This window comes from Bacillus mycoides (genome assembly GCF_001757995.1).
Classification (GTDB): domain Bacteria; phylum Bacillota; class Bacilli; order Bacillales; family Bacillaceae_G; genus Bacillus_A; species Bacillus_A mycoides_B.
In genome coordinates this window covers 57,672-115,342 of sequence record NZ_LXLV01000062.1, presented here as the reverse complement: position 1 = coordinate 115,342, position 57,671 = coordinate 57,672, and the positions used below count along the sequence as shown (strand labels likewise).

53 protein-coding genes and 3 pseudogenes (2 of these 56 cut by a window edge) are annotated in these 57,671 nt (G+C 34.1%); 43 read left to right on the top strand and 13 right to left on the bottom strand.

The annotated features are described in order from the left end of the window. From rny to mutL, 12 genes and pseudogenes are all read left to right on the top strand, one after another. Positions 1-523 carry the 3' portion of a ribonuclease Y gene (gene rny, locus BWGOE10_RS18935; RefSeq protein WP_070144556.1) on the top strand. It extends 1,040 nt beyond the left edge of the window, so the window shows 523 of its 1,563 coding nt (coding positions 1,041-1,563); its start codon lies off the left edge, out of view; its stop codon occupies positions 521-523. A 167-nt stretch (positions 524-690) separates the two neighbouring features. Continuing rightward, on the top strand, positions 691-1,485 hold the full coding sequence (locus BWGOE10_RS18930) for a TIGR00282 family metallophosphoesterase (protein ID WP_070144555.1): 795 nt from the start codon (positions 691-693) through the stop codon (positions 1,483-1,485). A gap of 149 nt (positions 1,486-1,634) precedes the next feature. Then, positions 1,635-1,895: a stage V sporulation protein SpoVS gene (gene spoVS, locus BWGOE10_RS18925; protein ID WP_000404341.1), complete on the top strand. Its 261-nt coding sequence runs from the start codon at positions 1,635-1,637 to the stop codon at positions 1,893-1,895. Positions 1,896-2,293: 398 nt separating this feature from the next. Beyond that, positions 2,294-2,779, top strand: a pseudogene (locus tag BWGOE10_RS18920) (RNA-guided endonuclease TnpB family protein); the annotation flags it as partial. 11 nt (positions 2,780-2,790) lie between these two features. After that, positions 2,791-3,714 carry a dipeptidase gene (locus BWGOE10_RS18915; RefSeq protein ID WP_070144554.1) on the top strand — a complete coding sequence of 308 codons (924 nt, stop codon included), beginning with the start codon at positions 2,791-2,793 and terminating at the stop codon, positions 3,712-3,714. A gap of 227 nt (positions 3,715-3,941) precedes the next feature. Then, a complete protein-coding gene (locus tag BWGOE10_RS18910; protein WP_070144553.1) occupies positions 3,942-5,699 on the top strand; it encodes a 2-oxoacid:acceptor oxidoreductase subunit alpha in 1,758 nt (585 codons plus the stop codon). Next, a complete protein-coding gene (locus tag BWGOE10_RS18905; protein ID WP_002088040.1) occupies positions 5,686-6,552 on the top strand; it encodes a 2-oxoacid:ferredoxin oxidoreductase subunit beta in 867 nt (288 codons plus the stop codon). The genes BWGOE10_RS18910 and BWGOE10_RS18905 overlap by 14 nt, the downstream gene beginning before the upstream one ends. 429 nt (positions 6,553-6,981) lie before the next feature. Continuing rightward, on the top strand, positions 6,982-8,511 hold the full coding sequence (gene miaB, locus BWGOE10_RS18900; RefSeq protein WP_070144552.1) for a tRNA (N6-isopentenyl adenosine(37)-C2)-methylthiotransferase MiaB: 1,530 nt from the start codon (positions 6,982-6,984) through the stop codon (positions 8,509-8,511). 3 nt (positions 8,512-8,514) lie between these two features. Beyond that, a complete protein-coding gene (locus BWGOE10_RS18895) occupies positions 8,515-8,946 on the top strand; it encodes a RicAFT regulatory complex protein RicA family protein (protein ID WP_002014608.1) in 432 nt (143 codons plus the stop codon). Between the two features lie 126 nt (positions 8,947-9,072). Further along, positions 9,073-9,615: an outer spore coat protein CotE gene (gene cotE, locus BWGOE10_RS18890; RefSeq protein ID WP_001288802.1), complete on the top strand. Its 543-nt coding sequence runs from the start codon at positions 9,073-9,075 to the stop codon at positions 9,613-9,615. 180 nt (positions 9,616-9,795) lie between these two features. Next, positions 9,796-12,468, top strand: a complete 2,673-nt coding sequence (gene mutS / locus BWGOE10_RS18885) for a DNA mismatch repair protein MutS (protein WP_070144551.1) — start codon at positions 9,796-9,798, stop codon at positions 12,466-12,468. An 8-nt stretch (positions 12,469-12,476) separates the two neighbouring features. Then, positions 12,477-14,423, top strand: a complete 1,947-nt coding sequence (gene mutL, locus BWGOE10_RS18880; protein ID WP_070144550.1) for a DNA mismatch repair endonuclease MutL — start codon at positions 12,477-12,479, stop codon at positions 14,421-14,423. A 334-nt stretch (positions 14,424-14,757) separates the two neighbouring features. Here mutL and BWGOE10_RS18875 read toward each other — a convergent pair whose 3' ends face one another. Further along, entirely contained in the window at positions 14,758-14,943 is a 186-nt protein-coding gene (locus tag BWGOE10_RS18875; RefSeq protein WP_070144549.1) for a hypothetical protein, read from the bottom strand. Positions 14,944-15,512: 569 nt separating this feature from the next. Between BWGOE10_RS18875 and BWGOE10_RS18870 the strand changes: the two genes are divergently transcribed. Then, a complete protein-coding gene (locus BWGOE10_RS18870; protein WP_070144548.1) occupies positions 15,513-18,299 on the top strand; it encodes a dynamin family protein in 2,787 nt (928 codons plus the stop codon). Positions 18,300-19,039: 740 nt separating this feature from the next. Here BWGOE10_RS18870 and BWGOE10_RS18865 read toward each other — a convergent pair. Then, entirely contained in the window at positions 19,040-20,377 is a 1,338-nt protein-coding gene (locus BWGOE10_RS18865; RefSeq protein ID WP_070144547.1) for an NAD(P)-binding protein, read from the bottom strand. 304 nt (positions 20,378-20,681) lie between these two features. Next, complete coding sequence (locus tag BWGOE10_RS18860) at positions 20,682-21,479, bottom strand: cell wall hydrolase (protein WP_070144546.1); 798 nt, start codon at positions 21,477-21,479, stop codon at positions 20,682-20,684. 347 nt (positions 21,480-21,826) lie between these two features. On the opposite strand from BWGOE10_RS18860, the gene BWGOE10_RS18855 reads away from it, so the two are divergent. The 9 genes from BWGOE10_RS18855 (at position 21,827) to BWGOE10_RS18815 (ending at position 29,402) form a co-directional block, all read left to right on the top strand. Next, complete coding sequence (locus BWGOE10_RS18855) at positions 21,827-22,816, top strand: phosphatidylinositol-specific phospholipase C (protein ID WP_070144545.1); 990 nt, start codon at positions 21,827-21,829, stop codon at positions 22,814-22,816. A 203-nt stretch (positions 22,817-23,019) separates the two neighbouring features. Further along, positions 23,020-24,429, top strand: coding sequence for a glycoside hydrolase family 1 protein (locus tag BWGOE10_RS18850; protein WP_070144544.1), 1,410 nt, complete (start codon positions 23,020-23,022; stop codon positions 24,427-24,429). 30 nt (positions 24,430-24,459) lie between these two features. After that, positions 24,460-25,167, top strand: coding sequence for a GntR family transcriptional regulator (locus BWGOE10_RS18845; RefSeq protein ID WP_070144543.1), 708 nt, complete (start codon positions 24,460-24,462; stop codon positions 25,165-25,167). A 225-nt stretch (positions 25,168-25,392) separates the two neighbouring features. After that, positions 25,393-25,587 (top strand): hypothetical protein, encoded by a 195-nt coding sequence (locus tag BWGOE10_RS18840; protein ID WP_002014626.1) that lies wholly within the window; start codon positions 25,393-25,395, stop codon positions 25,585-25,587. 32 nt (positions 25,588-25,619) lie between these two features. Beyond that, entirely contained in the window at positions 25,620-26,300 is a 681-nt protein-coding gene (bshB2, locus tag BWGOE10_RS18835) for a bacillithiol biosynthesis deacetylase BshB2 (protein WP_070144542.1), read from the top strand. Between the two features lie 89 nt (positions 26,301-26,389). Continuing rightward, positions 26,390-27,823, top strand: a complete 1,434-nt coding sequence (locus BWGOE10_RS18830) for a PLP-dependent aminotransferase family protein (RefSeq protein ID WP_070144541.1) — start codon at positions 26,390-26,392, stop codon at positions 27,821-27,823. A 39-nt stretch (positions 27,824-27,862) separates the two neighbouring features. Continuing rightward, complete coding sequence (locus BWGOE10_RS18825) at positions 27,863-28,219, top strand: CidA/LrgA family holin-like protein (protein ID WP_070144540.1); 357 nt, start codon at positions 27,863-27,865, stop codon at positions 28,217-28,219. Positions 28,220-28,242: 23 nt separating this feature from the next. Beyond that, complete coding sequence (locus tag BWGOE10_RS18820; RefSeq protein WP_070144539.1) at positions 28,243-28,914, top strand: LrgB family protein; 672 nt, start codon at positions 28,243-28,245, stop codon at positions 28,912-28,914. 65 nt (positions 28,915-28,979) lie between these two features. Then, positions 28,980-29,402, top strand: a complete 423-nt coding sequence (locus tag BWGOE10_RS18815; RefSeq protein ID WP_081338189.1) for a YfmQ family protein — start codon at positions 28,980-28,982, stop codon at positions 29,400-29,402. Positions 29,403-29,431: 29 nt separating this feature from the next. On the opposite strand, the gene BWGOE10_RS30375 is transcribed toward BWGOE10_RS18815, so the two are convergent. Continuing rightward, complete coding sequence (locus tag BWGOE10_RS30375; protein WP_081338183.1) at positions 29,432-29,833, bottom strand: CBO0543 family protein; 402 nt, start codon at positions 29,831-29,833, stop codon at positions 29,432-29,434. Beyond that, positions 29,808-30,998, bottom strand: coding sequence for a DUF2515 domain-containing protein (locus BWGOE10_RS18810; RefSeq protein WP_070144537.1), 1,191 nt, complete (start codon positions 30,996-30,998; stop codon positions 29,808-29,810). The genes BWGOE10_RS30375 and BWGOE10_RS18810 overlap by 26 nt, the downstream gene beginning before the upstream one ends. Before the next feature lie 313 nt (positions 30,999-31,311). Between BWGOE10_RS18810 and BWGOE10_RS18805 the strand changes: the two genes are divergently transcribed. Genes BWGOE10_RS18805 through BWGOE10_RS18790 form a run of 4 tightly spaced genes read left to right on the top strand, consistent with a single transcriptional unit; the run spans position 31,312 to position 34,666 of the window. After that, positions 31,312-32,298, top strand: a complete 987-nt coding sequence (locus BWGOE10_RS18805; protein ID WP_070144536.1) for a UDP-N-acetylglucosamine 4,6-dehydratase family protein — start codon at positions 31,312-31,314, stop codon at positions 32,296-32,298. After that, positions 32,295-33,206, top strand: a complete 912-nt coding sequence (locus tag BWGOE10_RS18800) for an NAD-dependent epimerase/dehydratase family protein (RefSeq protein ID WP_070144535.1) — start codon at positions 32,295-32,297, stop codon at positions 33,204-33,206. Before BWGOE10_RS18805 ends, BWGOE10_RS18800 begins: the two co-directional genes overlap by 4 nt. Beyond that, positions 33,203-33,553 carry a DUF6572 domain-containing protein gene (locus BWGOE10_RS18795; RefSeq protein WP_070144534.1) on the top strand — a complete coding sequence of 117 codons (351 nt, stop codon included), beginning with the start codon at positions 33,203-33,205 and terminating at the stop codon, positions 33,551-33,553. Before BWGOE10_RS18800 ends, BWGOE10_RS18795 begins: the two co-directional genes overlap by 4 nt. A 48-nt stretch (positions 33,554-33,601) precedes the next feature. After that, on the top strand, positions 33,602-34,666 hold the full coding sequence (locus BWGOE10_RS18790) for an undecaprenyldiphospho-muramoylpentapeptide beta-N-acetylglucosaminyltransferase (protein ID WP_070144533.1): 1,065 nt from the start codon (positions 33,602-33,604) through the stop codon (positions 34,664-34,666). A 99-nt stretch (positions 34,667-34,765) separates the two neighbouring features. Here BWGOE10_RS18790 and BWGOE10_RS18785 read toward each other — a convergent pair. Beyond that, a pseudogene (locus BWGOE10_RS18785) lies at positions 34,766-37,486 on the bottom strand (putative bifunctional diguanylate cyclase/phosphodiesterase). 431 nt (positions 37,487-37,917) lie between these two features. Between BWGOE10_RS18785 and BWGOE10_RS18780 the strand changes: the two are divergent. Together BWGOE10_RS18780 and BWGOE10_RS18775 are read left to right on the top strand one after the other, a co-directional pair. Beyond that, the gene (locus BWGOE10_RS18780) at positions 37,918-38,307 is read left to right on the top strand and encodes a VOC family protein (RefSeq protein ID WP_070144532.1); all 390 of its coding nucleotides are present in this window, start codon (positions 37,918-37,920) and stop codon (positions 38,305-38,307) included. A 73-nt stretch (positions 38,308-38,380) separates the two neighbouring features. After that, positions 38,381-38,683, top strand: coding sequence for a hypothetical protein (locus BWGOE10_RS18775; RefSeq protein ID WP_070144531.1), 303 nt, complete (start codon positions 38,381-38,383; stop codon positions 38,681-38,683). A gap of 136 nt (positions 38,684-38,819) precedes the next feature. On the opposite strand, the gene BWGOE10_RS18770 is transcribed toward BWGOE10_RS18775, so the two are convergent. Next, positions 38,820-39,464 carry a YczE/YyaS/YitT family protein gene (locus BWGOE10_RS18770; RefSeq protein WP_070144530.1) on the bottom strand — a complete coding sequence of 215 codons (645 nt, stop codon included), beginning with the start codon at positions 39,462-39,464 and terminating at the stop codon, positions 38,820-38,822. Positions 39,465-39,647: 183 nt separating this feature from the next. Between BWGOE10_RS18770 and pepT the strand changes: the two genes are divergently transcribed. The 3 genes from pepT (at position 39,648) to BWGOE10_RS18755 (ending at position 42,387) form a co-directional block, all read left to right on the top strand. Further along, positions 39,648-40,880, top strand: a complete 1,233-nt coding sequence (gene pepT, locus BWGOE10_RS18765; RefSeq protein WP_070144529.1) for a peptidase T — start codon at positions 39,648-39,650, stop codon at positions 40,878-40,880. Between the two features lie 123 nt (positions 40,881-41,003). Then, a complete protein-coding gene (locus tag BWGOE10_RS18760; RefSeq protein ID WP_070144528.1) occupies positions 41,004-42,071 on the top strand; it encodes a lactonase family protein in 1,068 nt (355 codons plus the stop codon). Positions 42,072-42,081: 10 nt separating this feature from the next. After that, positions 42,082-42,387 carry a hypothetical protein gene (locus tag BWGOE10_RS18755; RefSeq protein ID WP_070144527.1) on the top strand — a complete coding sequence of 102 codons (306 nt, stop codon included), beginning with the start codon at positions 42,082-42,084 and terminating at the stop codon, positions 42,385-42,387. A 12-nt stretch (positions 42,388-42,399) separates the two neighbouring features. On the opposite strand, the gene BWGOE10_RS18750 is transcribed toward BWGOE10_RS18755, so the two are convergent. Genes BWGOE10_RS18750 through BWGOE10_RS18740 form a run of 3 tightly spaced genes read right to left on the bottom strand, consistent with a single transcriptional unit; the run spans position 42,400 to position 44,415 of the window. Continuing rightward, positions 42,400-43,311, bottom strand: coding sequence for a DNA-3-methyladenine glycosylase 2 (locus BWGOE10_RS18750; protein WP_070144526.1), 912 nt, complete (start codon positions 43,309-43,311; stop codon positions 42,400-42,402). A gap of 2 nt (positions 43,312-43,313) precedes the next feature. Beyond that, positions 43,314-43,838: a methylated-DNA--[protein]-cysteine S-methyltransferase gene (locus tag BWGOE10_RS18745; protein ID WP_070144525.1), complete on the bottom strand. Its 525-nt coding sequence runs from the start codon at positions 43,836-43,838 to the stop codon at positions 43,314-43,316. Positions 43,839-43,842: 4 nt separating this feature from the next. Next, positions 43,843-44,415, bottom strand: a complete 573-nt coding sequence (locus BWGOE10_RS18740) for a bifunctional transcriptional activator/DNA repair enzyme AdaA (protein ID WP_070144524.1) — start codon at positions 44,413-44,415, stop codon at positions 43,843-43,845. Positions 44,416-44,569: 154 nt separating this feature from the next. Here BWGOE10_RS18740 and BWGOE10_RS18735 point away from each other — a divergent pair, with 154 nt between their 5' ends. From BWGOE10_RS18735 to BWGOE10_RS18710, 6 genes are all read left to right on the top strand, one after another. Beyond that, a complete protein-coding gene (locus BWGOE10_RS18735; protein ID WP_070144523.1) occupies positions 44,570-45,328 on the top strand; it encodes an exodeoxyribonuclease III in 759 nt (252 codons plus the stop codon). A gap of 309 nt (positions 45,329-45,637) precedes the next feature. Further along, positions 45,638-46,603: an iron-hydroxamate ABC transporter substrate-binding protein gene (locus BWGOE10_RS18730; protein ID WP_070144522.1), complete on the top strand. Its 966-nt coding sequence runs from the start codon at positions 45,638-45,640 to the stop codon at positions 46,601-46,603. A gap of 27 nt (positions 46,604-46,630) precedes the next feature. After that, positions 46,631-47,638, top strand: a complete 1,008-nt coding sequence (locus BWGOE10_RS18725) for a FecCD family ABC transporter permease (protein WP_001173054.1) — start codon at positions 46,631-46,633, stop codon at positions 47,636-47,638. Further along, a complete protein-coding gene (locus BWGOE10_RS18720) occupies positions 47,631-48,653 on the top strand; it encodes a FecCD family ABC transporter permease (protein WP_070144521.1) in 1,023 nt (340 codons plus the stop codon). Before BWGOE10_RS18725 ends, BWGOE10_RS18720 begins: the two co-directional genes overlap by 8 nt. Positions 48,654-48,667: 14 nt before the next feature. Continuing rightward, complete coding sequence (locus BWGOE10_RS18715; RefSeq protein WP_070144520.1) at positions 48,668-49,489, top strand: ABC transporter ATP-binding protein; 822 nt, start codon at positions 48,668-48,670, stop codon at positions 49,487-49,489. Between the two features lie 15 nt (positions 49,490-49,504). Next, positions 49,505-50,323 carry an alpha/beta hydrolase gene (locus BWGOE10_RS18710; protein WP_070144519.1) on the top strand — a complete coding sequence of 273 codons (819 nt, stop codon included), beginning with the start codon at positions 49,505-49,507 and terminating at the stop codon, positions 50,321-50,323. Between the two features lie 44 nt (positions 50,324-50,367). On the opposite strand, the pseudogene BWGOE10_RS18705 reads toward BWGOE10_RS18710, so the two are convergent. Then, positions 50,368-50,963: pseudogene (locus tag BWGOE10_RS18705) on the bottom strand (class I SAM-dependent methyltransferase). Positions 50,964-51,055: 92 nt separating this feature from the next. Between BWGOE10_RS18705 and BWGOE10_RS18700 the strand changes: the two are divergent. The 6 genes from BWGOE10_RS18700 (at position 51,056) to BWGOE10_RS18675 (ending at position 57,020) form a co-directional block, all read left to right on the top strand. Further along, the gene (locus BWGOE10_RS18700; RefSeq protein ID WP_070144518.1) at positions 51,056-52,132 is read left to right on the top strand and encodes a helix-turn-helix transcriptional regulator; all 1,077 of its coding nucleotides are present in this window, start codon (positions 51,056-51,058) and stop codon (positions 52,130-52,132) included. Between the two features lie 302 nt (positions 52,133-52,434). Next, a complete protein-coding gene (locus tag BWGOE10_RS18695; protein ID WP_070144517.1) occupies positions 52,435-52,662 on the top strand; it encodes a hypothetical protein in 228 nt (75 codons plus the stop codon). Positions 52,663-53,083: 421 nt separating this feature from the next. Next, positions 53,084-53,386: a metal-sensing transcriptional repressor gene (locus BWGOE10_RS18690; RefSeq protein ID WP_070144516.1), complete on the top strand. Its 303-nt coding sequence runs from the start codon at positions 53,084-53,086 to the stop codon at positions 53,384-53,386. Positions 53,387-53,597: 211 nt separating this feature from the next. After that, a complete protein-coding gene (gene copZ / locus BWGOE10_RS18685) occupies positions 53,598-53,804 on the top strand; it encodes a copper chaperone CopZ (RefSeq protein ID WP_070144515.1) in 207 nt (68 codons plus the stop codon). Positions 53,805-53,899: 95 nt separating this feature from the next. Continuing rightward, a complete protein-coding gene (locus BWGOE10_RS18680; RefSeq protein WP_070144514.1) occupies positions 53,900-56,320 on the top strand; it encodes a heavy metal translocating P-type ATPase in 2,421 nt (806 codons plus the stop codon). Positions 56,321-56,540: 220 nt separating this feature from the next. Continuing rightward, on the top strand, positions 56,541-57,020 hold the full coding sequence (locus BWGOE10_RS18675) for a GNAT family N-acetyltransferase (RefSeq protein WP_070144513.1): 480 nt from the start codon (positions 56,541-56,543) through the stop codon (positions 57,018-57,020). A 19-nt stretch (positions 57,021-57,039) separates the two neighbouring features. Here BWGOE10_RS18675 and BWGOE10_RS18670 read toward each other — a convergent pair whose 3' ends face one another. After that, positions 57,040-57,312, bottom strand: a complete 273-nt coding sequence (locus tag BWGOE10_RS18670; protein WP_002033657.1) for an HU family DNA-binding protein — start codon at positions 57,310-57,312, stop codon at positions 57,040-57,042. Positions 57,313-57,453: 141 nt separating this feature from the next. Then, positions 57,454-57,671, bottom strand: partial view of a formate/nitrite transporter family protein gene (locus BWGOE10_RS18665; RefSeq protein WP_070144512.1) — the final stretch only. The gene runs 598 nt beyond the window's last position; only the last 218 of its 816 coding nucleotides appear in the window; its start codon lies beyond the right edge, outside the window — the gene reads right to left on this strand; the stop codon is at positions 57,454-57,456.

Sequence of the window (57,671 nt, the reverse complement as noted above, 5' to 3'; positions counted from 1 at the left end):
TGGACTTATGGCAGCGGAGCTTGGTGAGGATGAAAAACTAGCAAGACGTGCTGGTCTATTACATGATATCGGAAAAGCAATCGATCATGAAGTAGAAGGTAGCCACGTTGAAATTGGTGTTGAACTCGCAACGAAATATAAAGAGCATCCGGTTGTAATAAACAGTATTGCATCTCACCATGGTGACACAGAACCAACTTCTATCATTGCAGTTCTAGTTGCTGCAGCAGATGCATTATCAGCTGCAAGACCGGGAGCTCGTAGTGAAACGCTTGAGAACTACATTCGTCGTCTTGAAAAGTTAGAAGAAATTTCAGAGTCTTATGAAGGCGTAGAAAAATCTTTCGCAATTCAAGCAGGACGTGAAGTTCGTATTCTGGTAAAACCAGATACAATTGATGATTTAGAAGCTCATCGTTTAGCTCGTGATATTCGAAAACGTATTGAAAATGAACTGGATTATCCAGGACATATTAAAGTAACTGTTATTCGTGAAACACGTGCAGTGGAATACGCAAAATAAAGTGGTGAAACACCACTTTATTTTTTTGTGTTGGAATTGGGTAAAATAAAGAAAATTATTTATGAGCAGTATAAACTTATAATAGACAAATTGTAACTGTTGTAAGGAAATAGCTTTAAGTTATAGTATGGTAATAAAAAATGTAGTACATAGAAAGGGTAAGACATATGAGAATATTATTTGTTGGGGATGTAGTAGGATCTCCTGGTAGAGACATGATTCAACAGTACGTACCGGCATTAAAGAAAAAATATACACCCACAGTAACAATTATTAATGGAGAAAATGCTGCGGGTGGACGTGGAATTACGGAAAAGATATATCGAAACTTTTTAGAGTGTGGGGCACAAGCAGTTACGCTTGGAAACCATGCTTGGGATAACCGTGAAGTATTTGAATTTATCGATGATGCAAAATATCTTGCAAGACCAGCTAACTTCCCAGAAGGAGCGCCGGGAAAAGGGCTTATCTTTGTAAATTGTAATGGAACAGAAGTTGCAGTTATTAACTTACAAGGACGTACTTTCCTTCCTCCGATTGATTGTCCATTCCGTAAAGTGGATGAGTTAATCAGCATTGCAAAAAAACGTACAAACATTATCTTTATTGATTTTCATGCTGAAACAACAAGTGAGAAGCAGGCGTTAGGTTGGTACGTAGACGGTCGTGCTACAGCGGTAGTAGGTACACATACACACGTTCCCACAGCTGATAATCGTATTTTACCAAGCGGAACAGCTTATATTACAGATGTTGGTATGACAGGCCCATATGATGGGATTTTAGGCATGGATCGCGAAGCGGTATTGAAGAAGTTTTTAACGAACTTACCAGTACGTTTTGAAGTGACGAATGGCAGAACGCAATTAAGTGCAGTGTTAATTGATGTGGATCCTAATACAGGGAAAGCGAAGAAAATTGAGCGTATTTTAATTAATGATGACCAACCGTTTTTTGATTGATTTTTAACGAAAAGTTAGAGAATTTATTATATTTTAATTTTTTAGAAAAATTACAGAAATTTAGCAGGAATACGTGCCATTCCTCGTGAATATAAGTTAAAGTGAAATAATTGCTATTACTTTTTATAGAAACGAGGAGGAAACGCGGAATGGAAATATTAAAAGTTAAAGCAACGTCGGTCCCTAATTCTGTAGCTGGTGCACTTGCAGGTGTTATTCGCGAACGCGGAACAGCAGAAATTCAAGCTATTGGTGCAGGTGCATTGAACCAAGCGGTAAAGGCAGTAGCAATTGCAAGAGGATTTGTAGCGCCTAGCGGTTTGGACTTGATTTGTATCCCAGCTTTTACAGATATTATGATTGATGGTGAAGAGCGTACAGCGATAAAATTAATTGTAGAACCTCGTTAAGTTGAAACAACCTGTTTGCATACATGCAAACAGGTTGTTTTTTATCATTTCCCGACAGAAAACTCCTACCTGAAAGAATGGATAGGACATGGTCTAAATAAAGAGGTGGGAGATGAATGGCGGTTAGGAAAAAGTCAAAAGGTCTTCTTTGTGAAGAATCGGTATTATGTTCCTATAGAAAGAAAGTGTTACGGCTCCGAAGCATTCTTATATCTACGAAATTGTTTCATTGTAAAAGTCCTTTCATTTGTATATCTTTTTGAAAGGGAGAGAGGACTTTCGACGAAAAAGAAGAAATGATACGTGATCAGTATTTTTTGCTATATCTCGATGTCGTTCTCATGTATATCATGAAAAAGATTGTAAACAAATACAAATAGAAAGTGAGATAAAAAGCGGTGCTTGTCCATAAAGCCTATCTGTTCCGGATCTATCCTAGTGTAGAACAAAAAAATCAAATTGCGAAAACAATTGGTTGTTCACGTTTTGTATTCAACTACTTTTTGGAAAAGTGGAATGATAGATATAAAGAAACTGGAAAAGCGTTATCCTATGGTACTTGTTCTTTGCAATTACCTATTCTCAAAAAAGAATTTGTATGGCTAAAAGAAGTGGACAGTATAGCTCTTCAATCTTCTCTTCACAACCTCGCTGACTCGTATGCAAGATTCTTCAAAAAACAAAACAAGGCTCCCCGGTTTAAATCGAAAAACAATAAAGTCCAATCCTATACAACGAAACACACAAATGGAAACACCGTGATTATAGATAATAAATTGAAGTTACCGAAACTGGGTCTTGTCAAATTTACCAAAAGTCGTGAGGTAGAAGGACGAGTTTTGAGTGCGACCGTCAGAAGGAATCCGAGTGGGGAGTTCAAAGTGGAGGAATGAAAATGAAAATTTTTGATGCTCATTGCGATGTACTCTTGCAGTTATGGAGTGCAAAAGGAAAAAAAGACTTTCAAAACGATTCACAATTACATATTACATTTGAACAATTAAAGAAAAGAAAAGGAAGTATACAATGCTTTGCTATATATGTACCAGAAACAGTAGCGTATGAAAAGCGTTTTGAAGTTGCGCTGCAAATGATAGATATTTTTCATAATGAAATTCTATCGCTACCAGGAATGAAGTTTATTCAGACAAAAAACGATATTAATATGCTAAAACAGGACGAGATTGGAGCATTATTAACATTAGAAGGATGCGAAGCAATTGGAAAAGAAGCGATGAAATTACGTTTGTTTTATCGCTTAGGTGTACGTTCTTTTGGATTGACATGGAACTATGCCAATCTGTTAGCTGATGGAGCGCTAGAGGCACGTGGAGCAGGTTTAACTACATTTGGTAGACAAGTTGTACAAGAACTTAATACGTTACATTTATGGACCGATGTGTCTCACTTAAATGAAAGAAGCTTTTGGGATGTTATTGAAATTGCTAAAAAACCAATTGCATCTCACTCAAACTGTTATCAACTTTGTGGGCATCCACGAAATTTAACCGATGAACAAATAAAAGCTCTTATAAAGAAAAATAGCATTATTGGTATTACTTTCGTACCACAGTTTTTAACGAATGAAAGACAAGCGAATATCGCAGATATATTAAGGCATGTGGAATATATTTGTTCATTAGGTGGAGAAAAAAATATAGGGTTTGGTTCTGATTTTGATGGGATTTTAGAAACGGTTGTAGGTGTAGAAGCATATAGGGATTATGAAAGTATAATTAATCAACTGTGTAAAAAGTATAGTGAATCAACTGTAGAGCGATTTTTGTATAAAAATTTTGTTGACTGTATAACGTTCTAAAGATTTTGTTTTAAAAATTCAGAAAAATTAAAATAAATTAACTTGAATTTATTGATTTTTTTAAGACCTAATACTAGAATGGTAAACGAAATAGCATTATACTAAAGGTTAAGTGAAATCAGAAGAGGCATAATTTGCGTCCATTGTAGTTTATTTGCATAAAAAATGCTAAACTATTACTGTAAAAAAATACACTACAATGAATGCAGCCAAAAGGGGTGTAGGAGATGATTAGTCAACTTTCATGGAAAGTTGGAGGCCAACAAGGTGAAGGAATTGAAAGTACAGGAGAAATCTTCTGTATTGCATTAAACCGATTAGGATATTACCTATACGGTTACCGCCACTTCTCATCACGTATTAAAGGCGGCCATACAAATAATAAAATTCGTGTAAGTACAACAGAAGTACGTGCGATCTCAGATGATTTAGATATTTTAATTGCTTTTGATCAAGAAACAATTGATTTTAACTTCCACGAACTACGTCCGGGCGGAATTGTAGTTGCGGATGCGAAATTTAATCCGACAATACCTGATAATACAGATGTAAATCTATATGTGATACCGTTTACAGATATCGCTTCAGAATTAGGCACATCTTTAATGAAAAACATGGTTGCTGTTGGGGCATCAAGTGCGGTGTTAGGATTAGACGAAACAGCTTATTTAGAGGTTGTTGAAGAAATCTTTGGTCGTAAAGGAGAGCAAGTCGTTCAAAAGAATATGGAAGCAATTAAACGCGGCTCTCAATACATGAAAGAATTGCTTGGTGAGAAAGTAAACATGATGCAGCTTGAAAAAGCTGATGGTAAGAAACGCATGTTTATGATTGGAAACGACGCAATCGCATTTGGTGCGGTAGCTGGTGGTGCTCGCTTTATGTCTGCATATCCAATCACACCTGCATCTGAAATTATGGAATACTTAATTAAAAAGTTACCGAAAGTTGGCGGAACAGTAATCCAAACTGAGGATGAAATCGCAGCTTGTACAATGGCGATCGGTGCAAACTACGCTGGTGTGCGTACATTAACAGCATCTGCTGGTCCTGGTCTTTCTTTAATGATGGAAGCAATTGGTTTAGCAGGTATTACTGAAACACCGCTAGTTATCATTGATACACAACGTGGTGGTCCAAGTACAGGCTTACCAACAAAACAAGAGCAGTCTGACTTAATGGCTATGATTTACGGAACGCATGGTGAAATTCCGAAAATCGTAATGGCGCCAAGTACAGTTGAAGAAGCTTTCTATGATATTGTAGAAGCATTTAACTTAGCAGAAGAATATCAAGTGCCTGTTATCTTCTTAACAGATCTACAGCTTTCTTTAGGAAAGCAAACAGTAGAACCACTTAAGTTAGATAAAGTGGAAATTCGTCGTGGTAAGCTTGATTTAGAAGTAGAATTACCAGAACGTGAAAATAAAGCATACTTCAAGCGTTATGAAGTAACAGAAGATGGAATTTCACCACGTGTTTTACCTGGTATGAAAAATGGTATTCACCATGTTACAGGTGTAGAACATGATGAAACGGGTAAACCATCTGAATCAGCGTTAAATCGTAAAGATCAAATGGACAAACGTTTCCGTAAAATGGCGAACTTGCAGTTTAATAACCCTATTTACAAAAATGCTAAGCATGATGACGCAGACGTATTGTTAGTTGGCTTTAACTCAACTCGTGGTGCGATCGAAGAGGCAATGCAGCGTTTGGAACAAGAAGGAATGAAAGTAAACCATGCCCATGTACGTTTAATTCATCCGTTCCCAACAGCTGAAATCGATCCACTTGTGAAAAAAGCGAAGCGTGTTGTAGTAGTAGAAAACAATGCAACTGGTCAGCTTGCTAACATTATGAAAATGAATCTTGGCAATGGTGAGAAAATTTCTAGTCTTTTAAAATACGATGGAAATCCATTCTTGCCGAAAGAGATTTACAACGAATGTAAAAAAGGGGTTGTATTAAATGGCAACATTTAAGGACTTTCGTAACAGTGTAAAACCAAACTGGTGCCCAGGTTGCGGAGACTTCTCGGTGCAGGCTGCGATTCAGCGTGCGGCAGCTAACGTTGGTTTAAATCCAGATGAGCTAGCTGTTATTTCTGGTATCGGCTGTTCCGGTCGTATTTCAGGGTATATTAATTCATATGGTTTGCATAGTATTCACGGACGTGCTCTTCCGATTGCACAAGGTGTGAAAATGGCAAATCGTGATTTAACAGTTATTGCATCCGGTGGTGACGGTGATGGTTTTGCGATTGGTATGGGACATACAATCCATTCTATTCGTCGTAACATTGATATTACGTACATCGTAATGGATAACCAAATTTACGGATTAACAAAAGGTCAAACTTCACCACGTAGTGAAGCTGGATTTAAAACGAAAAGTACACCACAAGGTTCAATTGAACCATCACTAAATGTTATGGAAATGGCTTTAACAGCTGGTGCGACATTTGTGGCGCAAAGCTTTTCAAGTGATTTAAAAGAATTAACGCAAATTATTGAAGCTGGTATTAACCATAAAGGCTTTTCATTAATTAATGTATTTAGTCCATGTGTTACTTACAATAAAGTAAATACTTATGATTGGTTTAAAGAGAATTTAACGAAACTAAGTACAGTAGAAGGATATGATCCATCTAACCGCATGATGGCTATGCAAACATTAATGGAAAAGAACGGGTTAGTAACAGGTTTAATTTATCAAAATACAAAGCAGCCTTCTTACCAAGAGCTTGTAAAAGACTATAGTGAAAAGCCTTTAGTGCAAGCTGATTTGAATATGGATCAAAAAATGTTTGATGAGCTTGTTGCTGAATTTATGTAATGATCGGAGAGAAGGTTGCCATTTGGCAACCTTCTTTTTGAGTGAATAAAAATAATTAATAGATTTGTTTACTTAGAAAATTCAGAATGATAAAATGATATATAAATCGTTGTATAAAAATAGCATGTTCATTAACTGTGAAATGTAATATAGGATTAGGCTTCTTCTTCTTTAAAATTGGCTAAACGTTCTATACTATGATAATGTGTATAGGGATAAAGCAATATGCTTTTCAATAGGACAAGATGAAATAATAAAAAGGGAATGTCTATTTGTGTGGGGAAGACTTCATTCTTACGGATGATTAGATCGATTACTCAAGTTTCAAAGGGCAAGTTATCTCTCAAGCTATCTAACATCATTGAGATGGGTCTAAGCGCATTAAAATGGACTACAGAGTGTATAGTTAAGGGTGAAAGGAGATTACCGATGAACGAGCAACAACGATTAGCAAGTCGACAAGCAAATTCCTCTACGAAAAAAGAAGAGAAAGATTATAGTAAATACTTTGAAAGTGTATACCAACCACCTTCCTTGAAATTGGCGAAAAAGCGTGGGAAAGAAGAAATTAAAATTGAACGAGATTTTGGCTTACCTGAAGAGTTCCGTAATTTTGGCGCAGGAAGAAAGTTTTACATTCGTACATATGGCTGTCAAATGAATGAGCATGATACAGAAGTAATGGCTGGGATTTTTACAACACTTGGATATGAGCCAACTTTTTCAACTGAAGAGGCAGATGTGATTTTATTAAATACTTGTGCAATTCGTGAAAACGCTGAAAATAAAGTGTTCGGTGAACTTGGTCATTTAAAATCATTAAAGCGAAGAAATCCGGATCTTTTAATTGGTGTATGTGGTTGTATGTCTCAAGAGGAATCTGTTGTAAATAAAATTATGCAAAAAAATCAGCATGTAGATATGGTGTTTGGTACACATAATATTCATAGATTACCGTATATCTTAAAGGACGCAATGTTCTCAAAAGAGACGGTAGTTGAAGTTTGGTCAAAAGAAGGGGATGTAATTGAAAACCTTCCGAAAGTACGTCGTGGTGATATTAAAGCGTGGGTAAATATTATGTATGGCTGTGATAAGTTCTGTACATATTGTATTGTACCGTATACACGCGGAAAAGAGCGTAGCAGACGTCCAGAAGATATTATTAAAGAAATTCGCCATTTAGCTGCGAACGGTTATAGAGAAATTACGTTACTTGGTCAAAACGTAAACGCATACGGTAAAGACTTTGAAGATATACAATATGGTCTTGGCGATTTAATGGATGAACTTCGTAAAATCGATATCGCACGTATTCGTTTTACAACAAGTCATCCACGTGATTTTGATGATCATTTAATTGATGTTCTTGGAAAAGGTGGTAACCTAGTAGAACATATCCACTTACCAGTTCAATCTGGTAGTACAGATATGCTTAAAATTATGGCGCGTAAATATTCGCGAGAACACTATTTAGAGCTTGTACGAAAAATTAAAGAAACAATTCCAAATGCAGTACTAACGACTGATATTATCGTTGGTTTCCCAAATGAAACGGACGAACAGTTTGAAGAGACGATGTCGTTATATCGTGAAGTAGGATTTGATACGGCATTTACATTTATTTATTCTCCGCGTGAAGGTACACCAGCTGCAAAAATGCAAGATAATGTTCCGATGGAAGTGAAGAAAGAGCGATTACAACGCTTAAATACACTAGTGAATGAATATGCAGTTAATAAAAACAAGCGTTATATAGGACAAATTGTAGAAGTGTTAGTTGATGGAGAAAGTAAGAATAACCCTGAAGTACTTGCGGGATACACACGTACGAATAAACTTGTAAACTTTGTTGCTTCAAAATCTTTAATTGGTCAGCTTGTGAAAGTAAAAGTAACGGAAGCAAAAACTTGGTCTCTTAACGGGGAATTGGTTAAGGAACCGATTGAGGTGAAATAATAGATGAAAGTATATACGAAAGATGAAATTGTTGAGCAAGCGAAAGAATTAGCGAAAATGATCTCTGAAACAGAAGAAGTCGATTTCTTTAAGCGAGCAGAAGCACAAATTAATAAAAATGAAAATGTAAAGCGAGCAATTGATGAAATAAAAGCTTTGCAAAAACAAGCAGTAAACTTGCAACATTATGGGAAATGGGAAGCTTTGAAAAAAGTAGAAGCTGAAATTGATGCACTTCAAGATAAGTTAGATAATATCCCAGTTGTACAGGAGTTTAAATCTTCACAAACGTATGTAAATGACTTACTACAGCTAGTTGCTAGTACCATTTCTAACAATGTAACAGATGAAATATTAGTTTCAACTGGCGGCGATGTATTGAAGGGTGAAACTGGTGCAGCAGTAGAAAGTAAAAAAGGAAATTGTGGTTGTTAAAGAGATGTCTTATTGACATCTCTTTTTTTAGTGGATTATATCGTAAATTCTTCTCAAAAAAAGAATGACACATTCCGCTATTATCACGCATATGATTAAGTGAATAGTGATTGAGGAGGGTTACGAATGTCCGAATTTAGAGAGATTATTACAAAAGCAGTGGTTGGAAAAGGACGTAAGTATACAAAGTCAACGCATACATGTGAATCGAATAATGAGCCAACAAGTATTTTAGGGTGCTGGGTAATTAACCATTCGTACGAAGCGAGAAAGAATGGGAAACATGTGGAAATTGAAGGTTTCTATGATGTAAACACTTGGTATTCATTTGATGGAAACACAAAGACTGAAGTTGTAACAGAACGTGTTAACTACACTGATGAAGTAAGCATTGGGTATCGTGATAAAAACTTTTCTGGTGACGATTTAGAAATTATCGCTCGTGTAATTCAGCCGCCAAATTGTTTAGAAGCTCTTGTATCGCCAAATGGTAATAAAATTGTTGTGACGGTAGAACGTGAATTTGTAACAGAAGTAGTTGGGGAAACGAAAATTTGTGTAAGTGTAAATCCTGAAGGTTGCGTAGAATCAGACGAGGATTTCCAAGTCGATGATGATGAGTTTGAAGAATTAGATCCGAACTTTATCGTCGATGCAGAAGAAGAGTAAGAGCAAGCTAGGGAGAAGTTCTTCCTAGCTTTTTACAATACATAAGTAGTGCTGAGTGAACATGATTCCTTATGAAATGTGCTATAATGGGGAAAGACTCCTGGAATAGGAGATATGGGTGTCCGTGAAGTGTGACATATATGAATATAGATTATTATGTAAGAATTATGGAGGAAAGACATGACGCAATATACGCCTATGATACAGCAATACTTAAAGGTTAAGGCAGACTATCAAGATGCCTTTTTATTTTTCCGATTAGGTGATTTTTATGAAATGTTCTTTGAAGATGCGGTTAAAGCAGCTCATGAACTTGAAATTACATTAACGAGCCGAGATGGTGGTAGTAGTGATCGTATACCGATGTGCGGTGTACCGCATCATGCAGCTAAAAATTATATTGAACAACTTGTTGAAAAAGGATATAAAGTAGCTGTTTGTGAGCAAGTGGAAGATCCAAAAACAGCTAAAGGTGTAGTACGTCGTGAAGTAGTACAACTAATTACGCCAGGAACGATGATGGAAGGGCGTACAATAGACGAGAAAGAGAATAACTTCTTAGCAGCATTAACACATTTCGAAGATGGATCTTATGCGCTAGCTTGCAATGACTTAACGACTGGACAAAATACAGTGACGTTGTTAACAGGTTCAGTAGAAGATATTTTATTAGAAGTGTATGCAACTGGTTCAAAAGAAATTGTTGTAGACTCTACATTTTCAAAAGATGAATTAAATAAATTAACTGAAACATTAAAAATGACGATTTCGTATGAAGATGCAACAACGATTCCGGAAGGGTTAGAACATCTTGTGAAAAATGTTTCACAAGCGAAGTTAATTAAAGCAATTGGACGCTTATTTAACTATGTGATAAGAACACAAAAACGTTCGTTAGATCACTTGCAACCAGTGGAAATTTATTATACGAACCAGTTTATGAAAATTGATGTGCATTCAAAGCGAAATTTAGAACTGACAGAAACACTTCGAACAAAAGAAAAAACAGGATCATTATTATGGCTATTAGATAAAACGAAAACAGCTATGGGTGGTCGTATGTTAAAACAGTGGATGGAACGTCCACTTATTCAGAAAGAAAAAGTTGAAGAGCGTTTAGAAATGGTTGAAACGTTTGTAAATGATTACTTCTTACGTGAAGATTTAAAAGAAAAGTTAAAAGAAGTATATGATTTAGAGCGTTTAGCAGGGAAAGTTGCATTTGGTAATGTAAATGCACGGGACTTATTACAGTTAAGACGTTCTTTACTTCAAGTACCAGCTATTTTAGAAGCGATTAGTCTTTTAGATAATGCTTATGCAGCAAGGTTAATTCAAGGTGCGGATCCATGTGAGAGCTTAACTGAATTACTAGGAAGAAGTATTCAAGAAAACCCACCGCTTTCTATTAAAGATGGAGATATTATTAAAGACGGTTATAATGACAAGCTTGATCAATATCGTTACGTTAGTAAAAACGGGAAAACGTGGATCGCAGAGCTTGAAAAACGAGAACGTGATATTACAGGGGTTAAATCGTTAAAAATCGGGTACAACCGTATTTTCGGCTACTACATTGAAGTGACGAAGGCGAATCTTGCAGCACTTCCAGAAGGGCGCTATGAGCGAAAACAAACACTTGCAAATGCAGAGCGTTTCATAACAGATGAATTAAAAGAAAAAGAAACATTAATCTTAGAAGCAGAAGAGAAAATTGTACAATTAGAATACGATTTATTTACAGCACTTCGCGAAGAAGTAAAAGTATTCATTCCGAAATTACAGCATTTAGCGAAAGTAATTAGTGAACTAGACGTACTGCAAAGCTTTGCGACAGTTAGTGAAGAAGAGCAGTTTGTAAAACCTGTTTTAACAACTAAGCGCGAAATCTTTATTAAAGATGGTCGTCATCCTGTCGTTGAAAAAGTATTGAACGGGAAATTGTATGTACCGAATGATTGTATTATGCCGGAGAAGATGGATGTCTTTTTAATTACAGGACCGAACATGTCTGGTAAAAGTACGTATATGAGACAATTAGCACTTGTTACTGTTATGTCACAAATTGGTTGCTTTGTACCAGCGACAGAAGCAGTATTACCTGTCTTCGATCAAATCTTTACGAGAATTGGTGCAGCGGATGATTTAATCTCAGGTCAAAGTACATTTATGGTTGAAATGTTAGAAGCGAAAAATGCAATTGCAAATGCATCAGAAAGAAGTTTAATTTTATTCGATGAAATTGGACGCGGTACATCTACGTATGATGGTATGGCACTTGCACAAGCAATCATTGAACATATTCATGACCAAATTGGTGCGAAAACATTATTCTCTACACATTATCATGAATTAACAGTGTTAGAAGAAAGTTTAGACCAACTAAAGAATGTACATGTTTCAGCTATTGAAGAGAATGGAAAAGTAGTTTTCCTTCATAAAATTCAAGATGGAGCTGCTGATAAAAGTTACGGAATTCACGTTGCTCAACTTGCCGAGCTTCCAGATAGCTTAATCGCTCGCGCGAAAGAAGTGTTAGCACAACTAGAAGGACAGGAAGAAATTGTTATTCCGAAACGAGTAGAAGTGAAAGTGCCAGAAATTGCTCCAGAACCAGTCGTTGTAAAAGAAGAACCGGCAAAAATACAAGAAGAGAAAGAAGAGACAGACAAAGAATCACAACTATCTTTCTTTGGCGGAGAACAGTCTTCGAAAAAACAAGACAAGCCTGTGCTCGATCAAAAAGAAACGGCAGTACTTGCACAAATTAAAAAGATTGATTTACTCGATATGACGCCTTTAGAAGCTATGAACGAACTGTATCGTTTACAGAAAAAGTTAAAGAAAGGATGAGTAAGTAGATGGGGAAAATTCGCAAACTCGATGATCAACTCTCTAATTTAATTGCGGCAGGGGAAGTAGTAGAGCGCCCTGCCTCAGTTGTAAAAGAACTCGTGGAAAATTCCATCGATGCGAATAGTACATCTATTGAAATCCACTTAGAAGAAGCTGGGTTATCGAAAATTCGCATTATTGATAATGGAGATGGCATTGCAGAAGAAGATTGTATCGTTGCATTTGAACGCCACGCAACGAGCAAAATTAAAGATGAAAATGATTTGTTTCGTATAAGAACGCTCGGTTTCCGCGGAGAGGCCCTGCCGAGTATTGCTTCTGTAAGTGAATTAGAATTAATCACAAGCACAGGTGATGCGCCTGGTACACACCTTATTATTAAAGGTGGAGACATTATAAAACAAGAGAAAACGGCGAGCCGAAAAGGAACAGATATTACAGTACAAAACTTATTCTTTAATACACCAGCGCGCCTTAAATATATGAAAACTATTCATACAGAGCTTGGTAACATTACAGATATCGTGTATCGTATTGCAATGTCACATCCTGAAGTATCGTTAAAACTGTTTCATAATGAAAAGAAATTGCTTCATACATCAGGAAACGGTGATGTAAGACAAGTACTTGCATCGATTTACAGCATTCAAGTTGCGAAGAAGCTGATTCCGATTGAAGCTGAGTCGTTAGACTTTACCATTAAAGGTTATGTAACATTGCCAGAAGTAACGAGAGCGTCTCGTAACTATATGTCAACGATTGTAAATGGCCGTTACGTTCGAAATTTCGTATTAATGAAAGCAATTCAGCAAGGATATCATACGTTACTGCCAATCGGACGATACCCAATCGGCTTCTTATCAATTGAAATGGATCCAATGCTTGTTGATGTCAACGTACATCCAGCAAAATTAGAAGTTCGCTTTAGTAAAGAACAAGAATTGCTAAAGCTTATCGAAGAGACATTGCAAGCTGCATTCAAAAAAATACAGCTCATTCCAGATGCAGGCGTAACAACGAAGAGAAAAGAAAAAGACGAAAGTGTGCAAGGGCAATTCCAGTTTGAGCATACGAAGCCGAAAGAACCATCTATGCCTAATATTGTTTTACCGACAGGAATGGATGAGAAACAAGAAAAACCAATGGCTGTAAAACAGCCAGCACAACTTTGGCAACCGCCGAAGCAAGAATGGCAACCACCACAGTCTCTCGTAAGAGAAGAAGAAGGCTGGCAACCAACTACTACTAAACCGATAATCGAAGAACCGATTCGAGAAGAAAAATCATGGAACAGTAATGAAGAGGATTTTGAGTTAGAGGAATTGGAAGAAGAAGTTGGGGAAATAAGAGAGATTGAAATGAACGGTAATGATTTACCACCGCTTTATCCAATTGGACAAATGCATGGAACATATATTTTCGCTCAAAATGATAATGGATTATATATGATTGATCAGCATGCAGCGCAGGAACGTATCAACTATGAATATTTCCGTGATAAAGTGGGACGAGTTACGCAAGAAGTACAAGAATTACTTGTACCGTACCGCATCGATTTATCTCTTACCGAATTTTTACGTGTCGAAGAGCAGTTAGAAGAACTAAAAAAAGTCGGTCTATTCTTGGAACAATTCGGCCATCAATCCTTTATCGTCCGTTCGCACCCAACGTGGTTCCCGAAAGGACAAGAAACAGAAATCATCGACGAAATGATGGAGCAAGTCGTCAAACTAAAAAAAGTTGATATTAAAAAATTACGTGAAGAAGCAGCCATCATGATGAGCTGTAAAGCATCGATTAAAGCAAATCAATATTTAACGAACGATCAAATATTCGCTTTACTTGAAGAACTTCGCACAACAACAAACCCATACACATGTCCGCACGGAAGACCAATTCTAGTGCATCATTCTACTTATGAATTGGAGAAGATGTTTAAGAGGGTTATGTAAGGTTAATAAAAATAGGTTACAAAAAGGAGCAACATTGATATGTTGCTCCTTTTTAATATGTAGTTATAATTGTTAGATAATAATGAAAGAGAGTGATTTTGTTGTTTATTTAAATTTGAGCACTTTATATTAAGATTAAAATGTATGGTTTTAAGTAGTTCATTTCTAGGCTCAGGCGGCCATAGTTTATCTATGTATAAAAAAGCGCTGTATATCAGCACTTTTTAAAGGGTACGTGAATTGTAAAGTAAAGGTTTGTACATTATTAAAATCGTAACTATGCACGGCTAAACATAGATTCTTAATTTGTTAATTGTTATAAGGGTCTATACAATTATTTATTCTTGTTATTATTAATTTTTTCAGTATATAGAACTTGCTCTTTGTAATGCTTCTTAATGGGGAAATTATGTGTATCTGTACCGTTTTTGAATTTTTTATCAATGGGGTTTTTTAGAGGAATTGTTGTAGTTTCGGTAAATTCATATGGGTAATTTATTTTAGATTTATCTTCAAACATGAAAATGCCTCCTTTTTAAGGTTTCCTAAATTCTTTACTATAACATGATATGCATATATATTTTTTTGGACTAGTTATTTATATAGGTTAATGGAATTTAATTACATAAATACTGAAATATTTTAAAGGAAAACAATTCGAGAAAGATATTGTATGAAAAGCCGTTGACTAATATTGTTGTTTTTTTAGTTATTGTGATGTATCTGAAATGGTATATAGGTTCATTTAATAACTATTATGTAAGGTTTTTTTGTTTGTCAGCGAAGTAAATGTTGCATATATATTCGTTATAGATTGTTTTTATAATGTAATGTATATGGGGTTTTCCTGATAATATAATGTGAAATATTATAGTGTTATTAGGTTATTAGGAACATTTAATGTTGTTTCACAACTGAAAGCGAATTGAAAAAGAACTGAAACTTTTCTCATAAAAATTCAATCTTACTTGAAAAATGAAAGGAAAATGAAATTTTTCAAAAGAAATTCTTTGTTAAGATAAAAAGCATACATAAAAAAAGTATTGACATATCTTAAAAATGTATTTTCAAGATATAGTGGGGGAAAAGATGAGAATAGAAAAACAATTAATAAAAAAGATGTATTATGAAACATTCCTAATGGAGAATGAAACAAAACCACCTCTTGACGTACTTGGGGAAGTTTATGTAAACGAAGAAAAAAATGAGATTTCCGATGGGTCTTATATTCGTTTTGCACAAGGTGAATTTTATTATCACCATCAAGATTTTGAAGCAGCTATTTTTAAATGGGAGAAAGTTGGCAATGAATTAGCGCCATGGGCACAAAAAAATATTGCGGATGCTTACTTCGAACTTAACCAATTATCAGTTGCTGAAAATGTGTATACTTCCATTACTACTGATAACAAAATACTTATGACCGAAATTGTACTGCAATTACTGTCTCTTTACATCGAGCAAAATAATTTTGAAGCAGCTTTCGCTGTTATTAAAGAAGCGGTTTCTTTAAATCCCGATTATCCAAACGTCACAACAATTGCACGTTCCTTTTATGAAGAACAGCAAGATTTTGATAGTGCAGTAGAGCTTGCTGTGAATGAGTTAATTCGAACAGAATCTTATCCGTGGTTCGAGGTTCTAAAAGGATATATCGATAAAGGATTTACTAAAAATATTTCACCAGATTATTTTTATGAAATATTAGTTACATTAAATAATGTAGATCAAGTGCAATTTACGCAAATTGTTTCATCACTTTGGAACAGTTATAAAAATGAACAAAATTACTTATTATGGCTTAACACAATAAATGAATTTTTCTTACATATCGAAATACATTCGTCCGATATATGGGACAAAATTTCTTCTCTTTACGAAGAAACGTACTTTGAATTAATTCAAGGTCAATATATGCTTAGACAATTACACGATATTATTCCAAATCTGTTAACAAACTGGTTAAAGGTAGTCAATCCATCTCACGCTGTATTTCCATCTGCAGCTGTATTGGCATGGGATGAGATTTTTCCTTCTAAAATAGATTCAGCGGATATAAAACATGCGGAAAACCTACTGTCATATTCTATTAATCATGTGAATGGCTTAGAGTATAGTTTACATCTTTTTGAATCTATTACAGGGTGGGCACAAGAACATGATTTAGAAATGGGTCACCGATTTAGCTGGTTAGTTGGCGAGCTTGCAGATTTAAGAACAAATCGCCTATTAGTAACTGGGACTTCAGGAAACGGAAAAGCTTCATTTATTAACTCTATTTTGGGAGAAAATATATTAGAAAACTCAATCTCAAATGTAGTTGTTTTTAAAAATGACGCTTATACAGAAATTAACGCTATAACAGATTCGGAAATTACAACAACTGAGAATTTCTCTGATTTCCATAACATGGTGGCAGTGCACCGTCAAACATATAGAGATAGAGCATGTGTTGAATTTAAATTACCATGCAGATTTTTAAGTAAAAACAAACTTACATTCGTTGTTACACCTAGCTTTAATAGGAACAATGACGCGAAAGATGAGGTATTTGAATATTTAAATTCTACAGATGAATTATTATTCGTATTGAATACGGATTCACCTTTTACTGACAAAGAACGTGACATTCTATTAAGTATCCAAGAACATACACCAAATCTACAAGTTCATTTCTTATTAAATAAAATCGATAATATTTACAATGAAGCAGAAGCAAAAAGAGTTATACAAGATACGCAAGTGAGAATAAATACATATTTCCCTAATGCAAGAATTTTCCCTTATTCTTCGTTATATACAAATAGTAAACAACTAAATGATTTAACTGAGTTTATTCATTTTAACTTTAACCATAAAAATATCGATGTAGAACGGAATGAAAAGCTATTGTTTTTCATTCGAAAAACAATTACATATCTTTTGGATAAACGCGTCGAGAGGGAAAACAATCTAGTGGATTCTATTAATTGGAATGAAGATATGTTAGTTAAACTTAATGGTTGTATTAATAACCTTACTGCTTTTGAGAAGGAAAAAATTCATTTAATTACAGAATCATATCGTACGATGAAAAACGAAATTACTAATAATCTTACAGAACATATTCCGAAACTATTGCAAAGTTGTTCCGATTTAATTAGTGAAGAAAGCGATTTTAGTCACATTGATATTGAACTAAACACAGCGATGAATGGAAGAGTGCAACAATATCTAGAACAAACTGTATTACCTAATCTTGCTCGCTCTATGCAAAATTGGATTGTGACCTCTAATAATGAGCTCCTTCAAAGTCAATTGTACTTAGAAGAAACCAGTGAAGGACTTAATTCTTTATTTGGAGAAAATCGAATACAGTTAGAATGTGACTTTAAAGTAATTGATGACTGGCGCAGAGATACTGATAGAATGACAACTAGAATACAAATGGAAGAAGTAAATATTTTACGCCGATTTACGCCAGCGCAATTTTTACTGAAAAGTGCCGGTAAATTATTTGGAGTTCTTCCTAAAAATAAAGCTATGCTATATAACAAATACAAACAGTATTTAGAAAATGAAGATTATACCGATGTAACGGCTTCTATTATGAAGAAGTTTTTCTTGCAATTTGAGCTGTTTGAAAACACACAAGAGCGGGATATTAATATGTTCTTTAGAAATCCATTTGGTGCGTTGGAACAAGCTATAGAAAGCACTCATTTAGAAATAAAAGAAAAACAAGATAAATTGCATAAAATGAAATCAAACCCTGAAGTTTATCATGATCCTATAACGCTCTTTGAATTGAGATTACGTCAATGTGAAGTAATCTTGAATATAGGTGAGGATAATTCCTATATTCAAGATTTACCTTTAGAAACAATCGTAGAATAAAGTGAAACTATAATCAGTGGGGGTTTTGTTCATCCCAATTGATTAGTAGCCTTCACCAATCGGGCGTTTACGGGCAGTTGATCTCCCGCCTAACGCCCTCGCATTCGCCGAATTTTGAGGTGGGAGTTTTACTGCCCACAAATAGCGGGATAAACGTAAAGCAACTCCAAAATATACAATGAAAGTTGATTTTGGAGTTGTTTTTTGTTTGCATCTGTATAATATGTACGTTTTTTTAATAGCAGATCGCATCATGTGTTATAAGAGAAGTAATAGGGAAAAGGGAGCAATATTGACACTCCCACCCCTAAAGGGGCCAGCTGACTAACGTCAGTGGGATTCTTGCTACCAAAGGCGAAGTCCATTTCTGGTATCGCTGACGTGCAAGATTGCGGTGTGCCATCACCACTCCCACAACAGACCATATAGGTTTGTGGGCTACGGTACTGTGACCATACCGTACAGATTGTTGGTTCTCAAATGTTTTTACGTCTTTTGCATGACGACTTAATACATTTTACGGAGTAGAAGAATTTGCTACCCCAACCTCATATGTATTCTGTTTTCAGAGAACAGTCGTTTTAGAGTCTTTTGCATGACTATGAATAAAGTATACCATGTTTTGCTATGCAAAAACGATGCTTTCATCCCACGTCTAAAGACGGACTAAAGTCCTGCGTGGGCTTTCCCATATCGTAAATTCTGTAATTAGTTGCTCCCTTTCCATTTAATTAGAGTATTTAAATGTCTGATAAATATTTTCCAACATACAGACCACTTGCAGCTGCTTGAGATAATGAATGAGTGACGCCTGAACAATCTCCAATTAAAAATAGCCCATTCATACTTGTTTCAAAATGGTTATTGATTTTTATCGTAGGAGCATAGAACTTTCCATCAATTCCATATAATAAAGTATCTTGATCGATAGGTTCTCGGGTAAATTGTTCTAAACGTAATAAAAATACTTTGAGCCCTTCAATATATAATGGAGGGATTTCTTTATGCAAATCTCCATAATCTCCGTGTAGTGTAGGGTGTATACGATTATGTTTCATATCTTTTTCCATAGTAGGTTGTTTCTTTATTAAGTCCTCTAAGCGCTGTATAACAATCCGATCTCGTCCTTGGTTAATGCTTTTAATAATTGAACTTGCGTATACATTTGCTTCTTTGAGAGTTGGAAAATAGCGCGGGATAAACAAAGTGAAATTTAAGTTAGGAGTGCCAGTTCCTCGTTCTCGAAAATTTTGACCGTCAGGCATAACTAAACCTTCTTCGTACTTCCGAATAATGCGTCCTTTTGGATTCATACAGTAAGTAGTTGCTGTGAAATTTTCGCCTTGATAAGAAAGTTTCGTTTCGAAAGTATCTTTTAATATAGAACGTAATTGATGTTCTTGCATTTCTACTCTAATACCTAAATCTACACGTGTTTGCTCCTGAGAAATATTTAGAGAAGTACACATTTCTTTTAACCAATCCGCCCCGGAACGACCGGTTGCAAATACTAATTTCTTAGAATGGACAGTTTCTTGATTTGTATATATTTTAAAATGGTCTTTCTGCTTAACGATATTTTGTACATCTATATGAAATTGGATATCTATTTTGGTAAGTAAAAATTCATAGAGCTGCTGAAAAATGTTACTGGAAAGTTTAGTACCCAGATGCCTTACTTCTGTTGTTAGCATTTGTAAACCACATGCCTCAGCTCTCTTAGTGAGATTTAGATTTTCTGTAGAATATTTTGAAACTGAACTTCCGCCAAACTGGCATAGAATTTCATCTACTTCAGCCATCAGGTGCATAAAACCTTCTTTACCTACTTTTTTCTCAAGTTCGCCTCCAAAGCCGTTTGTATAATTAAATTTCCCTTCAGACTTTCCTAAACCACCAAACCCGAAATATTTATCACATGCAGTACAGTTACATATTTCCCCTTGTTCTAAAGAGCAATTTCGATGTTCTAACGGTTTGCCTTTATCGAGAATTAAAACCTTTTTGTTGCTTTTGGCTAATGTATAAGCCATAAAAATGCTACTCACTCCAGCACCGATAATTGTAACATCATACATATTTTTTCACCTGCTACCGAATAGTTTGTTTGCTATTTTCCTAGTGTATAACAATTTTACAAAATTAAGAAATAGCTTGTATTAATAAAGTCATAGTTGTGGATTTGATGCTCTCTCAATTACTCTAAATGGTGAATGAGATACAACAATTTTTTATTTGAAAAGAGAGATACTTTTAAACAATCATTTTATCATAGGGTTAATAAAAAGCTTACATATAAAAAGAACAGACCTTTTAAGTAAAGAGGTCTGCTAATAATTTGAAATAGTTGTTAAGTGCATAAATTTGAAGGGAATTATAGTTTTATTTAGCGAAGACGTGGTTACCGATTACTGCTACTGTTTGACGTGTCGTAATCCATTTGCTTGTTGAAGTTTTTGGATTGTAAAAATAAAGCCAATCAGAATGTATTCCGTTTGTAGAGATGGCCTCTTCTACAGCCATTTTTGCTTCTGCGCTTGCAGGCTGATTAATTCTTCCATCTGTAACAGGAGTAAATGCATATCCGTGTTTAATAGATTCATAAATAACGCCTGTTATTGTATTCGGAAAACCTTTTGCATTTACACGATTTAAAATAACTTTCGCCACTGCTACTTTTCCTTTATATGATTCGCCACCTGATTCAGCAGTAACTAAGCGTGCCATTAAGTCTTTTTCTTTTTCTGAAATACTTGAATTAATTTTCAAATGTTGTCCTGTATAAAGTTTGTTTCCGGCTGTATTGTTAATTTGTTTTATAGATTGAACGGTTACATTGTAACGCTTTGCTACAGTTTCTAATGAATCTCCTGGCTGTACTTGATAAATAATTTGTCCAGAGATGTTCTTAGGTTTGTCGTTTTGATAAACAGTGACCTCATTGGATTTCATGGATCCTGGACTATTTAACTGTTCACCAATAAAAGTTTGATCGTTTCCTTTATTATTCGCTTGTTTAATGGATTGTATTGAAACTCCATATTGTTTACTTATACCCCAAAGTGTATCATTCTTTTTTACTGTATGAATGGTGGAAGCCTCAGCTGCACCTTGATTACATACGAATGTAATTACTGCTGCAGATAAAGGAATTATATGTTTTATTTTTAAAAATTTCATTGTAAATCCTCCTGATAAAAAATTAAGTTTTAACTGTTGAGTAATGTGGTTCAGAGTATATATAAGATATGTATTTATATTTTAATATAAGTATATTAGCACGTGTGGAATAAATAATCATTATAAGTTTTTTATTTATATCATGTAGGACCCCAATATGAAATATTGCATAAGAAAACACATTGAAGTTGATGTTGTCGATTACTATAATTTATCTAGTAGAAAGGGACTTTAAATTTTACTTCTATGCAATATCTCATATTTATGAAATATTATTTATTTTTAATTAAGTAGCTTATATTATATTTAATAAGTTTGATATAAAACAGAAAAAGAGAGGCATAAAAATGAGCAATAAGAAGTTTATTTTAAAATTATTCATATGTAGTACTATACTTAGCACATTTGTATTTGCTTCGAATGATAAGCAAGCAGTTGCTGCTAGCTCTGGTAATGGGCTTGAAAACTGGTCAAAATGGATGCAACCTATACCTGATGACATACCGTTAGCACGAATTTCAATTCCAGGAACACATGATAGTGGAACGTTCAAGTTGCAAAATCCGATAAAGCAAGTATGGGGAATGACGCAAGAATATGATTTTCGTTACCAAATGGATCACGGAGCTAGAATTTTTGATATTAGAGGGCGTTTAACAGATGATAATACGATAGTTCTTCATCATGGGCCACTATATCTTTATGTAACATTGCACGAATTTATAAACGAGGCGAAACAATTTTTAAAAGATAATCCAAGTGAAACTATTATTATGTCTTTAAAAAAAGAGTATGAGGATATGAAAGGGGCAGAAGATTCATTTAGTAGTACGTTTGAAAAAAAATATTTTCTTGATCCTATCTTTTTAAAAACAGAATGGAATATAAACCTTGGAGATGCTCGTGGGAAAATTGTATTATTAAAAAGATATAGTGGCAGTAATGAGTCTGGAGGATATAATAATTTTTATTGGCCAGATAACGAGACGTTTACCACAACTGTAAATCAAAATGTAAATGTAACAGTACAAGATAAATATAAAGTGAGTTATGATGAGAAAGTAAAATCTATTAAAGATACGATAAATGAAACGATTAACAATAGTGAAGATTTTAATCATCTGTATATTAATTTTACAAGCTTGTCTTCTGGTGGTACAGCATGGAATAGTCCATATTATTACGCCTCTTATATAAATCCTGAAATTGCAAACTATATGAAACAAAAGAATCCTACGAGAGTAGGCTGGATGATTCAAGATTATATAAATGAAAAATGGTCACCAATACTTTATCAAGAAGTTATAAGAGCGAATAAGTCACTTGTAAAAGAGTAAAGATTGTCATAGTAAGAAGCGATGAAATACATCGCTTCTTTTTTGTTTTCTAAAATTAACATCAAATATAGTTTTACATATCGTACGTTCATGATAGAAAAAAATCGAAACTTAAGCTATAATTACACATATAAAATTTGTACCTATAAATATTATATGTAATAATGAATTTAATTTGTTGTAATGAAACGGAGGTATATACTATGAAGTTTCCACATGATTTTTTATTCGGGGCTGCTTCAGCTTCTTATCAAGTAGAAGGTGCATGGAATGAAGATGGAAAAGGTATTACGAATTGGGATGAGTTTTCAAAAATTCCTGGCAAAACATACAATGGGACAAATGGTGATGTAGCTGTTGATCATTATCATCGATATAAGGAAGACGTTCGCTTAATGGCTGAGATGGGGTTAGAATCGTATCGTTTTTCTATTTCTTGGGCGAGAATTTTACCGACTGGAGATGGAGAGGTAAATGAAAAAGGAATAGAATTTTATAATAACTTAATTGATGAATGCTTAAAGTATGGGATTGTACCATTTGTAACCTTATATCATTGGGATTTACCTTTAATTTTAGAAAAAGACGGTGGATGGACGAATAAACGTACAGCAGAAGCTTTCGTAAAGTACGCAGAGATTTGTTTTAAGGCGTTTGGTGATAGAGTGAAACATTGGATTACTTTTAACGAAACAGTAATGTTTTGTGGATTAGGTTATTTAAAAGGTGCACATCCACCAGGGATACAAAATGATGTTCCAAAGTACTTTCAAGCGACTCATTATGTATTTTATGCGCATGCAAAAACAGTTGCAGTGTACAAGCAGCTGAAACAATATGGAGAGATTGGGATTACGCATGTTTTCTTACCTGCTTATAGTGTGGATGATCAAAAAGAAAATATACTAGCAGCAAATCATGCGAATGAATATGAAACGTATTGGTACTATGATCCAGTTTTAAAAGGTGAGTATCCGTCTTATGTTGTACAACAATTAAAGGAAAAAGGATGGACTCCTAATTGGACGGTTGAAGAATTAGAAATCATTAAACAAAATGCCGAAAAGAATGATTTTATTGGCTTGAATTATTATCAACCGATACGAGTGGAAAGATATGATATGGATATAAAGAATGAGGAACATTCTCGAGAAAACTCAACACTTGCTCCGGGTAATCCTTCTTTTGATGGTTTTTATCGAACAGTTAAAATGGATGATAAAACATATACAAAATGGGGATGGGAAATATCTCCCGAAGGTTTCTTAGATGGATTGCATATGTTGAAAGCACGCTACGGTGACATAAAGATGTATGTAACGGAAAATGGACTTGGTGATGAAGATCCAATCATTGACGGAGAAATTGTAGATGTTCCAAGAATTAAATTTATTGAAGAGCATTTAAAAGTAATGAAGCGTGCAATTCAAGAGGGAATTAATTTAAAAGGTTATTATGCATGGTCTGTTATCGATTTATTAAGTTGGCTAAATGGATATAAAAAGCAATATGGCTTTATTTTTGTCGATCATAATGATAACTTAAAACGTAAGAAGAAACTTTCGTTTCATTGGTATAAGCATGTGATCGAAACGAGAGGAGAAGAGTTATAACAGATAAAAGAGTATTTTAGGAGAAAGTGTATGAGTGCAAAGTATAAACAAATTGCAGATGTGTTAGAGCAAGACATTCGAGATGGGCTTTTTAATGAAACGAAAAAACTACCTACAGAAGAAGCGTTGATGAACCGATTTGAAGTAAGCCGTAATACGATACGTAAAGTAATTAGTCAGCTTGTGAATAGAGGCTATATTTTTCAAGTGCAAGGTAGTGGTATGTTTTTACGCGAAACTTCTGTAACAGATTACATTAATTTAGGGAGTTTACGTGGATTAACGAAAAACCTCGTTTCACAAAATATTGAAACGAAAGTGTTAGAGCTTGAAGTAATAGATGCGGACGAAGAGATAGCAAAGCGGATGCAATGTGAAGTTGGAACTAGGTTATATTTTTTGAAGCGCTTAAGAATTGTAGATGGGAAACCATTCTCTATTGAAGTAAGTTATTTCAAAAAAGATATCGTTCCTTATTTGAATGAAGAAATAGCATTAAGTTCTGTATACAGTTATTTCATTGAAGATTTACGATTAAATATTGGCTTTGCCGATAAAGTTATTAGTTGTGAAAAAGTAAATAAAGAAAATGCACAGCTTTTAGAAATAAATGAAGGTGATCCGGCACTTCTTATTGAAAATACAGTTCATCTTGTGAATGGAACCATTTTTGAGTTATCTCAATCGATGTTTCATTATGAAAAGACCAAACTTTTAAATCGGATTAATTTTAAGTGAAAATGAATATAAATAACTTTGTGAAAAAGCAACTGATCTAAGTGATTAGTTGCTTTTTATTTTTAAAGTGGATGAGCGAAAAAATGCAAAAGTGGTTGGTCCGTTTTTTGCAAACTTCTATTATGATAAGAGAAGAAAGGTAGTATTTTATCGACGTTTTAAAGAGGAAGTTTTTTATGTAAGTTTTTTATTTAAATAGAATGGCCTTAGAGAGGTGAAAAGACAATGAGTTTTGCGATTTCACTAGTTGTTATTATTGTAGTTGTATCACTGTTTGGGACCGTACTAGTCGCACGAAATGTGGAGGAGAATTACGGTAAGTCTACAAAGAGGAATGTAAAAAACTTATCTGCTATTTATATCATTCTTCTTTTAGGGCTTCTTGTAGGAGTTACGTGGTATGCGGTCGTTATTTTATAAAGTTTGTATATGATGAAGGAGTTAATGTATTGATGAAAAATGAGCGCCACGTTTTAGTTGTTTTCCCGCATCCAGATGATGAGTCGTATTGCGTGGCTGGTACAATTTTGGCCTATACTGAGAAAAAAGTCCCTCTTACTTATGTTTGCTTAACACTTGGTGAAATGGGGAGAGCGATGGGGAATCCTCCTTTTGCAACACGTGAATCTTTATATGCTATTAGAGAGAAAGAGTTAAAGCGAGCTACAAATATTTTAGGGATTGAAGATTTACGTATGATGGGATATCGTGATAAGACTCTTGAATTTGAAGAGCTTGGAAAATTAAGAGGTTTGATTCAAAACTGTATTGAAGAATTGAATCCTTCTGTAGTTATTTCTTTCTATCCTGGGTATGCAGTTCATCCAGATCACGATGCAACAGGGGAAGCGGTAGTAGAGGCATTAGCTAATATTTCGGAAAGTAAACGACCAGCCTTTTATGCTATAGCTTTTTCGAAAAATCATGAAGCTGAAATTGGGCCTCCGGATTTTAAAAATGAAGTGAAAGAATATGTTCCAAGAAAATTAGAGGCATTACGAGCACATGCATCACAATTTACAACTAAAGTGGATGAGCTGGAAAGAGAGTATGAAGAAGGTGTTCCAGAAACAGTTGAGTGGTTAGAAAGAGAACCGTTTTGGATATATTCATTCAAAGATAAAAATATGTGATGCTACATCTGAAGGTGATTAATACCATTTTTACAGTGAATACTGTTATTAATGAATTCAGGACACCAGCGTGGAGGGGAGGGAACTAAATGGAATGGCAACCGAATCGTGAAGATAAGATACCAGTTTATAAACAAATTGCTGATTACATTGAAAGAGGCATTTCTACCGGTGAATTCCCTTCTGATAGAAAATTACCTTCTGAGCGTATGTTAGCACAGAAGTTACAAGTGAACCGGAGTACAGTAGTAGCTGCTTATGAGGAATTAAAATCACTTGGGGTAGTAGACCGGCAAAAAGGAAGCGGCACCCGGGTGAATACAGACATATGGGGTGTGTCACATAAACGAATACCGAACTGGGGTAGGTACGTTGAGGATGGATCGTTCTTACCTAATGTACCACTTGTTCAACAAATTCGAACGGAAACACAAAAAGATGACTTAATTAATTTAGCGAGTGGTGAATTGTCACCAGAATTAATTCCGAGTGATAAATTTCGAACGATTTTGTCGGAGAAAACATTTATGGAAAACCTCGGTTATGACCATCCACTTGGAAATGAAATGTTGAGAAAAACAATTGCATCACATGTTCAGCAATATAAACAAATTGAAGCGGATTCAAGTTCTATACTCATTACATCTGGAGCACAACAGGCGCTTAATCTTATTGTTCAATGCTTATTAAAACCTGGCGATGCAATAGCAATTGAGGATCCTTCGTATTGTTTCTCGCTGCCGATGTTTAAATCGGCCGGTTTAAACATATTTCATTTACCTGTTGATGAGCACGGAATGGATCCAGATGACTTAATTGATTTACACAAAAAGCATCGCATTCGAATGGTATTTTTAAATCCGGATTATCAGAATCCAACTGGAACGGTGCTTTCATTAGCAAGACGTAAAAAGATTTTAGAAATGTCTTCTGAATTCGGTATACCGATTGTAGAAGATGATCCGTATAGTTTAACTTCATTTAATGGAGAAGTGAATCCAACATTAAAATCTATGGATCAAAATGGAAATGTTCTTTATATAAGTTCACTATCAAAAATTGTTGCGTCAGGATTACGTATTGGCTGGGTAATTGGCCCTACGCGAGTAATAGAACGTTTAGCAGATGCGAAGCAGCAAGTTGATTTTGGCCATAGTGTATTTACGCAGTGGGTGGCAAATCAATTTTTAGAATCAGAAGATTTTCATGCACATATTACAATGCTTCGTGGACAATTGAAGGAAAGAAGAGATGAGTTAATTAGAAAGCTTGAAGAAATATTAGGGGACCGAGTTGAATTTTTTGTTCCAGAGGGTGGAATACATGTATGGTGCAAAGTGCAAGGAACGTTTGATGAATATCATTTACTAGGTGAATCTATACGAAATGGTGTAGCATTTGTACCCGGAAGCGTCCTAGGCTCGAAAAGTGAATATATACGATTTACTTTTGGCAGAGCGAATGTAGAACAAATTCAGCTTGGAATTACAAGATTTGCAGAGACATTAAACGAGATTCAATAATAAATTGTGGGAATTTGGTATTGAAATGGGGAGTAGCAATTGAAGTTTTTGACGCTTTTACTTCAAGTAGGAGTGCTATATTTGTTTAGTTTGGCTGGCGTATGGATTCAGGAAGTATTTCATTTATCGATGCCAGGAAGTTTAATAGGAATGTTAATTCTCTTTCTGCTTCTTTCCACTCGCATTTTGCCATTAAAATGGTTTGAGATAGGGGCGGAAAAACTAATAGTATTTTTACCTTTATTTTTAATTCCTTCGACGACTGGACTAATGGAATACGGTTCTTTTCTTTTAAGTAAGGGTAGTATTATGTTCTTTCTAGTTGTTGTAAGTACTTTAGTAACATTGATTATTTCAGGTTATGTAAGTCAATTATTAATAACATCTAAAAAATAAAATTGACAAGGTGCGTTATTCAAATGGTCTTAATTTTTATTACTGTAGTGATTTATTTATTGGCGACAAAGCTATATAAAAAATTTACGTTTCCATTTGCTTTACCGGTGTTAACAGTTACGGCAATTATGATTTGCATATTCCTTACTTTCGGGATCTCTCATCGAGACTATAAGGAAAATGGGGGAGATATTCTCTCAAGCTTCTTGAGCCCTGCGATTGTAGCTTTAGCAATACCGCTATTTAAGGAACGAAAGATACTTATGAAAAACTTCTTATCGATACTTGTCGGAGTAGTAATCGGTATAGTGGCTTTAATAAGTTTGAATGTAGTGATTGGGGAAATATTGAATATAGATAAGGAACTTATCTTAACAACTATACCGCAATTAGCGACGATGCCTATTGCAATTTCATTAGCCGAACAAATTGGTGGTATCCCATCTATGACCGCTAGTTTTGTAGTTGTTGCAGGAATAACAGGTGCTATTATAGGACCGACAGTACTTAAGCTTTTCCGTATAACAAGTACGATTGGAAAAGGAGTTGGGATGGGCTGTGCATCACATATCATCGGTGTGAGTCGTCTAGTGAAAGAAGGAGAGAAAGAAGCAACTATCGGTTCGGTAACGATGATTGTAACAGGGATACTTATTAGTATATTCGTACCTTATGGAATGAAATTTTTATTTTAAAAATTAATGAATCGTAATAAGGAGTATAACACTACTCATTTTAGAAAGTAATGGAGATGATGAAAGTGACAACGTGGTTTATAGTTACATTATTTATTTTTGGTGCTCTTAAAGTACTAGTTTCTAGTATGCCAACTTCTGTTGTAGAATCAATTATTAGTAGATTTGAGTTACATCAAAAATTGGATGAGGAAAATACTATTGTAACAGTTGGTGGGGAAAGTATAGAAGGAGAAATGAAACTTCAAGTTATTCAAGAATTCAACGAAGCTTTATTTTTAGATAAACATTATTTTCCCCCGCAAGGGAATGGAACACCATTAGTTATTGAGACGAAGATAGGAAAGAAAACGATTAAGTTTTCTTTATATAGCTACGAGGAACACGTTGATGTAATAAAGCAATATAAGAAGAAAGTAGTTGCATATCGTTTGCGATCAAAAAGTCTTCAAAGTCGTTCAGTAGTAAGAATTGAAGATTATGCTTAAGGGGAGAGGCCGTTATACAAACGGTCTCTTTATTTTGGTAGCCAACGATATACTTTCCAAATAAAAGCAAGAAAAATCATATACCCAAACAAAGAATAAGTATGATGCCAATGCTCATTATGTACAAATAAACCTAGCCTCTCAGCAACTTGCTCAAAAATGCTAGCGCAAACGCCTATTGAAATAATAAATAGAGTTCTAGAAACTGTAGATAATTTCTTTGAAATTTGAATAAAAGAGGCTGTTAAAATCGGTAGTACGAGTAACGTGAAAGCTATGTTAACTGAAAATGTGGATGAGAAGGGTCTAACTGGAAAGGAATATATTTGAGTATGGACAAAGAAAGCATCTAAGCAAGTTCCAATAATAGAAGAGAGTAAGATTGTAACTGCTAATGCTAGAAAATCATTCTTCTTCTCGAAGGAGGACATTTTTCTTTGCGAGAATTGCCAGTTCAATTTTTTCGAGTGTTTTACAGTAGTCTTCTGTAATTTGTCCATTTATATTTTCCTCCTTATCAACTAAGTAATTTACAATTTGCCAATCAGTAAACCAGTCTTCACCTTCAACTTCTTCATGCTTCATATCGCGCCATGCATAGATGAGTGCAGGGCTGTATATACGATAAGCACCATTACGCAACTGGCATTTCTTTATTCGGCGTTTATAAAACTCACGGGAAAAAGATTCATTTACACTTGAAAATAAATGAGCCCAGTAATCTTTCCTTGAGCCTGTGTGTGGATGATGCTCGGCCCAACTTATTATTTGAGATAAAATATGTGTATCCCGAAATAATAATGAATACAACCTTTTTCCAATTAAGATTCGTTCATGCAAGGAAGTAAAATGTTTCATTGTATCACCAAATAATAAAGTTTTTTGTTTTGTATCATTTTCGTCGTAGAATGGGAAAAGGATATGATTAAACTGAAAGAAATCAAAGAGTTTAAATCGGATACTGTTTAGTACAGTCTTTTGAAAGTGTGCATTTTGAATAACTCTTTTTTCTAAGTAGTTTTGTTCATTAATAATAGTTGCGATCGCTAATGTTTTTTTGTTACCTGTTTTCCAAAAATCGTTCCACATCGTTTCCATAAATGTAGAAACATTTAGGTGAGGAAGAAGGTGAAATAGCTTTTTAGATTTTTTTACACTTTGTTCATAAAGCAAGAATTGAGGATATACATCTTGGAAAATGAGCCAATTTCCTCTTTCTAAAAAAGAAAAAAATGTAATTTGATCCTTCTCTGATAAAATCCTCGTATATAAGTCTCCCTTTAAATCAGTCATATTCCAACCACCGTTACGTGATACCATATGTCCAAGTAGTGCCCAATGTATTTCGGGATATTGAATGTAAAATTGATAGTATGCACGTGTTCTTGTGACGTTATTTTTATTTAGTTGTTTTGTCTGTACTTTTATTTTGTCGATGATGAGTTGCTCTTCTTTCGTTAATGTATACATGGTGCCAGAATGAATGAGTTTGCTTTTTTGTTTTAACTCATTTTTTACATCGAATAGGGAGAGAGGAAGTGCTTTGGAAGGATCGTTATATATATTATTTGAGTTATTTGAATTGCTTCGGTACATTCCATTACCTCCCTTTCTTCATGAATGTAAACATGGCATTGGCTATGCACCATTCTATTTATTTTATTACGAGTATAAGAAATAAATGAACGGTGTTTTTCTACAAGTAATATAGTTATCATGCAAACAGTATGAAAAAATCTTACTGTTAAGAAGTGAAATAAAAAACAGAAACTATGTTTAATAGTTTCTGTTTTTTTTATTTTGTCAATTAAATGTAACAAACGACGATTATGATTTGAATCAATTGAAAGTAATTCAATCGCGTTAATAAATACAATTTTTAATGAAATGTCCGGTAGGAGGAAAAGGAATGCTTAATAAAATAATTTTAATTACTGGTGGTACAGGTTCGTGGGGGCATGAACTTATAAAACAACTATTAGAAAAATCACCGAAAGAAATTAGAGTTTTTTCAAGAAATGAAACAGTTCAATTTGAAATGCAGCAGCAATTTATAAATGAAGATAGATTGAAATTTATTATTGGAGATATTCGTGATAAAGACCAACTCGTATATGCTTGCCAAGATGTACATTATGTATTCCATCTTGCAGCTTTAAAACACGTTCCAGTATGTGAGTATTATCCTTATGAAGCTATAAAAACGAATATACATGGTACGCAAAATGTAATTGAAGCATCTATCCAGATGCAAGTTGAGAAAGTTATATATGTTTCAACGGATAAAGCGGCCGATCCATCAAATACGTATGGGATCACAAAAGCAATTGGTGAAAAGTTAATGGTTCATGCGAATGTGCAAACGAAGAAAACAAAATTTATTTGTGTTCGTGGTGGAAATGTTTTAGGGACGAGTGGAAGTGTGGTACCACTTTTTAAAAAGCAAATTAAGAAGTCTTCACAAGTAGAGATTACAGATGAAAATATGACTAGATTTTTCTTAACAATTGAAGATGCTGTTGGATTGTTATTTAAAGCAGCATCTGACGGAAGAGGAGGGGAAATCTTTGTTATGAAAATGCCAGCATGTAAAATAACGGATTTAGCAAAAGTGTTAATTGAAGATTCGAAAAAAGAAAACGTGAAGATAAAAGAAGTAGGGATAAGACCAGGTGAAAAATTAAGTGAAATGCTTTTATCTGAGGTAGAGAGTAAAACAAGTATAAGTTTTGATCAAAATTATTTTGTTGTACTACCGACTATTCCTATAGAAGGACTTCAAGAATATTATGCTAGCTATCCACTTGTGGATGTGAAGAGCTTTAGTTCTCAACAAGACTTACTTGCAAAACATGAGGTGAAACAAATGTTAGAAAAAGGAGGGTTTTTACGATGAAAAAAAATGCGAGCCTTTTAATAACTGGTGCAAATGGCTTCACAGGGCGCCATGCTTGCCAATATTTTTTAAAGCAGGGTTTTCATGTAATTCCTATGTTTCAAAACCGTTCACATAGAGAAAAATTCAGGAATGGCATTACTTGTAATTTAACTAATAAGAGCGAAGTAATGAAGGTAATTAAACAAATAAAGCCAGACTATGTATTGCATTTAGCAGGAAGGAATTCGGTCATAGAGTCTTGGACAGCTGCTCTTGAATACATGGAGATTAATGTAATAGGAACGTTATATTTATTAGAAGCAATTAAGCAAGAAGCACCACATTGTAGAACGTTAGTTATAGGATCTGCATTGCAAGCAGATAGTATGAACAACATAAAAGTTTCAAATCCATATAGTTTAAGTAAAACTATGCAAGTAATCGTCGCAGAGGCTTGGGGTGGATTAATGGATTCAAATATTATCATTGCAAAGCCCTCGAACTTAATTGGTCCAGGAGTATCGAATGGTATTTGTTCTATTCTTGCAAAAAAAATGATAGATATAGAGTCGGGTAAAAGTGAACCAATTATTGAAGTAAACAGTTTGAAAGATAGTAGGGACTTTCTAGATGTACGTGATGCAGTTAAAGCGTATCATGTGTTATTGCGTGATGGTATAAATGGAAAAGAATATAATATTGGATCAGGAGTAAAACGATCTTTATTAGATGTATTAGAACAATATAAAGGATTAACACAGCTGAACTTTACTATAAAAGAAACAGAGAATTTTGAGAGTGACTCAAATAAAAGTTTAGTGTTAGAGGATATAAAAAAGTTAGGTTGGGTCCCAAAAATCCAATTTCATCAATCATTAAAAGATGTACTTGAGTATGCGAAGTGCAGTGACATCTGCATTCAATGAATAATAAAAAAGGGTGTAAGAAGTATATGAATGGTTATGAAGCAATAGATCATCAAAATACGCTATTTCTTGCGATTGTTGATACGCTGGATTGGAAAGATGAAGAAGCGCATGTGTTGCACCTCTATGAGGCAATAAATCAATATCGAGCGTATGTGGAAGAAAAAAAGGTTGATCGAATAAAGCCAGCACTAGAGACAAGAACTAGGCATGTGATTCAAGTTTTTGCTCAGTATGAGTGTAGTGAGTATGGAAATGATTTTTATGAACTCATCAAAGATTTTTTGCACGATATAGGATTTGAGTTAAATGTTTATATAAATAATAGTAAGTTTACTTACATTTAATAGATTGGTATAAAGCAAGATTTTTAATGATAAAGGTGGATATAAGTTATGAATAAAAAGATTCTCTTTACTGGGGGCGGTACAGCCGGACACGTAATGATTAATATGGTATTGATTCCTAAATTTATGGAAAAAGGATGGGGGGTTGAGTATATTGGATCTCAAAATGGAATTGAAAAATTATTAGTTCAAAATGTTAAATACAATAGTATTTCAACGGGGAAGCTTAGGAGATATTGGGATTGGGAGAACTTTGAAGATCCTTTTAAAATTATACACGGTTGTTTACAAAGTTATAAATTAATTAAGAAAATGAAGCCTGACATTATCTTTTCTGCAGGAGGATTTGTTTCAGTTCCTGTAGTTATAGGGGCATGGTTAAATCGTGTACCTATAATAATACGTGAACCAGATAGTACGTTAGGGTTGGCAAATAAAATAGCATTACCTTTTTCTAAAAAACTATGCACAACATTTCCTCAAACAGGGGGTAATGTAAGTACTGAGAAGAAGATTTATGTAGGGCCAATTGTAAGGGAAGAAATTGAGAGAGGTAACGTATTACGAGGAAGAAGCTATTGTAAATTTCAGCAAGATAAACCGGTATTGTTAATAATGGGTGGGAGTCAAGGTGCTAAGTGGATAAATGATATGGTAAGGAAAAGTTTGGGGACATTATTGTTAAATTTTAACATTGTTCATATGTGCGGTAAAGGGAAGGTGGATTTATCTATTGGCATGGAAGGCTATATGCAATTTGAATATATAGGGGAAGAGTTGCCGCATATACTAAATATGGCAAGTGTTGTAGTTTCCAGAGCGGGTTCTACTGCTATTTCTGAATTGTTATTTTTGAAGAAACCGATGTTACTTATCCCATTAACCAACAGTTCCAGTAGGGGAGATCAAGTTTTAAATGCTGAATATTTTTCTCGGCAAGGATATGCGGAAGTTATACTCCAAGACAGAGTAAGTACGAATGCATTTATACATGCAGTAAATAAGTTGTATACAAATAAGGAGAGATATATTCAAAACATGAATGGATATAAGAAAACAAATGATGAGGGAATTCATCAATTAATAGATATAATAAATGAAGTGGTGAAGTAATAGAAATTTAAATAGAAAAACAAAAGGAAAGAAGGTATCTTCTTTCCTTTTTACTATAGTTGTTCAAATTCATTATTACTTATACCGATTAGCTATGTACTATGGGTGAATACCGATTTCTAATAGCTCAGTAAATGCATTAGTATGAATAGGTTTACTGTAATAATAACCTTGAATAAACTGACATTTATTTTTTTGAAGGAAATTCACATGTTCTTTCGTTTCTACACCTTCAGCGATAACCGACATTCCTAATGTATGTGCTAATGTGATGATCGTTTTAATGATTTCCATTCCATCTTCACACGTTTCAGACATTGTAATAAATTCTCTCGGGATTTTTAACGTATCGATGGGATATAAAGGTAAGTAGGCTAGCGAAGAATAGCCTGTACCAAAGTCGTCGATTGAAATGTGAACCCCTAAATTTTTTAGTGTACGCAGTTTTATCAATGTTTCTCTCTCATCCATCATTGCAATTCGTTCTGTTAATTCTAGATCGAGAGAACTTGCAGGTAAGCCTGTATTTGCTAATGTAGAAGAAATAGACTTTACAAAATCTTCTTGTTCAAATTCTTTAGCAGATAGATTTACTCCTATTTTTAAATGTGAATATCCGAGTGCGTGCCAACGTTTCATTTGCTGACAGGCTTGCTGTAATGTCCATTTTCCTATTGGAATAATTTGTAGTGTTTCTTCGGCAATCGGAATAAATTCATATGGAGAAATAACACCTAATTCGGGATGGTTCCATCTGATTAAAGCTTCAGCACCGATAATTTTATTAGATTCACTATCAACCTGAGGTTGATATAAAAGGAATAATTCTTCATTTTGAATTGCGTTTGGTAAATCTTTCTCTAATTTTAATCGTCTTTCAATTTTTTTAGCGATTACATCGTCATAAATAGAGACAGAGTTAAGCTCTTTTTCCTTAGCATCATACATTGCAACATTAGCGTTTTTTAAGAGTGTAGCGGTATCGATTCCACCAGATGGATATATAGCAATCCCGATACTAAGTGATAAAGTTAATTTATGCTCATGTATGACAAACGGTTTTTTCATGCTTTCAAATAATTGGTTACATAAATGTAATAAGGAATCTTGGTCAATATAGTTTTCAATTAGGATTGTAAATTCATCGCCACCGATTCTTGACACATGAGTATGTGATGGAAGACATGATTGGAATCGCTTTGCTACTTCTTCTAATATGTAATCACCTGACGAATGTCCTAGTGTATCGTTAATTACTTTAAAACGGTCTAAATCTAAATATAATAATGCGAACTCACTTTGTGCTGTTTTAGCATTTTTTATAACTTTTCTTAATTTCTTATGGAAAAAGGCACGGTTCCCAATTTTCGTTACAGTATCGTGGAATGCTAAATATTTTATTTCTTCTTGTTGTTTTTTTTATGCGGTAATATCCTTTACCATAATATAGCTTCCTGAAATTTGTCCGTCTATCATAATAGGAACGATGGTAACGTATAAGGAATAAGTAAAGCCATCTTTATATTGAGAACTAAGTTGTAAAGATGCTGATTCTTGTTGTTTAACTTTTTCTAATGCAGATGCTAGTTTATGTTTATCTTCATCTAAAATAATCGAAAAACATGTTTCACCGAGTAACTCGTTCGTTGGTGCTCCAAGTAGTATACTCCCAGCTTTATTTACATTTAAGAATATTCCATTTAAATCAATCGTAAAAATAGGATCAGGATGATATTCATATAATGATTTGAATTTTTGTTGTTTCTGAGATAGAGCCTCTGATTTATGAACTAAATCAGAAGTCCGTAAAGTAACTTTTTCTTCTAGTTGAGCATAAAATGCTTGTAGACGTTTTGTTAGGGAATTGTTTTGCATACGTACAATAGAATGACGAATGAGTACGAAAACAAAAGTAATACAATTTCCTGTAATGAGAGTTGAAGATGCTGTTTGTTCTTTTAATGTAAACCCGATTAGTATTGCAACGGCAAGATATGGAAATACGACTAATACTTTTTTTCCTAGTATAGGGTTTACAATGAAATGATTTTTATGACTATTATAATCTTCGGAAATAGCCCCAGCTATTGCGATAAGTAATATAGGTATTCTATATAAAAGACGTAAGGATGTTATCGTGTCAGTTGATAAATGGTTATGTAAGTAAAAATAAATATAGTTAAAAGTTGCAGAGCTTATTAATACAAAAATAAAAATATAAATTTTCCGTTTGGAATTAAAAACAGTTGGACGGAAAAAGAGACTAACACCTAGTAGAAGAAATAATAGGTCTGCAATTGGATATAGAAAGGAAAGAAAAATATCTCCCAGTGAAAGGGAAAATATATTTAAATTTGGCTGATTAAATAAATACCATTCTAATGTGAATATGGAAGTAAGTACTATGCATATATCACAAATGAAGAACGCTTTTTCCCATTTATTGCACTCTTTTAAGATTTTATAGCAGAAAGCGAGAAGGCAGAAGAATAGAAAAAACATGTAAAATACATCAGAAACAGTAAAACGATGTATTGGAAATTCGAAAAAGTTATCTTGATACGTATATACTATTTTTCCTAATAAAAAACTACCAATTGCTATTGTAATACATATCCAAAAAGGATTTGAACTAACTTTTTTAGAATATATAGAGTATATTAGTGATACAAATGTAATGGCTTCAACGATGAGTGAAGCGAAGCGTACATTGAAATTTGAAAAATGAGTAGGGAACAGAAAGAAAAACATAAAATAGATTGAATAGCATATTAGTGTTGTAATTAATATACATAGTTGTAAATTTTTATTTATTTTCAATAAAATCACCTTCTTTAAGTATGCACTATATTCGTAATATCTATACGTATTAATATTACTTAAGGATTGTATCAGATTTCCTTATAAAAAGCATGCTTATAAGAAAAAAATGAAGAATGTGATACTTCTTAAAATTGAAAAAGTATTGAGTTCAATAATTTTTAGTTTATAAGGAATACAGATAGAATTTGTATATTTAGTCATCCTTTAGATTTTAAAGGTTTTTTAGTGATTTGCAAGCGGAGATGCAAAATTGCATATAAAGTGATGGGAACTTCTCTCTAGATGAGGGGAGTTTTTCGTTATTATAGAGTATTAAGTAAGACCTTTGTATGTACCTATTCTCATACTAATGAGGGATTAAAGAAACGTGTTGATTATATACAATAATATGTAATACAGTAATTAATTTTTAATATGGAGGGAAAATCATGATGAAATGGGTGAAGTTTAGAATAGCACGTCCAACTGATAAATTTGAAGAGGTTATAGCATTCTATGAAAAAGGGTTAGGTTTAAAACGTATAGGTGAATTCTACGATCATGAAGGCTATGATGGGATCATGTTCGGTCTACCAGATGAAGAGTATCATTTAGAATTTACAAGACATATAGATGGGAGCTCTTGTCCGGCTCCAACAAAAGACAATTTACTTGTATTTTACATGCGTGAAGATAGTGAAATGAAAAAAGTGAGTAAAAGGCTGCATGCAATGGGATACGATGAAGTAGAACCAGAAAACCCATATTGGAAAGACAAGGGGATAACGATAGAGGATCCGGATGGTTGGAGAATTGTGTTAATGAAAATAGAAGAATAAAGGGTAATGAAACAAATAAGAATAAGGTTTCGAATTTCGATAAGGTAAAAATATATTGGCTTCCTTCTAAGAAATAAAACTAGGAGTAGCTCTAGCGGGTTCAATTGGATTAAGTGGATTACTTTTTTTAGAACCAAGTGTAAGTGCTGCAGACACAACGCAAGTGAAAGAGGAGAAGTTCAATGCTATTAATGTAGCGATGAATCAAAGTGAATCTTATTTATTGAGTGGTAGAAGCATCGACGTTCTTTCTGGAAATAAGGAGGCAACTCAGTTAAACAAATACACAATTAGTTTTAGTAAACCTGGGAAGTATGTTATTAGGGTAAATGGTTGTATTTATAATGATGTATATACTTTTATTGTGAATGAGTAGTATATGCTCTTGATATTTAATTAAATATATATTGTGGGATGAAAAAAGAAACACCCTATTTGCGATTGGAATCGTAAATAGGGTGAATTATTTGTAAGAAAGTTAACAAGAAGAGCAATTTATATTAAGTTGAGTTTTATATGTTTTGACTAATTTGCTCTTTGTTTTTGTTATGTAAAGTATGTAAGAGTGTTTGAAATATCTTAAATGATTGCTGAAAGATTGGACTTTGAATAAAAGTGTATAGAAAAGTTACGATGAAAACAGGACCTCCTAGCATATATCCAATAACTAGTACAACACATTCTACAATGATTCGAGCCCGGCTAATAGACAGTCCAGTTTTGTCAGAAATAGTAAGCATGAATCCATCGCGAGGTCCAGCACCAATTCCAGCCGCAACGTACATACCGCCCCCAATACCTGTAATTACAATACCAGAAAACAAAATGAATAAATTTATCCATAAATAATCAGTAGCGTTTGGAAGGATGTTTGATTGTAAGAAAAAGTCCATAATAGGGCCGATAAGCAATGCATTTAAAAATGTGCCTACGTTTATATATTTTGGATCTACTAGTAAAGAAATAAGTACGAGGCATAACCCGCATATAACACTCCAAGTACCAAGTGTCCATCCGAATCGTTCATAGAGAGCCATATTTAAAACTTCCCAAGGATGTAACCCAAGAAATTTAACTTTGACTGCAAGAGCGTTTCCGAGCCCAAAGAAAATTAATCCTAAGAAAAAAAGAAAATAGCGAAAGAGAGTTAGCCTCATCTTTAAAACCTCCCAATATATAATGATGTATATTACATGTTTGAATTTCAATGTACAAATATTATGTCTTTTTATGATTTATTAAAAATGTAAATGGATATATATTTTCACAGTCAAAAAAGTTAAAATATTTCGTTTTAAGGATTATAATAGAGAAAGAAATATAAAAGGGAGTGAACGAATTTGAAACAAGAACTTATTGAAAGATTTACGAGATATGTAAAGATTGATACACAATCAAATGAAGAAAGCCATACAGTACCTACAACACCTGGACAAATTGAATTTGGTAAGTTATTAGTAGAAGAGTTAAAAGAGATTGGATTATCAGAAGTGACGATGGATGACAATGGTTATGTAATGGCGACACTTCCTGCTAATACGGATAAAGATGTTCCTGTAATCGGCTTTTTAGCCCATTTAGATACGGCAACAGATTTTACAGGGGAAAATGTAAAGCCACAAATTCATGAGGATTTTGATGGGAAAGCCATTACGTTAAATGAAGAATTAAATGTTGTGTTAACACCAGAACAATTCCCAGAATTACCATCATATAAAGGACATACCATTATTACAACTGATGGTACAACACTTCTAGGAGCAGATGATAAAGCGGGTCTGACAGAAATTATGGTGGCAATGAATTATTTAATACATAATCCGCAAATTAAGCACGGGAAAATTAGAGTTGCGTTTACGCCGGATGAAGAAATTGGCCGTGGACCAGCGCATTTTGATGTAGAAGCGTTTGGTGCATCATTTGCTTATACGATGGATGGAGGTCCATTAGGCGGTTTAGAATATGAAAGCTTTAACGCTGCAAGTGCTAAGTTAACTTTTAATGGAACAAATACACATCCTGGAACAGCGAAAAATAAAATGCGTAACGCAACTAAACTTGCTATGGAATTTAATGGGTATCTACCGGTAGAAGATGCACCAGAATATACGGAAGGTTATGAAGGATTCTATCATTTACTTTCTTTAAATGGTGATGTTGAGCAAAGTAAAGCGTATTATATTATTCGAGATTTTGATCGTGAAAATTTTGAGACACGTAAAAATAACGTTGGAAGTATTGTGAAGCAAATGCAAGAGAAGTATGGGCAAGATGCGGTCGTTTTAGAAATGAATGATCAATACTATAACATGCTTGAAAAAATTGAACCAGTGAGAGAAATTGTTGATATTGCATATGAAGCGATGAAAAGTTTAAATATCGAACCGAACATTCACCCGATTCGCGGTGGAACAGATGGATCACAATTATCATATATGGGATTACCGACGCCAAATATTTTCACTGGTGGTGAAAACTACCACGGTAAATTTGAATATGTTTCGGTAGATACTATGGAAAAAGCTGTTCAAGTTATTGTAGAAATTGCAAGACGATTTGAAGAGCAAGCCTAAAAAGAGAACCAAGTAGTAATGAAATACTACTTGGTTCTTTTCTATACTAAAAAATACAAGGTAAAGTGATATACTTGTTTACAAGATATTTGTAAATTCATGCTTTTTGAAGGGGGTAATGTTATGAGTGAAAATGAGTTTCATGGTTATATAGGGACATATACAAAAGCAAATAGTAAGGGGATTTATAAATTTATACTTGATACGGAACTTGGAGAAATTAAAGAGATTAAATTAGCAACTTCTATAGGAAGTCCTACATATGTAACACTTAGTCATAACAATCAATATCTTTATTCCGTTGCGAAAGATAGTAGACTCGGTGGAATTGCTAGTTTTTCCATTTGTAATAAAACAGGTAATCTGGATTTGATTAACACGCAACTTTTAGAAGGGGCACCTCCGTGTCACTTAAGTGTGGATCAAGAGAATAGTACAGTAGTAGCAGCGAATTATCATAAAGGAACAGTTGAATCTTATGTAGTAAAACAGAGCAACGGAAGTGTAAATGCTACTGCGGCAATTGTAGAACATAAAGGTTCAGGACCGAATAAGGAAAGACAAGAAAAGGCGCATGCTCATTATGTGAATTTTACGCCTGATGAAAAATATGTAGTAGCAGTTGATTTAGGAATGGACAAAGTGATTACATATAAAGAGAGTGACGGGAAATTAATAGAAATCAATGGTTTATCTGTTAAACCTGGTAGTGGTCCGCGGCACCTTGTATTCCACCCAAATGAACAGCTTGCATACGTTATGACGGAACTAAGTTCAGAGATTATTGTACTTCAATATGATGCGAAGAGTGGTAGTTTTAAAGAAAAACAATACATTTCTACATTACCTGAAGAGTATAGTCAGGATAGTTATGGAAGTGCGATTCAGATTTCTTCTGATGGTAAATTTGTTTACGCAGCAAATAGGGGACATAATAGTATTGCAGTTTTTCGAGTGAATGAGCACAATGGAGAGCTCGCTTTTATTGAAACAGTATCGACAGAAGGAGATTGGCCACGTGATTTTTCTTTAGATCCGGATGAAAAATTTTTAATTGCTGCGAATGAAAGATCTAATACTTTGACTTTATTTGCTAGGGATGAAGTGACAGGTGAGCTAACGCTTGTACAGACGGACGTCAATGTTCCAGAGCCAGTATGTGTGAAGTTTTCACATGTAAAAACTAGGTAGGAGAATATTTATGAATTTTAAAGATTATAAAATATGTCATATATACGGACAACAAATGTGGCATGATCAAGCTATTATTATTGGAAATAAAGAAGGATTAGAGCAATTAAAAAATATGATTGATATAGCATTAAATGAAAATCAAAGTGAAGATGTTTTCTTTCCAGTTGATTTCGAAGGATATAATTTAAAAATTATGTGTGTAGAAGACGATGAGAAGTTAGAACACTTATCGTTACCATATCGTGATGAAAACTATTATACAAAAAGTGATGATGAAATATCACCTGAAAATATATTGAAAAAAAGCACGTAAAGGTGCTTTTTTTCAATATAGCACTCGCCATAAATAAAATGTTGCGTAAGACTCCCAATTTATCCAATTTGCTGCAAATTCTTTTATTTCATTTTTAGTCGGTTTATTTTCGGAACCTGTTATAAATTTAATCGCATTATGCAGACCGACATCGTCAATTGGAAAGGCAGAAGGGAATCGCAAGCATCGCATTAAAACATAGTGAGCTGTCCATGGTCCTATACCCCGAATGTCAGTTAATTGTTTTTCGGCTTGCTTCATATCTTGTATTTGTAATAGAGATTCTTTTGATAATTTACCTTTTGTAATGCGCTGTGCGGTATCAATTAAGTATTCGCACTTTCTTGTAGTCATTTTTAATGTAGCGAGATCTTCTACATCTAGATTTGCTATTATTTCAGGTGATGGAAATATCCAATGTTTTCTATCATTCCATTCTACATAATCCCCAAAGTGCTCAACGAATCTTCTTTTTAAAGTATAGGCATATGTGAGGTTAATTTGTTGACCGATAATTCCCCAGCATAGTGCTTCAAATAAATCCGGAATTCCCAAAGTACGAAGACCGTAAAATTCTTTAATGGGCTTTTGAAGGAGTGGATCGTGTTTAGCTAATTTATAGAAGGGAGCTAAATCAGTAGTTAAATCAAACCACTCTTTTACATAGTTAGATACGGCATCGTGTACCCATTTTTCAGAGATATATGATTCTCCTAAAAAACGTATTTGAATATTTCCATCAGTATTCAAACTAATTTCAACTAATGGATTTATGTTTTGAACAGGAATGACTTTATAGATTTTATTATTTTCAATGTGAAACATACATTCATTTTTAGAACGTGAAAGATAGCCTAAGTTTTCTTGAAAACTAAATTCTTTAGGAACGACTAAAGATAATATTTCATTACAACCTTCTGTCATATTTATTCCTCCCGTATTGCTTCTAATTTGAGCAAAGCTTTCTTCATTTCCAAGCCACCTCTAAAACCAGTAAGTTTTCCGTCAATTCCTATAACACGGTGACAAGGAATTGTAATAAGAAGAGGATTTGCTCCAACAGCGGCACCGACAGCACGTACTGCATTAGGGCTTTGTATTCTTTCCGCAATTTCTGAATAAGAATGTGTCTTTCCATAAGGAATTTCACGTACCGTATTCCATACAGATAATTGAAATTCAGTTCCGTAAGCATCGATAGGAAATGTAAAGGTTTCTCGCTTATTTTCCAAATACTCGTTGATCTCTTTCGTAAATGTTTGCAAATAATCTGGATTTTGGATGAGTGTATGTTGTGGTAGTTTTTTTCTAGCCCACGTATTTAGTTCTTCAAAAGTTTCATTTTGTGATCCGATGAAGCATAATCCAGTTGAAGTGGCGGCAATATGCATACGCCAATGTTTATGAACAAGCAATGTCCAATATATAGTTTTATTTTCATGTGGTTCCATTATTTCATTCCTCATTTATCTCGTTCTTTTTTCGGTATTCAGTAGGGGTAAACCCTGTCTTCTTTTTAAATAAAGTCGCGAAATATTCCGGGTTTTCTATCCCGACAGCAGTACTAATTTCTATAACGGTTTGGTTCGTATTTAAAAGGAATTCTTTCGCTTTAACGACTCTGAATTGCTGTATATATTCTATTGGACTTATTCCTGTCAATCTTTTGAATGTGCGTTGTAAATGATATGGACTGCCGTGGCACATTTCTGCGAGTAGGCGGAGAGTTAATACTTCGTCAAAATGCTTTTCAATATAGTCTTTAATTTGTTCTATCCACTCTTCATTTGGTAAAGTGATCCCATTGGGTTTACAACGTTTGCACGGACGAAAGTTTTCTCGCAATGCTTGCTCAGCATGAAGAAAAATTCGTACATTGTTTTTATTCGGTATTCTTGATTTGCACGATGGTCGGCAAAAGATTCCGGTTGATTTTACAGCATAAAAGAATTTGTTATCATATGAAGAATCATTATGAATAATTGCTTGCCAATACTCACTCATTAACGTAAATCCTTCATTGTGCAAAGAACGTCACCTCCGAGATTAGTATAACCTGAATAAAGCACATATGTACGTAATTACGGATGTAAGAGCAAGATTACAAAGATGAAAATATGATTGTTTTTCTATTTTGTGATAGCATGAACTTTGAAAGTGAACAGCAAGAGGAGGACTATAAGTGAAGTTAATTTCATGGAATGTAAATGGTTTGCGTGCAGTTATCGCAAAGGGTGGATTTTTAGAATATCTTGAGGAATCCAATGCAGATATATTTTGTCTACAAGAAATTAAATTACAAAGTGGACAAATTGATTTAAATCCAGAGGGATACTATACATATTGGAATTACGCCGTGAAAAAAGGGTATTCGGGAACAGCTATTTTTACGAAAAAAGAACCGCTTTCTGTTACGTATGGTTTAGGCATTGAAGAGCATGATCAAGAAGGAAGAGTCATTACTTTAGAATTCGAAGATTTTTACATGATAACGTTATATACACCAAATTCAAAACGTGGATTAGAACGATTAGACTACAGAATGAAATGGGAAGACGATTTCCGGTCGCATATTAAGCGATTAGATGAAAAGAAACCGGTTATTTTCTGCGGAGATTTAAACGTTGCTCATAAAGAAATAGATTTGAAAAATCCAAAAAGTAATCGCAAAAACCCTGGATTTTCTGATGAAGAAAGGGAGAAGTTCACACGTGCTTTAGAAGAAGGATTTGTTGATACGTATCGTTATCTTTATCCTGACCAGGAAGGAGCATACTCTTGGTGGTCCTATCGTATGGGAGCAAGAGCGAAAAATATTGGATGGCGTTTAGATTATTTTGTTGTCTCGGAAAGAATAAAAGATCAAATAACAGATGCGAAAATTAACAGTGAAGTAATGGGATCAGACCATTGTCCAGTTGAATTACATATAAATTTTTAAAAAAGAAGTATCTCGCTAATAATAGGCGGATACTTCTTTTTAATTCAGTTTGTTAAAATTTTTCAAATCATTCTTGAAATAATCTGATTTTAAATATATACTTAATAACGATAATCATTATCACTGATAACAATTATCGCTGGATGAGGGTTGTAAAGAATTTAATACTAGGGGAAGTGAACGAGAATGTCTCTCCATTTTATGTAGATTTATTAATGATGTGAAATATAGATGAGAAATATGTTTCATGTAATTAAGTTTCATAGTTGAAATAATATATTTAAAGGTTTCGAGAGGAGATATACAAAAATGAACAAGAAGTTATTTACATTAGGGATGGTTACAGTTTTAAGTGTAGGTTTAGCAGCATGTAATAGTACGGATAAAACTTCAGGGGAACAAAAGCAACAGACAAAAGCTACGGAAACAAAAAAAGATGAAAAACGAAAAATTACATATTTAGGTAAAGAATATACAGTACCAGCAAAAGTAGATAAAATTGCGACAGCTAGTTTAGAGTCAATGGAAGATGCGGCAGTACTTGGAATTAAACCAGTCGGTGCAATTACTGTAGGTGGTAAATTACCAAAGTATCTTGAAAAAGAATTAGAGGGTGCAAAATCTGTAGGTGAGAAAATGCAACCGAATTTCGAAACACTACTACAATTAAAACCAGATGTTATTACATCTAGTACGAAATTTCCAGCAGAAACAGCTGAAAAGTTTACGAAAGTAGCTCCTACATTCCCGGTATCACACGTTTCAACAGATTGGGAAGATAACTTGAAGTTAATGGGAGAATTAACTGGTAAAAAAGATAAAGCAGACAAAATTATTAAAGATTACAATGCGGACGCTGAAAAAGCAAAAGCAAAACTAGGAGATAAGTTAAAAGACAAAAAAGTTCTTGTCATTAGACTAAGAGCAAACGAATTATTCCTATATCCAGAAGGCGTATACTTCAACCCTGTAATTTATAAAGATCTTGGACTAACTGCTCCAGAACAACTTAAAGCTGTAAAAGCACAAGAGAAAATTTCATTTGAAAAACTTGCTGAACTTAACCCGGATTATATTTTCTTACAATATGAGGCAAGTGAAAATAAAAACCCGAAAGTGCTAGAAGAAATTGAAAGCAATCCAATTTGGCAAAGTATGAATGCTGCGAAAGAAAAGAAAGTATTTGTAAACGTTGTAGATCCAATGGCGCAAGGTGGTACAGCTTGGAGTAAAACAGCATTCTTAAAAGAAGCAGTGAAAAATTTATCTAAATAATACAATAAGTAAGGTGCGTTGAATGATATGCAGAAAACAAATGCAGTACCAGTAACCATATTATGTATAGCACCCATACTCATCTTATTTACAGTTATACTTTCTATTTTGTATGGGGCGAAAAGTATTGATGCTGAAACAGTGTGGAACGCATTATTTCATTTTGATTCAAGTGATGTAAATCATAATATTATTATTACTTCACGTTTACCAAGGGTAGTTGCAGCTCTTTTAGTCGGAGCATTTCTAGCCATATCAGGAGCACTTATGCAGGGGATGACAAGAAACTATCTTGCATCCCCTTCTATTATGGGTGTGACGGATGGGGCAGCCTTTGTTATTACACTTTGTATGATTTTTCTTCCGGGAATGTCATCCATTGGTATGGTTTTATGTTCAATGATTGGTTCTGCACTAGGAGCCGGTATCGTGTTTGGTTTTGGTTCGCTCCTTCAAAATGGCTTATCACCAGTTAGGCTAGCAATTATCGGAACAGTTATTGGAACATTTTTAAGTAGTGTATCTGCTGCAATGGCTTCGTATTTCCAAATTTCTCAAAATGTTAGTTTTTGGTTTAATGCAAAGTTAGACCAAGTGGATCCTAATATTATTAAAATTACGATACCGTTTGGGATAATTGGAATAATTTTAGCGTTGTTAATATCAAAATCTATTACCATTCTTTCTTTAGGCGAAGAGGTTTCTATTAATCTAGGGCAGCGTACAAAACTAGTTAAAGCGATGGCAATTTTATCGGTTATTTTCTTAACAGGAACAGCAGTTGCTTTAGTGGGAAAAGTTGGTTTTGTAGGTTTAATTATTCCGCACATTACTCGTTTTATAATTGGAGTAGATTATAAGTGGATATTGCCATGTGCAGGCGTTATTGGTGGCGTGTTCTTAGCATTATGTGACGTTTTAAGTAGATTTGTAAACTATCCATTTGAAACACCAATTGGAGTCGTTACCTCCTTAATTGGAATTCCTTTCTTCCTTTATTTAATCCGTACAAGAGGAGGAGAGAGACATGCTTAAAAGTTCAGGTCAACGCTTTGGAATGACAATGGGGATTATTATATTTTTAATACTATGTGCTATTTATATTAGTTTAACGAATGGTACGTTTGATATTACGATTACAGATGTATTTAAAACACTCTTTAGAATAGATCCAGTACCAGATCATGATTTAGTTATTTTTGAGTTTCGTCTTCCGCGCATCGTAATTGCTGGATTAGTAGGATTAGGTCTCGGTGTTGCAGGTGCTGTAATTCAAGGGATTACGAGAAATGGCCTGGCAGACCCGGGTATTTTAGGAGTAAATGCCGGGGCAGGAACAGCGATCGTCATTTTTATGTTTTTCTTTCAAGGACAATTAAAAAGCACAGATTGGGTTTCTATTATGATGATGCCAATGTTCGGTTTAGTCGGCGGATTAGGTGCAGCTATCATCATTTATCTGTTTTCTTGGAAAAACGGTAAGTTAGATTCGCAGCGTCTTTTATTAACAGGGATTGCAATTGGATCAGGATTTGGAGCATTTTCTATGTATTTATCACTCAAAATGAAGTCAACTGATTTCGAGATGGCTGCAGTTTGGGTGTCAGGAAGTATATATAATGCAAACTGGAAGTATATTATTGCTATGTTGCCGTGGCTTATCATATTAATTCCGCTTATACAAAAGAAAGCTTATTTATTAGATTTATTTCAACTGGAAGAAACGAGTATTACAAGTTTAGGTGTTTCAGTAGAAAGAGAGAAATCTATTTTACTATTAAGTAGTATCGGACTTGTCAGTGCATGTGTTGCAGTTTCAGGAAGTATTGGTTTCATTGGATTAATGGCACCGCATATAGCGAAAAGACTTGTCGGTATTCAGCATAAGCATATCATTCCTACGTGCGGAGTAATCGGAATGTTCCTCGTAATTGCTTCAGACTTTATTGCAAAAACAGTTTTCACACCTGTAGAGTTACCAGTTGGAATTGTTATTTCTATTGTCGGTGTACCGTATTTCTTATATTTACTTTATAAGGCGAAAGCGTAAGAGGAGGAATAAAAGTGAGTATTTTAAGTGCAAAAAATTTAGAAACGAGTTATGAAAAGCTTACAGTGTTTCGCGATTTAAATGTGGAAATACAAGAAGGAAAAGTCACGACAATTATAGGGCCAAACGGGTGCGGTAAATCGACATTGTTAAAAACAATGGGAAGAATTTTAAAGCAAAAGAGCGGTAAAGTATATTTACAAGGACAAGATTTAAATACAATTCCAACGAAAGAAATTGCGAAGCAGTTAGCTTTACTTCCGCAGACGCCAATTGCACCAGGAGAGCTTAAAGTAGAAGAATTAATTTCTTATGGACGCTATCCACATCGAAATAACGTAAATAAGTTAACTTCAAAAGATAAAGAGATGATTGACTGGGCATTAGATATAACGAAAACATCTGCTTTTCGAACGAGACAAATAGCAAATTTATCAGGCGGTCAACGACAAAAAGTATGGCTAGCGATGGCGTTAGCACAAGAGACAGAAGTGTTACTACTAGATGAACCAACTACATATCTTGATATGTCTCATCAATTAGATGTATTACAAATTGTGGAGAAGTTAAATAAAGAACATAATTGTACGGTCGTAATGGTACTACATGATATTAACCATGCAGCAAGGTTTTCAGATGAAATTATTGCGATGAAGGAAGGGGAAATCATTACAACTGGTATCCCAGAAGAAATCATTACAAATGAAGTGTTAAAAGAAGTATTTCATATTGATGCGCGTGTCATGATTGATCCGTATAACGGGTCTCCTGTTTGTTTTGGATACGATAGCGTTGTAACTCAAGAAGAGAAAGTAGAAATATATGTAACGAGTTAAAAGGGGGGATATAAGATGAATACTACTATTGAAAAACAGCAGATTATTACATCTAATACAGAACAGTGGAAAATGTATTCAAAATTAGAAGGTAAGGAATATCAAATTCATATTTCAAAGCCGAGGCAACCAGCACCAGAGTCAGGATATCCTGTTATATACGTATTAGATGGAAATGCTTTTTTCCAAACATTCCATGAAGCGGTTAAAATACAATCGGTTAGAGCGGAAAAAACAGGTGTTTCACCAGCCATTATAGTAGGTATTGGTTATCCAATTGAAGGGGCATTTTCAGGTGAAGAAAGATGCTATGATTTTACGCCTAGTGTAATTTCAAAAGATGCACCTTTAAAACCAGATGGCAAACCGTGGCCTAAAACAGGAGGAGCACATAACTTCTTTACTTTTATGGAAGAAGAACTGAAACCTCAAATTGAAAAAAATTATGAAATTAATAAAGGAAAGCAAACGTTATTTGGGCATTCGCTAGGTGGTCTATTTGCTTTACACATACTATTTACAAACGTAAATGCCTTTCAAAATTATTTTATTAGTAGTCCATCTATTTGGTGGAATAACCAATCTGTTCTTGAAAAAGAAGAGAACCTTATAAATGAATTAAACAATGCTAAAGTTAAAACAGGAGTATTTCTTACAGTTGGTTCACTAGAACGAGAGCATATGGTTGTAGGGGCAAATGAATTATCAGAGCGCCTTCTCCTAGTAAAACACGGTCAGTTTAGATTTAAATTCTATGAGGCTGAAGGGGAGAATCATGCATCAGTTGTGCCGACATCTTTAAGTAAAGGGTTAAGATTTATTAGTCACGTATAGAAGACGTATATGAAAAAAGGTAAGCAATTGCTTACCTTTTTTCATTATTGTTTTATTGCTACGTATCCATCAATTAAAAAGCTAGTGAAAAAGCGATTGATTTGAGTAAAGCCACATTCCTCCATGATAGCTAGTAGATTAGTTTCGGAAATAGGAAATATTTCTGTCTCAAAAGAATTTTCAAATCGGTCCCAATCTTCTAATGGAATTTCATTTTGCATCATGTGGTTGCGCCAAGCATTCAATTGTGCAGAAAACATACTTGTATGGGGTACACCATTTATTGTAGAGAGAAAGAATGGAGCACCAGGCTTTAAGCGACTACTAATTTCATTAAGAAGCTCTTTTTTTTCTCTGATAGTTTGGATGAAATGAAGAACAAGCATACAAGTAGCAGCATCAAATAATTGATTTGGTAATAATGTATGGATAGTTCCGTGTACAAGGTGAATATGGTTTTGTACGCCTTTGTTTTTAATTTTTTTTTTAGCTAACTGTAGCATGCATTCGGATTGATATTTTCTTTAGGGAGTGTAGTAAATAAGAAATAATTCATCATTTCATATAGGGTGTAGTAGCCTGGGATTTTTAATGGAATTCTTTGTTCATATGAACTTACAGTAGTATCATTCCAATTCATGTTTTACCTCCTAAGTCTATGTACTATAGCTTTATTATTGAATGAAATTATGAAGATGAACAATCCCATAAATGTGGGGGGAGATAAAGAGGATGTATGAAAAGTTAAAGAGAGAAATGAAAATATTAATGAATAGTAAAAGTTCAATAAGAACATTTAGAAAAGGTTTTCTCAATTTGATACGTAAAGAAATTAAGTTTGATGCTGCTTGTTTTACAGCTATAGATCCAAACACTTTTTTATCGATAGGGGCGCATACTGATGTAAGGGTTGAAAATATTCATCCACAGCTGTTTTTAAACGAGTTTTTAGAAGATGATTATAATAAGTTTGAATATTTGGCGCAAAAAAACGTTAATGTAGCTTCATTGAGTATGGCTACAAATGGTGAATTAATGAAAAGTTCTAGATATAGAAATGTTTTAAAACCAGCAAATTTTGGTGATGAATTAAGGGCCGTTTGCATGAGTAAAGGAAAATGTTTTGGACATGTTAGCTTATTTCGCGATAATATGAGTTCCGTATTTCATAACGATGATTGTAAGTACTTATCAATAATAGCCCCTATTGTTGGTGATGTTTTAAGAGATTCTGTTATAAAGCCTTCTTTAGAAGAAAAAGTGGTAGGTACAGGTATAATTATATTTAATGAGGAATTTGAATTGTTACATTGGAATCAAGATGGCAGTGATTGGCTATCAAACCTTAGAATGTATGAACAGTTAAATACAAAAGAGATTCCAAGACCAATACGTGCAGTTTGTTCAAAGGTTAAGGCGAACGGGTACAATGCAGAATTTACGAGTAAAGAAGAAAGAGTTTGTATTCCTTTAGCGTATGGACACTTTTTAATCGTTCGTGCGAGCAGGTTAGAAAGTAGCATTGGTTTTCATGATCGTTATGTTGTACTTTTCGAAAGAGCAAGACCGGAAGAAATTTTTCCTCTTATTACGGAGGTGTATAGTCTTACAACACGTGAGAAGCAAGTAATACGTAAAATCTTTAAAGGTATGTCAACAAAGGAATTAGCTGAAGAACTTTGTATTTCTATATATACGGTACAGGATCATTTAAAATCTATTTTTGAAAAAGTGGGGGTGCGTAGTAGAAATGAACTTGTGTGGGAAGTTTTTTCAAAGTTTTGTTGTGATATAGATACATCAAAATAGAACAAGTCCCCAAAAATCAAATTAAATACGGTGGATGAGTTGTAGCATAGATTGAAAAAAGGTTATGGATGAAACATTCCATAACCTTTTTTATAAGTAGAATTGTCCTTTTTGAAAGTTTTGTTTCAACTTTTCGTCTAAAGAGACAAAAAGTTGTCACAATTCCGTCACAATTGGCATAAACATACTATAAACGAAATGAACTTATCCCGCATAATAGCCCGACTGATTCAACAAATAGTCAGTAGGGCTGAAAACACCACTGATTAAAAGTTCACTTTATTCTCAAGGAGGTAGGTCGTATGAAAACTATTCTTGCTATCGCTGGGCTTATTTGGGTTTTATCACACGGTATTCCAATTTATGAAGGAGAACAAATTCGTAGTGCTCTAAATAAAGAATTTAATGAATATCATATTATTGATCGACAAGATAACGTTGTTACTGTTCGAGTAAATGACTGTTTTCATACGGTAACTGTTGAAGGAACTTCAGTAGTGAATGACACAAAAGTATGTGATCAACAATAATTATATATAGGAAGAAAAAAGTCTCAATTTAGATATGTGAAGATTGAGACTTTTATATTTATGGACGAATAATAAGCGGAGAATGGACAATCCCCGCTTATTATTGTTTCATTTTATCCCGCATTAACTGCCCGTAAAAGCCCGATTGGTGAGGGCTAATAATCAGAGGGGGATGGACAAAACCCCCTCTGATTAAAGTTTCACTTTATTGAGTTTTGATGGGAGAGGTAATGTTTTTTTGAAAAAAAAGAAAGGGTATAATGATAATTGGGACTGAGAAGCTAATAATTTGTTAAGAATAATCATAAAGTGGAAATATACTCATATGGGGTATCATACATAGATGTTTGATGCTATAATTGGTATACTCATAAAAGTAATTGTTTTATTGGATGAAGAAAAACTTTGAGAAGGTGATAATATGGATCATAAAGAGCATGAAGCAACTACACATAGATCAGAAAAAGAAAAAGAACAAATTATAAATAGATTAAAGAGAATTGAAGGACAAGTCCGTGGTATTCAAAATATGATTGAAAATGATCGTTATTGCGTTGATATTTTAGTGCAAATTTCAGCGATTAATGCAGCGATGAAAAAAGTAGGAATGGGTGTCTTGAAAAATCATACTAGTCATTGTGTTTCAGGAGCTATTAAAGATGGGAATGGTGACGAAGCAATTGAAGAATTAATGACGGTATTTGAACGTTTTTCAAAAGCGTAAAAACAAGCTAGTATATAACTGGCTTGTTTTTTTATTTGTTTATTTATCCTTATATAGGGTTTAGGTGTATTGTTGTGAATAAGTGTGTGTAAAATAAACTTTTAGAAAATAATTGAAAAATCATGACATAAAACCATTGATTACCTTAGGGGGGTATGGTAAGATGTAGTTGTGATTAACAAACAATGAAGAAACAAGAGGAGGATTTTAAATGGAACAGTTAACATTAAAAGTTGAAGGTATGTCTTGTGGACATTGTGTAAATTCTATCGAAAGCAGTGTGAAAGAACTAAACGGTGTTGAACAAGTGAAAGTTCAATTAGCAGAAGGAACTGTTGAAGTTACTATCGACTCATCAGTTGTAACGTTAAAAGATATCGTTGTTGTAATTGAAGATCAAGGATACGATGTTCAATAATTATTTTTAGATACGGAAATAAATCGTACTTTAACCGAAGTGCGATTTATTTTGCTAATAATTATACCTTATAAGGGTATATAGAGGTGAGAGACATGAATGAACAAAAAGAGGCCAATCTTCAAATATCGGGAATGACATGTGCAGCATGTGCAAATAGAATTGAAAAAGGTCTTAAAAAAGTAGAAGGTGTTCAAGTTGCAAATGTAAATTTTGCACTTGAAAAAACAAAAATTATATATGATTCAACTAAAACAAATCCGCAAAAATTTAAAGAAAAAGTTGAATCGTTAGGGTATGGTATCGTAAGTGATAAAGCTGAGTTTACTGTTTCGGGAATGACATGTGCAGCATGTGCGAATAGAGTAGAAAAGCGTTTAAATAAGCTAGAAGGGGTGAATAAAGCGACTGTAAATTTCGCTTTAGAATCGGCTACTGTAGAATTTAATCCTGATGAAACTAGTGTAAATGAAATGAAGAGCACAATTACAAAATTAGGATATAAATTAGAAGTGAAATCAGATGAGCAAGATGCATCAACAGATCATCGATTACAAGAAATTGAGCGACAAAAGAAAAAATTTATCATTTCGTTTATTTTATCATTCCCGTTATTGTGGGCAATGGTGAGTCATTTCTCATTTACATCGTTTATTTATTTACCTGATATGCTTATGAACCCTTGGGTGCAGCTAGCTCTTGCAACTCCAGTTCAATTTATCATTGGAGGACAATTTTATATCGGGGCTTATAAAGCGTTACGCAATAAAAGTGCAAACATGGATGTTCTTGTGGCACTTGGAACGTCTGCAGCGTATTTCTACAGTGTGTATTTAAGTATTAGGTCGATTGGTTCCTCGGAGCATATGACAGATTTATATTTTGAAACGAGCGCAGTACTTATTACATTAATTATTTTAGGTAAATTATTTGAGGCGAAAGCAAAAGGACGTTCATCAGAAGCGATTAAAAAATTGATGGGCTTACAGGCGAAAACTGCTACAGTTGTGCGAGATGGAACAGAAATGAAAATTTTAATCGAAGAAGTGGTAGCTGGTGATATCGTTTATGTAAAACCTGGTGAAAAAATCCCGGTAGACGGAGAAATCGTAGAAGGAAAATCAGCGATAGATGAATCGATGTTAACTGGTGAAAGTATTCCAGTTGATAAAACAATTGGGGATGTAGTAATCGGTTCTACAATGAATAAAAATGGATTTTTAAAAGTTAAGGCAACTAAAGTAGGAAGAGACACTGCATTAGCTCAAATTATTAAGGTAGTAGAAGAGGCTCAAGGTTCAAAAGCTCCTATTCAAAGGGTAGCAGATCAAATTTCAGGTATTTTCGTACCTGTTGTAGTTGTGATTGCTATTATTACATTCGCGGTGTGGATGATATTTGTTACACCTGGTGATTTTGGCGGAGCACTTGAGAAAATGATAGCAGTACTTGTTATCGCTTGTCCATGTGCTTTAGGACTTGCAACACCTACATCTATTATGGCGGGATCAGGAAGATCAGCTGAACACGGTATTTTATTTAAAGGTGGAGAGCATTTAGAAGCGACACACAGATTAGATACGATTATTCTAGACAAAACTGGTACGGTGACAAATGGAAAACCAGTATTAACAGATATAATTGTAGCAGATGGATTTGATGAGAAGGAAATATTAAAATTAGTCGGTGCAGCAGAAAGAAATTCTGAACATCCACTTGCAGAAGCGATTGTTGAAGGAATTAAAGAAAAGGGAATTGATATCCCAAGTTCAGAAACGTTTGAAGCAATTCCGGGATTTGGTATTGAATCTGTTGTCGAAGGGAAACAATTATTAATTGGTACACGCCGATTAATGAAGAAGTTTAATATTGATATTGAAGAAGTTTCTAAAGCGATGGAAGAATTAGAGCGAGAAGGAAAAACAGCAATGCTTATAGCGATAGATAAGGAATATGCTGGAATTATTGCTGTTGCAGATACTGTAAAGGATACTTCAAAAGCAGCAATTGCAAGACTTAAGAAAATGGGTCTAGATGTCGTTATGATTACAGGAGATAACACACAAACTGCTCAGGCAATTGCTAAGCAAGTTGGTATTGATCACGTAATTGCAGAAGTATTACCAGAAGGAAAAGCTGAAGAAGTGAAAAAACTTCAAGCTAGTGGTAAGAAAGTGGCTATGGTTGGAGATGGAATTAATGATGCTCCTGCTCTTGCTACAGCGGACATTGGAATGGCAATTGGAACAGGAACAGATGTAGCAATGGAAGCAGCGGATATTACGTTAATCCGTGGCGATTTAAATAGTATTGCTGATGCAATTTTCATGAGTAAAATGACGATTAGAAATATTAAGCAAAATCTATTCTGGGCATTAGCTTATAACGGCCTAGGAATTCCAATTGCGGCGCTCGGTTTCTTAGCACCTTGGGTTGCAGGTGCAGCGATGGCGTTTAGTTCTGTATCAGTCGTATTAAATGCATTAAGATTGCAAAGAGTTAAATTGAAATCTTAAAGACTTTCAGCTATAAAGCGAATTTAATATGCTTTTTTACAATAAACAATACTTTGTATAAGTATTGTTTATTGTTCGTTTAGAAGGAAAAGTCGATATAATATAGAAAGAGCAGAAGTAGTGAATCATATATAGTGGAAGAAACTGTTTCAAAAATAAACACGAAATAATTATCCGGATACCCGAAATAGAAGAGTTAGTTTGATAAGGAGTTTTACATATGTTTAAAGATATTAAAATTAGAACATTCCAGAAAGAGGATTTAGAGCAAGTATTACAATTGTTCTATGAAACGGTTCATACGGTTAATGCACAAGATTATAATATGTTACAGCTACAGGCATGGGCACCAAAGCGACCAAATAGAGAAAGTTGGCTAAAGTCTTTAGAAAAGAATATTAGTTATGTAGCGGATAATAACGGTGTGATAGCTGGATTTGGGGATTATAATGATGAGCATTACATAGATCGTTTGTTTACGCATAAAGATTATCAAGGGAAAGGGATAGCTTCTAATATATTACAAAAGTTAGAAAAAGAAGCAATGAAGCTAGAACATAGGGATATATATACAGAGGCAAGTATTACAGCAAAACCTTTCTTTGAAAGTAAAGGTTATATTTGCATAAAGGAACAAAATAAGCAGCATAATGGTCAGATTTTTATTAATTATATAATGAAAAAAATATCCTTCTCATAAATGAGAAGGATATTTTTCATTATTTTACAGCTTCTTTTAGTTCTTTACCAGCTTTAAAAGCAGGTACTTTAGAAGCTGCGATTTGCATTTCTTCACCCGTCTGTGGGTTACGACCTGTACGAGCAGCTCTTTCACGAACTTCGAATGTACCGAATCCGATAAGTTGTACTTTTTCGCCAGCAGCTAAAGAGTTAGTGATTGATTCTACTACAGTTTGTAAAACTACAGTAGCTTCCTTTTGAGAAATCTCAGCATTTTGTGCTACGTTTTTAATTAATTCTGTTTTATTCATGTTTTTCACCTCATATGTAAATAATGCTATTTAAGTTGTTATTATAACGTATAAAACATCCGAGAACAAGTGTACGTACATATATTCGCAAAAAAAATGATATTTGTAATATTTTTTAGGACCACTTTATAAACATTCAATTTAAGCGGATACAGATTTGTTCTTTATTTTAGGTTGCTCTTTATTGGAAGGTAGTTTCTTATTATAAGATATGAAATAAGGTAATGCTACAAATAACATACCCCCTACTAAGTTTCCGAAGAAAACAAAAATGAAGTTTGGAAAATATTCACCCCAAGTTAAATGACCAGAAAAAATTGCAGCTGGGATGACAAACATATTGGCTACAACGTGTTGAA

Excerpts from the sequence above, each read along its gene's own strand:
- BWGOE10_RS18860 (WP_070144546.1), bottom strand. The coding sequence starts at position 21,479 with ATGAAATTTTTAAAAATAAAACATATAATTCCTTTATCTGCAGCAGTA.
- BWGOE10_RS30375 (WP_081338183.1), bottom strand. The coding sequence starts at position 29,833 with ATGTCCTCCTTCGAGAAGAAGAATGATTTTCTAGCATTAGCAGTTACA.
- BWGOE10_RS18725 (WP_001173054.1), top strand. The coding sequence starts at position 46,631 with ATGCAGAAAACAAATGCAGTACCAGTAACCATATTATGTATAGCACCC.
- BWGOE10_RS18840 (WP_002014626.1), top strand. The coding sequence starts at position 25,393 with ATGAGTTTTGCGATTTCACTAGTTGTTATTATTGTAGTTGTATCACTG.
- cotE (WP_001288802.1), top strand. The coding sequence starts at position 9,073 with ATGTCCGAATTTAGAGAGATTATTACAAAAGCAGTGGTTGGAAAAGGA.
- BWGOE10_RS18675 (WP_070144513.1), top strand. The coding sequence starts at position 56,541 with ATGTTTAAAGATATTAAAATTAGAACATTCCAGAAAGAGGATTTAGAG.
- BWGOE10_RS18810 (WP_070144537.1), bottom strand. The coding sequence starts at position 30,998 with ATGTACCGAAGCAATTCAAATAACTCAAATAATATATATAACGATCCT.
- BWGOE10_RS18780 (WP_070144532.1), top strand. The coding sequence starts at position 37,918 with ATGATGAAATGGGTGAAGTTTAGAATAGCACGTCCAACTGATAAATTT.
- BWGOE10_RS18870 (WP_070144548.1), top strand. The coding sequence starts at position 15,513 with ATGAGAATAGAAAAACAATTAATAAAAAAGATGTATTATGAAACATTC.
- miaB (WP_070144552.1), top strand. The coding sequence starts at position 6,982 with ATGAACGAGCAACAACGATTAGCAAGTCGACAAGCAAATTCCTCTACG.
- BWGOE10_RS18770 (WP_070144530.1), bottom strand. The coding sequence starts at position 39,464 with ATGAGGCTAACTCTCTTTCGCTATTTTCTTTTTTTCTTAGGATTAATT.
- BWGOE10_RS18930 (WP_070144555.1), top strand. The coding sequence starts at position 691 with ATGAGAATATTATTTGTTGGGGATGTAGTAGGATCTCCTGGTAGAGAC.
- BWGOE10_RS18755 (WP_070144527.1), top strand. The coding sequence starts at position 42,082 with ATGAATTTTAAAGATTATAAAATATGTCATATATACGGACAACAAATG.
- BWGOE10_RS18750 (WP_070144526.1), bottom strand. The coding sequence starts at position 43,311 with ATGACAGAAGGTTGTAATGAAATATTATCTTTAGTCGTTCCTAAAGAA.
- BWGOE10_RS18800 (WP_070144535.1), top strand. The coding sequence starts at position 32,295 with ATGAAAAAAAATGCGAGCCTTTTAATAACTGGTGCAAATGGCTTCACA.
- BWGOE10_RS18915 (WP_070144554.1), top strand. The coding sequence starts at position 2,791 with ATGAAAATTTTTGATGCTCATTGCGATGTACTCTTGCAGTTATGGAGT.
- BWGOE10_RS18805 (WP_070144536.1), top strand. The coding sequence starts at position 31,312 with ATGCTTAATAAAATAATTTTAATTACTGGTGGTACAGGTTCGTGGGGG.
- BWGOE10_RS18680 (WP_070144514.1), top strand. The coding sequence starts at position 53,900 with ATGAATGAACAAAAAGAGGCCAATCTTCAAATATCGGGAATGACATGT.
- BWGOE10_RS18830 (WP_070144541.1), top strand. The coding sequence starts at position 26,390 with ATGGAATGGCAACCGAATCGTGAAGATAAGATACCAGTTTATAAACAA.
- BWGOE10_RS18730 (WP_070144522.1), top strand. The coding sequence starts at position 45,638 with ATGAACAAGAAGTTATTTACATTAGGGATGGTTACAGTTTTAAGTGTA.
- BWGOE10_RS18790 (WP_070144533.1), top strand. The coding sequence starts at position 33,602 with ATGAATAAAAAGATTCTCTTTACTGGGGGCGGTACAGCCGGACACGTA.
- bshB2 (WP_070144542.1), top strand. The coding sequence starts at position 25,620 with ATGAAAAATGAGCGCCACGTTTTAGTTGTTTTCCCGCATCCAGATGAT.
- copZ (WP_070144515.1), top strand. The coding sequence starts at position 53,598 with ATGGAACAGTTAACATTAAAAGTTGAAGGTATGTCTTGTGGACATTGT.
- BWGOE10_RS18820 (WP_070144539.1), top strand. The coding sequence starts at position 28,243 with ATGGTCTTAATTTTTATTACTGTAGTGATTTATTTATTGGCGACAAAG.
- mutS (WP_070144551.1), top strand. The coding sequence starts at position 9,796 with ATGACGCAATATACGCCTATGATACAGCAATACTTAAAGGTTAAGGCA.
- BWGOE10_RS18700 (WP_070144518.1), top strand. The coding sequence starts at position 51,056 with ATGTATGAAAAGTTAAAGAGAGAAATGAAAATATTAATGAATAGTAAA.
- BWGOE10_RS18855 (WP_070144545.1), top strand. The coding sequence starts at position 21,827 with ATGAGCAATAAGAAGTTTATTTTAAAATTATTCATATGTAGTACTATA.
- BWGOE10_RS18745 (WP_070144525.1), bottom strand. The coding sequence starts at position 43,838 with ATGGAACCACATGAAAATAAAACTATATATTGGACATTGCTTGTTCAT.
- BWGOE10_RS18795 (WP_070144534.1), top strand. The coding sequence starts at position 33,203 with ATGAATAATAAAAAAGGGTGTAAGAAGTATATGAATGGTTATGAAGCA.
- BWGOE10_RS18910 (WP_070144553.1), top strand. The coding sequence starts at position 3,942 with ATGATTAGTCAACTTTCATGGAAAGTTGGAGGCCAACAAGGTGAAGGA.
- BWGOE10_RS18895 (WP_002014608.1), top strand. The coding sequence starts at position 8,515 with ATGAAAGTATATACGAAAGATGAAATTGTTGAGCAAGCGAAAGAATTA.
- spoVS (WP_000404341.1), top strand. The coding sequence starts at position 1,635 with ATGGAAATATTAAAAGTTAAAGCAACGTCGGTCCCTAATTCTGTAGCT.
- BWGOE10_RS18865 (WP_070144547.1), bottom strand. The coding sequence starts at position 20,377 with ATGTATGATGTTACAATTATCGGTGCTGGAGTGAGTAGCATTTTTATG.
- BWGOE10_RS18695 (WP_070144517.1), top strand. The coding sequence starts at position 52,435 with ATGAAAACTATTCTTGCTATCGCTGGGCTTATTTGGGTTTTATCACAC.
- mutL (WP_070144550.1), top strand. The coding sequence starts at position 12,477 with ATGGGGAAAATTCGCAAACTCGATGATCAACTCTCTAATTTAATTGCG.
- BWGOE10_RS18845 (WP_070144543.1), top strand. The coding sequence starts at position 24,460 with ATGAGTGCAAAGTATAAACAAATTGCAGATGTGTTAGAGCAAGACATT.
- BWGOE10_RS18690 (WP_070144516.1), top strand. The coding sequence starts at position 53,084 with ATGGATCATAAAGAGCATGAAGCAACTACACATAGATCAGAAAAAGAA.
- BWGOE10_RS18720 (WP_070144521.1), top strand. The coding sequence starts at position 47,631 with ATGCTTAAAAGTTCAGGTCAACGCTTTGGAATGACAATGGGGATTATT.
- BWGOE10_RS18760 (WP_070144528.1), top strand. The coding sequence starts at position 41,004 with ATGAGTGAAAATGAGTTTCATGGTTATATAGGGACATATACAAAAGCA.
- BWGOE10_RS18850 (WP_070144544.1), top strand. The coding sequence starts at position 23,020 with ATGAAGTTTCCACATGATTTTTTATTCGGGGCTGCTTCAGCTTCTTAT.
- BWGOE10_RS18875 (WP_070144549.1), bottom strand. The coding sequence starts at position 14,943 with ATGTTTGAAGATAAATCTAAAATAAATTACCCATATGAATTTACCGAA.
- BWGOE10_RS18710 (WP_070144519.1), top strand. The coding sequence starts at position 49,505 with ATGAATACTACTATTGAAAAACAGCAGATTATTACATCTAATACAGAA.
- BWGOE10_RS18670 (WP_002033657.1), bottom strand. The coding sequence starts at position 57,312 with ATGAATAAAACAGAATTAATTAAAAACGTAGCACAAAATGCTGAGATT.
- BWGOE10_RS18905 (WP_002088040.1), top strand. The coding sequence starts at position 5,686 with ATGGCAACATTTAAGGACTTTCGTAACAGTGTAAAACCAAACTGGTGC.